This window comes from Streptomyces niveus, assembly GCF_001723055.1.
Taxonomy (GTDB): Bacteria; Actinomycetota; Actinomycetes; order Streptomycetales; family Streptomycetaceae; genus Streptomyces; species Streptomyces niveus.
On record NZ_MDCR01000131.1, the window covers coordinates 1 to 42,816 of the forward strand.

30 protein-coding genes and 1 pseudogene are annotated in these 42,816 nt (G+C 69.5%); 11 read left to right on the forward strand and 20 right to left on the reverse strand.

Going from position 1 to position 42,816, the window contains the following annotated elements:
* From BHU15_RS16690 to BHU15_RS16705, 4 genes and pseudogenes are all read left to right on the forward strand, one after another.
* Positions 1-187, forward strand: a pseudogene (locus BHU15_RS16690) (2-oxoacid:ferredoxin oxidoreductase subunit beta); the annotation flags it as partial.
* Positions 184-504, forward strand: a complete 321-nt coding sequence (gene fdxA, locus BHU15_RS16695) for a ferredoxin (protein ID WP_069627916.1) — start codon at positions 184-186, stop codon at positions 502-504. The pseudogene BHU15_RS16690 and the gene fdxA, both read left to right, overlap by 4 nt.
* Positions 505-657: 153 nt before the next feature.
* On the forward strand, positions 658-1,671 hold the full coding sequence (locus BHU15_RS16700) for an AfsA-related hotdog domain-containing protein (RefSeq protein WP_069627917.1): 1,014 nt from the start codon (positions 658-660) through the stop codon (positions 1,669-1,671).
* Between the two features lie 8 nt (positions 1,672-1,679).
* Positions 1,680-4,445 (forward strand): AfsR/SARP family transcriptional regulator, encoded by a 2,766-nt coding sequence (locus BHU15_RS16705; RefSeq protein WP_069627918.1) that lies wholly within the window; start codon positions 1,680-1,682, stop codon positions 4,443-4,445.
* A gap of 56 nt (positions 4,446-4,501) precedes the next feature.
* Here BHU15_RS16705 and BHU15_RS16710 read toward each other — a convergent pair whose 3' ends face one another.
* The 10 genes from BHU15_RS16710 to BHU15_RS16755 all read right to left on the reverse strand — a co-directional run bounded on the left by BHU15_RS16710 (position 4,502) and on the right by BHU15_RS16755 (position 18,398).
* Positions 4,502-5,341 carry a 4'-phosphopantetheinyl transferase family protein gene (locus BHU15_RS16710; protein ID WP_079128183.1) on the reverse strand — a complete coding sequence of 280 codons (840 nt, stop codon included), beginning with the start codon at positions 5,339-5,341 and terminating at the stop codon, positions 4,502-4,504.
* On the reverse strand, positions 5,247-6,101 hold the full coding sequence (locus BHU15_RS16715; RefSeq protein ID WP_069627919.1) for a 2-oxo acid dehydrogenase subunit E2: 855 nt from the start codon (positions 6,099-6,101) through the stop codon (positions 5,247-5,249). Before BHU15_RS16715 ends, BHU15_RS16710 begins: the two co-directional genes overlap by 95 nt.
* Positions 6,098-6,370, reverse strand: a complete 273-nt coding sequence (locus BHU15_RS40855) for a hypothetical protein (RefSeq protein ID WP_023542139.1) — start codon at positions 6,368-6,370, stop codon at positions 6,098-6,100. Before BHU15_RS40855 ends, BHU15_RS16715 begins: the two co-directional genes overlap by 4 nt.
* Positions 6,367-7,407: a 3-oxoacyl-ACP synthase III family protein gene (locus tag BHU15_RS16725; RefSeq protein WP_069627920.1), complete on the reverse strand. Its 1,041-nt coding sequence runs from the start codon at positions 7,405-7,407 to the stop codon at positions 6,367-6,369. The genes BHU15_RS40855 and BHU15_RS16725 overlap by 4 nt, the downstream gene beginning before the upstream one ends.
* Positions 7,404-10,454: a type I polyketide synthase gene (locus tag BHU15_RS16730; protein ID WP_079128185.1), complete on the reverse strand. Its 3,051-nt coding sequence runs from the start codon at positions 10,452-10,454 to the stop codon at positions 7,404-7,406. The genes BHU15_RS16725 and BHU15_RS16730 overlap by 4 nt, the downstream gene beginning before the upstream one ends.
* Positions 10,454-10,741: an acyl carrier protein gene (locus BHU15_RS16735; RefSeq protein ID WP_023542136.1), complete on the reverse strand. Its 288-nt coding sequence runs from the start codon at positions 10,739-10,741 to the stop codon at positions 10,454-10,456. The genes BHU15_RS16730 and BHU15_RS16735 overlap by 1 nt, the downstream gene beginning before the upstream one ends.
* A 111-nt stretch (positions 10,742-10,852) precedes the next feature.
* Positions 10,853-12,643: an acyl-CoA dehydrogenase family protein gene (locus BHU15_RS16740; RefSeq protein WP_069627921.1), complete on the reverse strand. Its 1,791-nt coding sequence runs from the start codon at positions 12,641-12,643 to the stop codon at positions 10,853-10,855.
* Positions 12,637-14,475 (reverse strand): acyl-CoA dehydrogenase family protein, encoded by a 1,839-nt coding sequence (locus BHU15_RS16745; protein WP_069627922.1) that lies wholly within the window; start codon positions 14,473-14,475, stop codon positions 12,637-12,639. The genes BHU15_RS16740 and BHU15_RS16745 overlap by 7 nt, the downstream gene beginning before the upstream one ends.
* Before the next feature lies 1 nt (position 14,476).
* On the reverse strand, positions 14,477-16,336 hold the full coding sequence (locus BHU15_RS16750; RefSeq protein ID WP_069627923.1) for a fatty acyl-AMP ligase: 1,860 nt from the start codon (positions 16,334-16,336) through the stop codon (positions 14,477-14,479).
* A 127-nt stretch (positions 16,337-16,463) separates the two neighbouring features.
* Entirely contained in the window at positions 16,464-18,398 is a 1,935-nt protein-coding gene (locus BHU15_RS16755) for an HAD-IIIC family phosphatase (RefSeq protein WP_069627924.1), read from the reverse strand.
* Positions 18,399-18,590: 192 nt separating this feature from the next.
* Here BHU15_RS16755 and BHU15_RS16760 point away from each other — a divergent pair, with 192 nt between their 5' ends.
* Positions 18,591-19,850, forward strand: coding sequence for an FAD-dependent oxidoreductase (locus tag BHU15_RS16760; protein WP_069627925.1), 1,260 nt, complete (start codon positions 18,591-18,593; stop codon positions 19,848-19,850).
* A gap of 306 nt (positions 19,851-20,156) precedes the next feature.
* Here the strand turns inward: BHU15_RS16760 and BHU15_RS16765 are convergent, their stop codons facing one another.
* The 4 genes from BHU15_RS16765 to BHU15_RS16780 form a co-directional block, all read right to left on the reverse strand.
* Positions 20,157-21,392 (reverse strand): cytochrome P450, encoded by a 1,236-nt coding sequence (locus BHU15_RS16765; RefSeq protein WP_069627926.1) that lies wholly within the window; start codon positions 21,390-21,392, stop codon positions 20,157-20,159.
* A 138-nt stretch (positions 21,393-21,530) separates the two neighbouring features.
* A complete protein-coding gene (locus tag BHU15_RS16770; RefSeq protein WP_069627927.1) occupies positions 21,531-21,947 on the reverse strand; it encodes a DUF4260 family protein in 417 nt (138 codons plus the stop codon).
* Positions 21,948-22,011: 64 nt separating this feature from the next.
* Positions 22,012-22,782, reverse strand: coding sequence for a thioesterase II family protein (locus BHU15_RS16775; RefSeq protein ID WP_069627928.1), 771 nt, complete (start codon positions 22,780-22,782; stop codon positions 22,012-22,014).
* A gap of 110 nt (positions 22,783-22,892) precedes the next feature.
* On the reverse strand, positions 22,893-23,693 hold the full coding sequence (locus BHU15_RS16780; RefSeq protein ID WP_069627929.1) for an AfsR/SARP family transcriptional regulator: 801 nt from the start codon (positions 23,691-23,693) through the stop codon (positions 22,893-22,895).
* A gap of 208 nt (positions 23,694-23,901) precedes the next feature.
* Here BHU15_RS16780 and BHU15_RS16785 point away from each other — a divergent pair, with 208 nt between their 5' ends.
* Together BHU15_RS16785 and BHU15_RS16790 are read left to right on the forward strand one after the other, a co-directional pair.
* Positions 23,902-24,186: a DUF6059 family protein gene (locus BHU15_RS16785; protein WP_069627930.1), complete on the forward strand. Its 285-nt coding sequence runs from the start codon at positions 23,902-23,904 to the stop codon at positions 24,184-24,186.
* A gap of 532 nt (positions 24,187-24,718) precedes the next feature.
* On the forward strand, positions 24,719-25,663 hold the full coding sequence (locus BHU15_RS16790) for a DUF3800 domain-containing protein (RefSeq protein WP_255293129.1): 945 nt from the start codon (positions 24,719-24,721) through the stop codon (positions 25,661-25,663).
* Positions 25,664-25,686: 23 nt separating this feature from the next.
* On the opposite strand, the gene BHU15_RS16795 is transcribed toward BHU15_RS16790, so the two are convergent.
* The 4 genes from BHU15_RS16795 to BHU15_RS16810 are packed head-to-tail and all read right to left on the reverse strand — an operon-like array spanning position 25,687 to position 35,931.
* The gene (locus tag BHU15_RS16795; RefSeq protein ID WP_069627931.1) at positions 25,687-27,813 is read right to left on the reverse strand and encodes a DEAD/DEAH box helicase; all 2,127 of its coding nucleotides are present in this window, start codon (positions 27,811-27,813) and stop codon (positions 25,687-25,689) included.
* Between the two features lie 31 nt (positions 27,814-27,844).
* A complete protein-coding gene (gene brxD / locus BHU15_RS16800; protein ID WP_069627932.1) occupies positions 27,845-29,185 on the reverse strand; it encodes a BREX system ATP-binding protein BrxD in 1,341 nt (446 codons plus the stop codon).
* Positions 29,186-29,227: 42 nt separating this feature from the next.
* Complete coding sequence (gene pglZ / locus BHU15_RS16805; protein ID WP_069627933.1) at positions 29,228-32,011, reverse strand: BREX-2 system phosphatase PglZ; 2,784 nt, start codon at positions 32,009-32,011, stop codon at positions 29,228-29,230.
* On the reverse strand, positions 32,011-35,931 hold the full coding sequence (locus BHU15_RS16810) for a DUF6079 family protein (protein ID WP_069627934.1): 3,921 nt from the start codon (positions 35,929-35,931) through the stop codon (positions 32,011-32,013). The genes pglZ and BHU15_RS16810 overlap by 1 nt, the downstream gene beginning before the upstream one ends.
* A 263-nt stretch (positions 35,932-36,194) precedes the next feature.
* Here BHU15_RS16810 and BHU15_RS16815 point away from each other — a divergent pair, with 263 nt between their 5' ends.
* Both BHU15_RS16815 and BHU15_RS16820 read left to right on the forward strand, forming a co-directional pair.
* The gene (locus tag BHU15_RS16815) at positions 36,195-37,037 is read left to right on the forward strand and encodes a hypothetical protein (protein WP_141726831.1); all 843 of its coding nucleotides are present in this window, start codon (positions 36,195-36,197) and stop codon (positions 37,035-37,037) included.
* A complete protein-coding gene (locus tag BHU15_RS16820) occupies positions 37,034-38,344 on the forward strand; it encodes a 7-cyano-7-deazaguanine synthase (RefSeq protein WP_069627936.1) in 1,311 nt (436 codons plus the stop codon). Before BHU15_RS16815 ends, BHU15_RS16820 begins: the two co-directional genes overlap by 4 nt.
* Here BHU15_RS16820 and BHU15_RS16825 read toward each other — a convergent pair.
* Positions 38,321-38,830: an ATP-binding protein gene (locus BHU15_RS16825; protein ID WP_069627937.1), complete on the reverse strand. Its 510-nt coding sequence runs from the start codon at positions 38,828-38,830 to the stop codon at positions 38,321-38,323. The genes BHU15_RS16820 and BHU15_RS16825 overlap by 24 nt on opposite strands.
* A 161-nt stretch (positions 38,831-38,991) precedes the next feature.
* On the opposite strand from BHU15_RS16825, the gene BHU15_RS16830 reads away from it, so the two are divergent.
* Positions 38,992-39,852 carry a helix-turn-helix domain-containing protein gene (locus BHU15_RS16830; protein WP_069627942.1) on the forward strand — a complete coding sequence of 287 codons (861 nt, stop codon included), beginning with the start codon at positions 38,992-38,994 and terminating at the stop codon, positions 39,850-39,852.
* On the forward strand, positions 39,849-40,058 hold the full coding sequence (locus BHU15_RS16835; protein WP_069627938.1) for a DUF397 domain-containing protein: 210 nt from the start codon (positions 39,849-39,851) through the stop codon (positions 40,056-40,058). The genes BHU15_RS16830 and BHU15_RS16835 overlap by 4 nt, the downstream gene beginning before the upstream one ends.
* Before the next feature lie 50 nt (positions 40,059-40,108).
* Here BHU15_RS16835 and pglX read toward each other — a convergent pair whose 3' ends face one another.
* Entirely contained in the window at positions 40,109-42,781 is a 2,673-nt protein-coding gene (gene pglX / locus BHU15_RS16840) for a BREX-2 system adenine-specific DNA-methyltransferase PglX (RefSeq protein WP_255293130.1), read from the reverse strand.
* Between the last annotated feature and the right edge of the window lie 35 nt (positions 42,782-42,816).

Here is a 42,816-nt window from a genome sequence, read left to right on the forward strand (position 1 = left end):
ACTCTCACGCCTCGCCGACCCCGACACCCTCCACCACACACCCATCGGCGTCCTGCGCAGCGTCCGGCGACCCGTCTACGACACCCTCATGAACGAACAACTCGACACCGCCGTCGAACAGCACGGCAAGGGCGACCTCTCACAACTCCTCGCCGGCAACGACACCTGGACAGTGGAGACTTCATGACGTACGTCATCGCCCAGCCCTGCGTGGATCTCAAGGACAAGGCCTGCGTCGAGGAGTGCCCTGTCGACTGCATCTACGAGGGTCCCCGCAAGATGTACATCAACCCCGACGAATGCGTGGACTGCGGCGCCTGCGAGCCCGTCTGCCCGGTCGAGGCGATCTTCTACGAGGACGCCCTGCCCGACGAGTGGTCCGGCTATCCCGCCGCCGAACGGGAGGTCTTCGCCGCGACCGGAGCGCCCGGTGGTGCGAGCGGGGCGGAACCACTGGCCCGGGACCATCCGATCGTCGAGGGAGAACCGGTCAAAGCGGGCTAAGAGCACAGGGTTCGGGGACGCCGGCAACGTGCTTCAGTGCGGCTTCCCCCGTCCTTCAGTGGAGTCGGGCAACGTGCACACCGTCAGACGCACATCCCCCCGCGAGCGTTTCCGCGGAGCCGCCGGACACCGCAGCAAAGGAATCCCAAACCCATGGACACCTTTACCGCACCCTCCCCCTCCCCCTCCTTCCTCGGCACGCACCATCTGGTCCACAGACCGGCCAGCCCCGAGGCCTTTCTGCTGAAGGCGACCGCCCCGACCCGGCAGAACTTCGCTTTCTCCGCCGAACTCCCCGAAGAACACGGGCTGTTCCGCGACTCCGCATCGAGCTACCACGATCTGCTGTTCCCTGTGGAGTCACTGCGCCAGACCATGCTGTTCGCGGCACGCAGATACTTCAGAGTGCCGTCGAGCTGGCACCCCGTCGTGGCCTCCGGCAGCGCCGAGATCACCGATCTGGACGCTTGGCGCCGCGAGGGGAGACAGGCCGGGATCGCTCTGGAACTCGGGGTGACACCCCTCGACATCGTGGGCGGCGTCCCGCACGGCCTGGAGTGCGAGGCCGCCGTCTCCATCGACGGCCGGCGCTGCGGCGTCGCCTCGGCCCGGCTGGCCTTCCTCGCCCAGGGCGTCTACCGCGGCCACCGCGAACTCGGGCGGCGGCAGAGCGAGGAGTCCCTGGCGGCCGGGCACTGGGATCCGCTGTCCCCGGGCAGGCCGCTGCCCGAACAGGTGGGTCACCGGGACAGCCGTAACGTCCTGGCCGGGCTGCCCGAGCACACCGGAACGGCGGACCATGACGAACTGACGTTCCCCATCGACGCCGGTGCCGCCGCCGAGTTGCGCTTCGAGGCCGACGCACCGGACGACGTGCCGCCGATGCTGTTCCTGGAGGTGTCGCGCCAGGTGGGGCTGCTCGCCGCCGCCGAACTGCGCGGCTTCGTTCCCTCGCACGCCGTGCTGTCCCACTGGCAGGCCTCGTTCCGCGGCTTCGCCGAGCCCGGACTGCCGCTGCACTGCACGGTGCGGGAGCGGGTGATCGGCGCGGACGGGCGGGTGCGCCGGGACGCGGCGGGCCGGCCGGTGGTGGAACTGCGGCTGTCGTTCCTCCAGGGCAGCCGGGTCGTGGCGCGGGTCTCCGCGTCCGTGCTGCAGGACTGCTGAGCCCCGTGATGAGATACCGAGTACTCGGCCCCGTACGTATGACGCCTCAGACGCCGTCCGCGGCCAAGCCGCGCGCGGTCCTCGCCACCCTGTTGGTACAGAGCAACACCGTGGTGTCGACCCATACCCTGATCGACGAACTCTGGGGTGCGGAGCCACCGCGTACGGCCACCACCACCCTCCAGGTGTACGTGTCCCAACTGCGCAAGGCCCTGTTGGCGGACACCGGCGAGGCCGCGGACGTGACGGGCACGGCGCAGCCCCTGCTGACCCGGCCCCCCGGCTATCTGATGCAGCTCGCCCCGGAGGAACTGGACCTGACCGTCTTCGAGTCGCTGCGGGCCGAGGGCCGGGCCGCGTACGGCCGGCGCGAGTACGAGGCGGCCTCGCGGGCGCTGAGCCGCGCGCTCGGGCTGTGGACAGGGCCCGCGCTCTCGGGCCTACCGCACGGACCCTCGCTGGAGACCTCCGCGATCCGGCTGAACGAACTGCGCGCGGAGGTGCTGGAACAGCGGATCTCCGCCGATCTGCGGCTCGGACTGCACCAGGAACTGGTCGGCGAGCTGATGGGCCTGGCACACGAACATCCGCTGCGCGAGACGCTGCACTGCCATCTGATGGTGGCGCTCTACCGGTCCGGCAGGCAGTCCGACGCCCTCCAGGCCTACCAGCGCGCCCGGCGCTCGCTGGCCGACGAACTGGCGGTGGAGCCCGGTCCGGTGCTGACCAGACTCCACGAACGTGTCCTCGCCTCCGACCCCTCGCTGGCGCGGCACGGTGAGCCCCCGCTCCGTCTCGTTCCCGTCGGCGGATCCGGCGACCGCCCGGCCGGCGCGTCGGGCAACGGGTCCGGCAACGGGTCCGCGGGGTACGGCCGGAACACCAGGCCCACGGTGTGGCTGCCGCCCGCCGCGGCGGACTTCACCGGACGCGAGGACCAACTGGCCGTCGGCGAGCGGCTGCTGGCGGGCGAGCTGCCCGGCCGGAACAGGGTCCTCGTGCTGTCGGGCCGGGCGGGAGCCGGAAAGACGGCGCTGGCCGTGCGGCTCGCCCACGACGCCGCCGGCCGGTTCCCCGACGGACGAGTCATGGTGACGCTGCGGGACGCCGACGGGCGTGCCGTCGAACCGCGGACCGCCATGGCGACCCTGCTGCGGCGACTGCGCGGACCGCGGGCGACGGGGTCGGACTCGGGCCCGGAACCGCTGCCGTCGTCCAAGACGGAACTCGCGGAGCTGCTGCACGAACGCACCGAGGGCCGCGAGGTGCTCATCATCCTGGACGATGCCGTCTCGGAGGCGCAGGTGCGGCCGGTGCTGTCGGCCGTGCCCGGAAGCACGGTGATCCTGACGAGCCGTCAGGTCCTCGGCGCACTGGAGAGCGCCCGGCACCTGACCCTCGACGTGCTCTCCACACGTGAGGCCGAGGCGCTGCTCATGGCGTGCGGCGGCCCGCGGATGCGGGACGATCCGGAGGCGGCGGGAGAGATCGCCCAGCTCTGCGGCCGGCTGCCGCTGGCCCTTCGGGTGGCGGCGGCCGGACTCGCGGCCCGTCCGCACTGGACCGTCGCCGGACTCGCCCGCCGGCTGCGCGACGAGCGGACCCGGCTGGCCGCGCTCGCGCTGGGCGATCTCGACGTACGCGGCACGCTGCTGACCGCGTACCGCGACGTGGACGAGAAGGCGAGGCGCGCCTTCCGTATCCTCGCGCTGGCCGCTCTGCCCGACTTCGCCCCCGCCACCGGGACCGCTCTGCTCGCCGTGGACCCGGTGGAGGCCGAGCGGATCACCGAACAGCTGGTGCAGGCTCATCTGCTGGAGGCACGGCGGCAGCCGGGGCGGCTGGCGCCCGTGCGCTACAGCTTCCACTCGCTGCTGCGCCCCCTGGCCCTTGAGGCGCTCGCCGAGGAGTCCCCGCAGGAAGGCCCCGCGGCCGTGGAACGGCTGTGCCGTGCCTTCCTCACCCTGGCCAGGCACGCGGACGCGCTACTGGCGCCCGGCAGAGAACGGCTCACGTACGAGGCAGAGCCGCCGTCGGCGATCTCCCCCGGCGAGGTGGTCGGCAACGCGCCGCTGCGGTGGTTCCAGGAGGAGGCCGCGAGCCTGTCGGAAGCCGTGCGGCAGGCGCACGCGGCCGGGTTGTGGAGTCTGTGCTGCTCCCTGGCGTCGGCCACGGCCGGCTACTACGAGGCGAGCGCGCTGTGGGACGAGTGGCAGACGACGCACGATCTCGCGCTGGACGCGGCCCGCCGGTCGGGTGACGCCAAGGCGGAGGCGGTGATCCAGCGCTCCCTCGGCGACCTGGCCTGGCAGCGCCACCAGACCTCACTGGCGAGCGACCGGTACCGCCTCGCCCGGCAGCTGTTCACTCGCCAGGGTGACCGGGTGGCGGCGGGTCGCTGTCTGTCCGCCGAGGCGGACGCGCTCCTGGCCATGGGGCAGATCGCGCGGGCGGGACACGGCTACGCGCGCGCCCTGTCGGTGAGCAGGCTGGTCGACGACGCGCGTGGCTCGGCCGAGTCGCTGCGCGGGCTGGCCCTGGTGGCGCAGCGCGAGGGCCGCCACGAGGAGGCGCTGGCCCGTATGAAGGAGTGCGAGAGCGCCGCGCGCGCCGCCGGCGACCGCCGCTGGACCGAGTACGCGTCGCGCACGGGGTCCGCCCTGCGTATCGCGCTCGCGTCGGGCCGGCCGGCCGGTGCGTCCTCGATCCCGCTCGAAGTCCGCCCCGGTGTCTGGCTCTTCCTCCCGTCACGGCCGGCCCGGCGGGCGGCGTGAGATCTCCCCGGTGCCGGGAGGGGTCCGACCCCGGCACCGGGCGAGCGATTCCGCTCCTACTCGCCCTGTGCCGCCAGCACGGCGTCGACGATGCCGGGGTCCAGTGCCGTGGCCGCCGCCAGGTCGGTCGTGCGTCCGAAGCCGTCGTCGCCGACGGCGACGCCGAGGGTGTAGCGGCCGGCGTACGACAAGGTGTGGAAGCCCCACGCGCCGACCGTTCCGGGGGTGCCGTCGGGGCCCAGCACGTCCGTGGGCGGCCGGTCCGGGGTGAAGCCGAAGTCGGTGAAGCCGAGCAGCATGCCGAGACCGACGGCCTTGCTGTAGGCCTCTTTCAGGGTCCACAGGCGGAGCATGGCCGGGTTGCGCTCCGCGACCGGCATGGCCTCGATGCGCTCCGCCTCGTACGGGGTGCACATGTGCCGGACGAGACCGGTTCCGTACAGGACGCGGTCGCCGCGCTCGGCGTCGACGCCGATGGCGCCGTCGGTGGCCAGGCCGACCACCAGCAGGTCGTCGGTGTGGCTGAGGCTGATGTGCAGACCGTCGTAGCCGCGCAGACAGGGCCGGCCGCCCAGGCCGTAGCCGAGTTCGACCGCTTCGGGCCGTACGCCGAGCGCGGCCGCGGCGGCGGACTTCAGCAGGACGCGGGAGGCGGCGAACCGGGTACGGATCCGGCGGTGCGTCAGCTCCTGGTAGCGCTCCCAGTCGTGGCCCAGGAGCGCGCGCAGCCGCGCGCCCCCCTCTTCCTGTCGCACGTCGTCCTGGCGGGCGCAGAGCACCGCGGCCCCGTGCCGGTCCAGTTCAGTGCGTACTTGGCTCCAGTCCGCCGAGGGGCCGGGGATCACGATCGGCGCCCCGAGGGTCGGGCCCCGGGTCGGGCGCCCAGGTGCCGTCATCGAAGGTCTCCATCGTGTGGTGGAGATCGGACAGCACGTCGGCCGCGGTCGCGCCGTCGATCACCCGGTGGTCGAAGGTGAGGCCGAGCCGCATCATCGGCGCGGGCACCACGACGCCGTCGCGGACCACCGCGCGGTCCACGACGCGGCCCGCGCAGAGCGTCACGGCGGTGCCGCCCGCCGAGTGGAACCCGTCGACCTCGCGGTGGCCGAGCGAGCTGACCGAGACGGTACCGAACACTCCGGCGCGTCTGCGCGGATCGCGCAGCGCCGCGGCGAAGGCGGCTCTGCCGAGCGGGACCGGAAGCCGGCCGAGCATCCGTACGCCCTTGAACTCGGGGAGTTCGGCGGCCTGTTCGCCGTGGTAGCGGTCGACGCGTTCCTGGATCTCACGCAGGTTCGCGCTCTCCAGGCCGGGAACGAGGGCCGAGAGCACGGTGCGCTCGCCCTCGACGGGCCGGTCCAGGGCGAGTTTGGCGGTGACACCGTCGAAGCGGACGATCCTCGGGCGTCGCAGCGGTCCGGGCCAGCCGGGGGCCATGACGGCGTTGGCCTCCGGGTGACGGTCGAGGGCGCGCCCGGCGGCGTACAGCAGATAGCTGACGACCGAGTAGCGCCGGCCGTTGTCGCGGGCGGCGGCGCGGTGCGCCTGGATCCGAGTCATGTCGACGTCGGTGTCCAGGTGCACGGGCCGCTGAGCCGCCGCCCACTCCAGGAAGTACAGGGTGTGGCGGCGGCGGCGCACGACGGTCGTGCTCACCCGGACACCGCCAGCTCGTAGATCTCCTTGAGGCTGCGGGCCACCAGGACCTTGCCGACCGGGACCTTGTGGCCGATGGCGGGTTCCAGGGCTGTCACAAGCTTGAGGAGGTACAGCGAGTCCCATTCGGGGAGTTCGTCGAAGTCGGCGGCCACCTGCTCGGGCGCGAGCGGCATCCCGATCTCGTCGTTGACGAGCCGGACGTAGTCGTCGAGCGTGAAGCCGTCCGGGGCGGGAACGGGCGCGGGGGCGGTGCTGTCGATGCTCACATCTTCTCCAGTGCGAAGCCGGCCTTGATCCATTTGCTGGACTCGACGGCGACCGCGAGGGCCCGCTCGCCGCCCGACATCCGCTCCAGCAACTTCTCGATCTGCAGGAAGGGCAGGGCGTTTCCGTTGTTGCCGGTGTCCGCGACGCACGAGATGTCCGTCGCGGTCGGTACGTCGAGTTCCTCGGTGATGCGGCGGGTCATCCGGCCGGACAGCTGGGGCGGCAGCAGATAGTCGAGCTGGTCGGCCTCCCAGTCGAGTTCCCCGAGCATCTCCCAGAGGATCTCGACCGCCATCACGGGCACGGACTCCTCGATGGCCTTGTAGTCCTCGATGAGGGCCTGCCGGTCGTCGTACCGGTCGGCGAGCCCGAACCACTCGATGACCTGGCCGGGCGCGCGGCCCAGCCCGGTGAAGCGGTTGAGTACGTGGCGCAGCGCGACGCCCTGTCCGCGCGGCTCGTCGGTGAGGACCGCCGCGCCGGCTCCGTCGCCGAACAGGACGTAGTTGACGAGGTCGCCGGGGGCGGCGCCGGACACGTCGCGCTGGAGGTCGAGGTGTTTGCTGCACACGTCGCCGCCGATGACGAGACCGGTGCGGTACTGGCCGGAGGCGATCATCGACTGGGCGACGCCGAAGGCCTGTACGGCGCCGGCGCAACCGGACTGGAGCTGGAAGGTGGGGATCTGGTCCAGTCCGAGCTGGTCGGCGACATGGTTGACGGTGGCGGGCATCAGGGTGTCCGGGGTGGCCGTGCCGAGGACGATGAACTCGATCTCGGACGGGTCGACGCCGGGGGCGGCGAGTGCCCGCTCGGCGGCCTGCGCGCACAGGTCGGCGAGCGACCAGCGCACCACGCCGGTGCCGAGGTCGCGGGCGAAGTACCGCGTCCTGGTGCCGATGAAGACCTCGATCCACTCCTCGTTGATGCCGAGCACCTTGGAGAGGGTGGCGTTGTCCACCGGGTCGCCGGGCAGTGCCGTGCCGACGGAGGCGAGATAGCTCGTCGGCGTCGTCCGTGTCGTCGCAGTGGTCATGCTGTCCTCTCTTCTTCCATGAGCGCCCGGTTCTCCTCGGTGCCGAAGTTCACGGGACCGGTTACCGTCGCGCCGAGTTCACGCAGGAAGGCGACGAGGTCGCCGACGGAGGAGAGCCGGGGCAGCAGGTCTTGGACGGTCAGGGTGCCGATGCCCGCGAGCCGGGCCTCCAGCCGGTTCTTGAGTTCCATGATCATGACGGAGTCGAAGCCGAGATCCTCGTAGAGCCGGTCGTGCGGGCCGATGTCGGTGTAGCCGCCGACCAGCCGGACGGCGCCGAGAACGGCGTCGGCGACCGGGTCCGCCGGGCCGCCGGGCCGGTCCAGGGTGAGGACGGACGCGGGGCCGGTCCCCGGCTCCGGGTGCGCCGCGGGCGCCGGGGCCGTCGCCACGGCGGCCGTGCCCGGTGCTCGTACCGGATTCCTCGCCCAGTAACGGTGTTCCGTCGAGAAGCTGTACGGCGGCAGCGGGTGCGCGACCCTGTCCTCGGGCGCGTACACGGCGTCCCAGTCGGGCTCGACGCCGCCCCGGTACAGCTCGGCGAGGGCTTCGGCGAGGGCCGGGCCGGCGGACTCGGGGCCGTGCACCGGCAGGACATGTGCCGGGCCCGCGCCCGCGGCGGGCTGGTCGAGGCGGCGGACCATCCCGGAGAGCACCGGCCGGGGACCGATCTCCACCAGGTGGGTCGGGCCCTCGGCGAGCAGTGCGGCGGCGGCGTCACCGAACAGCACGGTGGCGCTGATGTGTTCGACCCAGTAGGAGGCGTCCAGCGCCTCGCCGTCGAGGACCCGGCCGCGTACGGTCGAGTACACCGGGATCTCCGGCACTCCCCCGCCGACCTCGGCGGCGATCTTCGCGAAGCGGTCCAGTACGGGCCGCATCAGCGGTGAGTGGAAGGCGTGCGAGACCTGGAGTTCGCGGGTGGTGAGCCCCTCGGCGGCGAGCTTGGCGCCGATCCTTTCCAGGGCCTCCAGGTCACCGGAGAGCACGGTGGAGGCGGGGCCGTTGACCGCTCCCAGGCCGACCAGGGGTTCCTGCTCGGTCCACTGCCGGACATCTTCCCGGGACGCCTTGACGGACAGCATGCCGCCGCCCGGGGGGAGTTCCTGCATCAGGGCGCCGCGGGCGGCGACCAGCCGGGCGGCGCCGTCCAGCGGGAGGGCACGGGCCAGGACGGCGGCGGCGAACTCGCCGACGCTGTGGCCGAGGAGCATGCCGGGGTGCGCGCCGAGTGCCATCAGGGTCCGGCCGAGGGCGTAGCCGACCGCGAACAGTGCGGGCTGCGTCCAGCGGGTGCTGTGGACCGCCGCGTCGTCGGCGAGGACCAGGTCGCGCACGGACCGCCCCGTGTGCGGCAGCAGTGCGGCGTCGGCCTCGTCGAGGAAGTGGCGGTACAGCGGGGACTGTTCGTACAGTCCGGCGGTCATACGCGGGTACTGCGAGCCCTGCCCGGTGAACAGGAACGCGACGCGGGGCCGCCCGGCCGGCCGGCCGGAGAGCCGGTCGAGCAGCTCGGGTGCGGCGGCCGACTCGCGCAGTCTGGCGACGAGTTCACCGGTGTCGGTGGCGGCGGTCGCGAAGCGGTGGCGGTGGCCGGCCTTGACCCGGTTGCTCGAACGGGCCAGCGGGCCCAGCGGTACGCGGCGGGCCGCCGCCGCGTCCGCCTGGGCCAGCAGGTTGCGGCGCAGCGCCTCGGCGTTCGGAGCGGTGAGAGTGAAGACGGCGGCACCGACACCGCCGGGCGCGGCGCCGTTCACGGGTTCGGGGCGGGCGGCGTGGCCCGGCGCGGACTCCAGTACGGCGTGGGCGTTGGTGCCGCCCATGCCGAAGCTGCTGAGCCCGGCGACGGTGGGGCCGGCGGGCAGTCTCAGCGGTGCCTTGAGCAACCGGAGCCCGTGGTCGCGCAGTTTGAGCTGCTTGTTCTCCTTGGCCGCGAAGCGGCTCGCGGGGACCACCCGGTGGTGCAGGGACAGGGCGACCTTGATCAGCCCCGCGATACCGGCGGCGCCCTCGGTGTGACCGAGGTTGCCCTTGACCGAGCCGAGTGCCATGGGCTTGCCGCCGCGGTCGGCGTGGTGGTGGCCGAGCGCCTTGACCTCCATCATGTCGCCGAGACCGGTGCCGGTGCCGTGGGCCTCGGTGAAGACCACGTCGGAGGGCTCGACCCCGGCCCTGCGGTACGCGGCGCCGAGCACGTCCTGCTGGGCCCAGCGGTTGGGAGCGGTCAGCCCGTTGCTGCGGCCGTCCTGGTTGACGGCGATGCCCCGGATGACGGCGTACACGCGCTGGCCGTCGGCGATCGCGTCCCGCAGCCTGCGCAGCACGATCACGCCGACGCCCTCGCCGCGGCCGATGCCGTCGGCCTCCGCGCTGAAGGGCTTGCAGCGCCCGTCTGGGGCGGAGAGCCCGGCCTGGGTGTAGAAGATCGAAAGGGCCGGGGTGAGGGCCACGTTGACGCCGCCGACGATTGCGTGGTCGCACTCCTCGGACAGCAGGGCGTTCACCGCGAGATGCGCGGCGACCAGCGAGGAGGAGCAGGCGGTGTCGACGGCGAGGCTGGGGCCCTTGAGGTCGAGGTGGTACGAGATCCGGTTGGCGGTCATGCAGTAGCCGTTGCCGGAGCCGAGCTGAGCGGTGACGTTCGCGTAGTCGGTGAGGTGCAGTTGGGCCCACTCGTTGCCCATGATGCCGACGAAGACCCCGGTCGAGGTGCCGGCGAGGTTCCGCGGTGCGATCCCCGCGTCCTCGACCGCCCGCCACGCGGACTGCAGCAGCAGCCGCTGCTGGGGGTCCATGGCGGCGGCTTCGCGCGGCGAGATGGTGAAGAACTCGTCGTCGAAGGCGTCGGGGTCGGCGATGAAGCCGCCCTGGGTGGTGTTGGAGTGTCCTTCTTCCCCGGCTTCGGAGTGGAACTCCTTGGCGTCCCAGCGCTGCCGGGGCACCTCCCCCACCCCGTCTGCGCCGCGCATCATCAGGTCCCAGTAGGCGCCGGTGTCGGGGGCGCCCGGGAATCTGCAGTCGATGCCGACGATGGCTACGGGCTCCATCAAGCGCCGCCGCCCTTCGCGGCGGCCGCGGCGAGCTCGTCCATGAGGTGGCCGGCGAGCGCCTGGACCGTCGGGTAGTCCCAGGCGACCGTCGGCTCCACCACGAGGTCGAAGTCGTCCTCGATGTCCCCGCACAGGCTGAGGGCGGCGACGGAGTCGAGGCCGTACTCGGCGAGGGGCACGTCCGGGGCGATCCCGTCGGGCTGCCGCTTGAGGTAGAGGGCGATGCGCTCGGCCAACCACGTGGTCAGAGACTCGGTGGTGTGTCCGGTGGTCGGAACGGGCATGGTGGACTCCTCGGCGGGGATGGGCGGTTCGCTTGCTGTGGTGATGTCGCGCAGTCGGCCGGCCGGCGTGGAGGACGGGCCGGAGTCCGGTGGCGGCCGGGCGGGTTCCCGTCAGCCGGTGAGCGGGGTGTCGTACAGGTCGTAACTGCCGCGCGCGTGGAACCTGCGCAGTACTTCCTCGTGCACCCGGGCGTCGACGGACGCCGGGAGTTCGGCGGGCCGCCGGCCGAGCCGCCGGGCGAGCCGGTGCAGGGCGGCGGCGAGCCAGGCGGGGTCGGCGAGAAACGCGTCGCCGCCGTCGCGGGCCGCCTGCTGCCGGACACCGATCGCCGAGGCCGCCGCGAGCAGGACGGCGTACCGGTCGGCGAGCGCGAAGGTGCCGGGAGCGGCCAGCGCCGTACGGTCCTCGGGTGCGAGCGCGCGGCTCGCCTCCTGGATCCGCCGCAGCTCGTCCACCAGTTGGAGCGCGAGCCCTTGGACGGCCCGCTCCTCGGGTGTCGCGCCGGGCAGCCCGTCCACGGCCGCGACCAGGGTGGCGCTGAGCCCGTCCCGTCCGCTCGCCAGGGTGAGCCGGTCGTAGGGGATGTCCGGCAGGTCCGCGCGGGGCCGGAAGAGTTCCGCGGGGGCCGGTTCGTCGCTGAACCAGGAGCGGCGGGCCAGACGGGACAGCTGGGGAATGATCGTGGCCTGGCAGGCGGCGGAGCCTGCGTGGCCGAGGCTGAGCACCGGCAGGTCGCGGATGTGCTTCTGGAAGATTCCGTACTCGCCGTCACGGACGTAGAAGCGGGCCCCGAGCACGACGGAGAGCTCGCGCATGGCGTCGGTGAGCAGCTTGGGGACGAGGTACTTGGTGGCGGCGGCGAGGACGCTGGTCTGCTCGGGGAGCAGATGCACCGAGCGGGTCGCGGCCAGGGAGAGGCTGTCGCAGGTCAGGAGATCGGTGAAGGCTCCGGAGAGGGTGGCTCTGGCATGCGGGATGTCCATGACGGACTTGCGGTAGAGCCGCCGGCCCAGCGCGAAGCGTACGACGGTCCGCAGCGCGGTGTCGACGGTGCCGACGGCCATGCCGGGGAGCGCGGCCCGGGTGATCTGGAAGGCGCGCAGGGCGGTTTCGACTCCCTTTCCGGCCTCTCCGACGAGGGCCGAGGCGGGCACGGGTGTGTTGTCGAACCGGAGTCCGGACAGATGGCACCCCCGTACGCCGACGGCGTCGTAGCGGGGCAGTACCCGCCAGGTGTCCGTGTCGAGCCCCTCGCGCTCGACGAAGTGCACGGAGTGGCTGCGGCTGCCAGGCGCGGGGCTGGTACGGCTGAACAGCACCCAGGCGTCGGCGCGATCGGCGTTGTTGATGACCTGCTTGGCGCCGTTCAGCAGGTATCCGCCGCCCTCGGCGGGGCGGGCCTCGAACTCGTTGCGGACGAAGTCGTTGCCGTGCGCGAGTTCGTGGTACGCGACCGAGACCTTGCCGCCGCCGGTGAGGATCCGGGCGAGGCGTTCGCGCTGCGCGGCGTCCCCGGCGGCCCAGACGTTCACGGCGGCCATGAAGGAGGTCACGCCGTAGCCGAGGCCGAGGGCGACGTCGCGGCGGAACACCTGCCGCATGACACGTACCAGGGTGTCGAGCCGCTCCAGGCCGCCGCCCTCGGCGCGTGGCACGAAGTCGGCGCCGAGCCCCAGTTCGTCGAGAGCGCGCTCGCCGGCCTCGGGGAGTTCACCGGCCTCGTCCGCCTCGACCAGCCGGCCGTAGGAGAGTTCGTTGCTCTCGTCGGTGGGGTCGCCCAGCCGCCGGTCCAGTTCGGCCACGCGGGCAACGGCCCGCCCCTCCTGGCCCGGTGACCCGTCACCGTCCTGTACGGCCCCGGTCGCCGGGTGCGCGTCCTGGGGCTCTGTGCCGATCAGCATGACGTCCTCTCAGTCTCGCCGGAGGGCGCGGCGGGCGTCGCGGGCCGCCGCTCGGGGACCCGCTGCGGCAGCAACGAGAACAGCCGGCCCGATGAGCGGGCGGCCCGCAGGGCGCCCAGCAGCTCCTCGCCCGTCTCCCGGCCGTTCGCCGCCGGTTCGCCGAGGCGGACCAGCAACCGGTCGAGGGCGGCGCGCAGCCACAGGCCGTCGCGCCACAGCGCCCCCGTGCCGGGGTCGTCGCCGAGGCGGTCGGTGCTCCGTGTCCACAGGCCGACGCAGGCCGCTCCCGCCCAGCACAGGGTGTAGCGGCGCGCGACCTCGAAGGCGGCGGCGGGAACCTCGGCGAGTACGCCTTGGTACGTCTCCATCTCGGCGTGCACCTCGGTGGTGACGGCGAGCAGCCGCCGCGCGGCCTCCGCCACCGGGCCGAGCGCGGGGTTCCGTGCCGCCCTGCGGGTGATCTCCTCGACGGAGGCGGCGAGCCCCGCCACGACTCCGCTGCCGTGCCGGGCGACCAGCGACAGCTTCGAGGGGTCCAGGGGCGGCAGCGGCGTGGCGAGGTCGCAGGCGGCGCCGGCGCCGGCCGTGTCGCCGGTGCCGCGCTTGAAGCCGCGGACCAGTGGGCGGAACTGGTTCACCAGTGAGTTGAGGTTGACCAGGGTGTTGCCGTCGAAGAGCCCGACGATGCGATGGTCGCGCTCGACCTTCTGGAAGCGGCCGTTGGCGTGGACGTCCTTGAGGAAGGCGCGGGCGCCGAGCAGCCCGGTCAGGTCGGCGAGGAGCTGGTCGGTGCCGGTGGGCAGCAGGTACTTGACGACGGCCGAGGTGACGCTGAGTTCCGCGGTCTGGGTCTGTACGGCGCGGGCGGCGACCAGGGCGACCGCCTCGTGCAGCAGTACGTCGGCGGCGGCGCCGGCCAGCACGTGCCTGGCCTGCGGGATGTCGATCAGCCGCCGTCCGTACAGCTCGCGTTCCTCTGCGAAGTCCAGGCCGAGGCGCAGTCCGTGGTCGCCGGCGCCGAGCGACAGTGCCGCGCACATGGTGCGGGTGAGCTGGAGCGCCTTCAGCACGATCTCCAGGCCGGCGCCCTCGGCGCCGACGAGGGCGCTCCGCGGCACCCGGGCGCCGTCGAAGGCGATGCCCGAGATGTCGGCGCCGCGGATGCCGAGGGTGGGAATCTTCGGGAGGTGGCGGTAGGTGCCCTCGTCGAGTTCACGCTTGTCCACGAGGAGGACGCTGAACCCGCGCGGGCCCCCGTCCGGATGCGTGCGGGTCAGCAGCGACAGCACCGACCCCCGGGTGGCGTTGTTGATCAGCCACTTCTCACCGCTGACCAGCCAGTGGTCCGCCACGCCGTCGGGGTTCGCCGCCTTGTTCGCCTCGTTCGCCTTGCTCGCCTTGTCGTCGGTGCGCACGTCATTGGCCAGCAGGTCGCTGCCGTGGGCGCGTTCGGTGAGCCCGAGGGAGACGGGGACGCCGGCCATGATGTCGGCGCCGAGCCGGGCGCCCTGCTCCGCGGAGCCCGCGACCCATACGCAGACCCCGCCGAGGTAGGTCTTGCCGTGTCCGATGGCGCAGGTCAGATCGCGGCGGGCGACGGTGCGGACGAGCTGGAGCACCTGCTCGTAGTCGTGCAGTCTGCCGCCGTGCTCGACCGGTACGTACTCGTCGGGCAGGCCCCACTCCTGGAAGCGGTCGCAGATGTCGGCGGGGAACTCCTCCTTCTCGTCGAGTTCCGCGCAACGCGCGTAGGAGAAGACCTCGCCGGGGTCGTCGGGGTCACCGAGGAAACGGTCGAACTCCTCCGCGAGCCGGTAGGGCGGGTGTTCCACGTCAGACCACCGATTCCAGGGTCTGGGCGGCGTCGGTGGCGGCGGCCTCGGTTTCGGGCTCGGCCTCGGGCTCGGCCTCGGTGGCGGCGATCAGCTCCTGGACCGCGGGCTCCAGGACCTCGTACAGCGCGGTGATCCCGCCCTCCAGGAACAGCTTGCGCATCAGGGTCCGCTGGATCTTGCCGCTGGTGGTCTTGCGGACGGTTCCGGGGCGTACCAGCAGGACGTTGCCCGCGGGGATGCTGAACTCCTTGCCGATGAAGCTCTGGATGTTGGAGGCAACGGTGTGCAGGTCGGTGGCGACGGCGGCGGGGCGGACCTCCTGGATGGCCACCAGGTGCTCGCGGTCGGTCTCGACGGCGAAGACGGCGCCCGCGCCGGCGCCGAGGGCCTTGTCCGTCGACTGGACGGCGCGTTCGACGTCCTGCGGGTAGAGGTTGCGGCCCGAGATGATGACCAGCTCCTTGAGCCGGCCGGTGACGTACAGCTCTCCGTCGTGGAGTGCGCCCAGGTCGCCGGTGCGCAGCCAGCCGGTGTCCTGCTCGCCGGTGTTCTGCTCGTCGGTGTCCTGCCCGCCCGTGCCGCCGGAGATCTCCGCGTCGAATATCTCCTTGTTGGTCGCGGGCCGCTTCCAGTAGCCGGCGGCGACGCTGTCGCCCTTGAGCCAGATCTCGCCGATGTGTCCGCCGGGCTTCTCGACACGGGTCTCCGGGTCGACGACGCGGATCTCGAAGTCCCGCGCGATTCCGCTGCTGACGAGGGAGCGGGTGGCGAAGTCCCCGCGCGGGTCGGCCAGTTCGCCGCGCTCCAGCGCCTCGGCGTCGACGTCGAGCACGCGGGCGGCGGCGCCGCGCGGGATGCCGGTGACCAGGAGGGTCGTCTCGGCCATGCCGTAGCAGGGGAACATGGCTTCGGGGCGGAATCCCGCGGGCGCGAAGCGCTCGGTGAAGGCACGGACCGTCTCGGCCCTGACCGGCTCCGCGCCGTTGCAGGCGGTGGTCCAGGAGGACAGGTCGAGCGTCTCCAGCTGCGCGTCGGTGACCCTGCGCACGCACAGGTCGTACGCGAAGTTGGGGCCGCCGCCGGTGGTCATGCCGTAGTCGCCGATCATCTTCAGCCAGCGGTAGGGCCGCTTGAGGAAGGTGAAGGGTGCCATCAGGACGCCCTGGGCCCCGAGGTACATGGGGTGGAGGATGTGCCCGATCAGACCCATGTCGTGGTAGAAGGGCAGCCATCCGCCGCACACGCTCTCCGCGCTCGTGCCGATCGAGCGCTGGATCGCCGCCTCGTTGGCGAGCAGGTTGCCGTGCGAGACCACGACGCCCTTGGGGTCGCTGGTCGAGCCGGAGGTGTACTGGAGGAAGGCCAGGCTCTCCGGAGTGAGGGAGGGCGCGTGCCAGGCGCCCGCGTCGCCCTGGGCGGGATCGTCGGTGGCCAGGCACGCCACGTCGGTGAAGCCCTCCGCGGCCAGCCAGGCGGAGATCGCGGGAGCGTTGGCCGAGTCGGTGAGCACGGCGCACGCCTCGGCGTCGCGCAGGATGCCGGAGATACGGGCGAAGTGCTGGCCCTGTTCGGCGGGCAGCGGTCCGGGCACGGCCACGGCACCGGCGTACAGACAGGCGGTGAACGCCTTGATGAAGTCCAGGCCGGCCGGGTAGAGCAGGAGTACCTGGCGCTTCGCGGCGCCGCGGTCCTGGAGCCAGGACGCGATCCGGCGTGCCTCCTGGTCGAGCGCGGCGGAGGTGAGGTGCTGCGGCACCGAGCCGCGGGCATCGTCGGGCAGGAAGACGAAGGCATCCGCGTCCTTGCGGGCCTCGCTGCGCTCAAGAACCAGTTCCGTGAAGGTCCGGAAGTTCGTCAACGTCTTTCTCCGACCTCTCCGAGTTCCGCTGGCATGCGCCGGCGCGGGTTGCTCTGACATCACGATCGTCGTCCGGGGCGCTAAGGAGACGCTTGTGCGTTCCCGGCACCCGGTGGCGCGGAGCACGTCATCCGGTGCCACTGCGGATGGTCGCGTCGAGGGTCACATGTCCGGGCACCTCGGGCAGCCGGGTGAGCGGGTGTCTGAACTCGACCGTGCCGTCCACCGTTTCGGTGTCCTGCTCGAAGCCGAGCGACGGATAGAAGGCGCGCATCTTGTGGTTCTTGGCGGTGGGCCGGTAGCTCGCGCGTACCTCGGCGGCGCCCGAGTCCACGGCGTGCTCCAGCAGCGCGGCCATGGCGGCCTGCTCGATACCGCGGGCGAAGACCCGGCAGCTGAGCAGCATGTTGTCGATGCGCAGGGCGTCGTCCTCCCGGTGCGCGAAGAGGGCGCCGACGACCCCGTTGTCGCCGAAGCGGTCGCGGGAGCGTACGGCCAGCACCAAGTGGTCCGCCGAGCCGAGCCGTTCGCGTACGTCGGGCGCCTGGAGCCGGCGGGTGGTGAGGTTGAACTGGTTGGTGCGCAGGGTGATCTGGGAGACCCGGGCCACCTCGTGGTCGCGTACGGGGGCGACCTCGACGGACACGCCGAGGTCGCGCAGGTACTCCTCCATCGAGCCGGTGGACCGCCGCAGGTCCTGCCGTTCCGCCTCCTGGCGGTACTGCGCGACGCGGCCCCGGTCCTCGGTGGTCAGTTCCCGTACGTCGAACCAGCCGTCGGCGAGCAGCCGGTCGATGTGCAGCGCCGGTTCCTCGTCGAGGCCGATCACGGCGATCTCGGGGAGCGAGGAGGCGACGAGACCGCGTTCGAAGGGCGAGTCGTCGGCGAAGACGAAGCTGTCGGTGCCGAGGTTGAGCTGCTCGGCGATGTCCCGGATGTTTCCGTCCTTGGGTTCCCAGTTGGCGGCGATCCGGACGAAATCGGCCTCGCGCAGGGTCATGTCGGGGTGGTCGCGGAGCACGGCCAGCACCGGCTCCCGGTCGTTCTTGCTGCACACGGCGAGCAGTACGCCCTGACCGCCGATCTGCTTGGCCACCCGCTGGAGCCGGCCGAAGACCTCACCGCGGTAGGTGGTGGCGGCGGCGATGCCGTCGGGTCCGTCGTCGCCGAGGATGCCGTCCCAGAGGGTGTTGTCGAGGTCCAGGACGAGGACCTTCTTGGCCCTGCCGCGCAGCGTCCGCAGCAGATGGCCCGTCTGGCGCGCGTACCGGGCGAGCACCTCCTCCCCCAGGTACACCTTGGCGTAGGCGGCGAGCCGCGGGTCGCGGACCGGTCCGCTCTCGGCGATCAGCGGCTCCAGGTCGACGACGTGCAGCCGCGGGTGCGCGGCGGCGAGCCGCAGCAGACCGATGTTGAACTCCCGCCAGATGATGGAGAGTTCGGTGCGGGAGCGGTGATCGACCAGCTGCTGCGTGTGCTGGGGCAGCAGCGGCAGGGTGTTGAGTACGAGCGTCCCGGTGCCGTGTTCGTCGTAGCGGGAGGCGAGCTGGTCGAGGAGTTCGAGTCTGCCGGCGACGCTCCTGGCGACGTCCTCCGTCCCCCAGGGCAGCGGCAGTTCGTCGAAGACGATCTGCGCGTCGAGGAGGCACAGGGCGAGTTCGGTGCCGGGGGCGTACAGGTCACTGGTGGTGTCCTGGAGGTCGCGCAGCCACAGGTCGTGGTCACCGACGCGTACGCGCAGCGGGATGCCGTGGCGGGCGAGTTCCGCGGTGAGCGGCGCGGTCAGCCCGTCGACGGTGCCGTGTCCCGTGACCGCGACGGTCGCGGGTACGACGCCGGGGTGGCGCTCCGCGATGTCCTCGGGAACGAGTTTGGCGAGCAGCCTGCCCGCGCGGGACAACTGGGCGAACCCGTCGTCCTGCTGCGCGAGTTCGGCGAGCAGTCCGGGCACCGCCGGGTACTCGGCGGCGAGCCGTTGCTCGCCGTGCAACGCGCGGAGCCGGACGAGGGGGCTGACGGGGCCTGTGCGGTCCAGGTCGGACGTCGTCACTGCTGTCCTCACGGTCGGTTCGCCTCTCTGCGGGGGCGGGCGCCTGGGAGCTTGGGCCCGGACCCTAAAGACGGGCTTGCGCGTAGGTGCCCGGGCGATCGGGCGGGCGCCCCGGCCGCCGTGCGGGCCCGCCCCGCAAGAGCTGCTTTAGGCGGGCTGCGGACCATCCGTGGATATGACTCCTTCGGAAAGGCAGCAGCGACGATGACAACTGAGCTGACCGCGGACGTGTGTGTGGTCGGAGGAGGCCCGGCGGGACTCACGCTGGCCGTCGAACTCGCCAAGCGTTCGGTCTCGGTCGTGGTACTGGAGCAGAGCGGTCACTTCGACCGGTCGTTCCGGGGCGAGTCGGTCTCTCCCGACTCCGTGTGGCTGCTCGACAAGCTGGGCGTCCTCGGCCGGCTGGACGGCGCCTACCAGCAGATGCACGGAATGGAGATCATCGACTCCGGCAGCACGGTGCTGCGCGCCGACTTCCGCCGCTTCCCCTACCCGCACCCCTACCCCGTGGAGATGCCCCAGCCGGCGCTGCTCTCGGCCCTGGCGGACCTCGGGCAGGAGGAGCACCCGGAGCACTTCACCCTGGTGCGCCGCGCGACCGCCACCCGACTGCTGCGCGCGGAGGGCGAGAACGGTCCGGTCACGGGGGTGGTGGCCCGTACCCCGGAGGGCGAGCTGACGGTGCGCGCGGCGCTCTCGGTGGCGGCGGACGGCCGGTTCAGCAAGGTCCGTGAGATGTCGGGCCTGCCGTACACGAAGCTGCCGCTGGACCGTGACGTGGTGTGGCTGAAGCTGCCGTTCCCGTCCGAGTGGGACGACCGTACGTATCGCATCCGGATCCGCGGCGACCAGCACGGGCTGTTCATCCCGACCCACCCGGACAGCGTGCGCGTCGGTTTCAACATCCCCAAGGGCGGGCTGAAGGAACTGCGGGCCCAGGGCCTGCCCGCGCTGTACGAGCGGCTGGGCGGGCTCGCTCCCGAGCTGGCCGAGTCGGTACGAAGTGAGATCCGCTCCTGGTCCGACACCTCGATGCTGGACATCTTCACCACGATGGTGCCGCGCTGGTCCATGCCGGGCCTGGTCCTGATCGGCGACGCGGCACACACGCTGACGCCGATCCTGGGCCAGGGCGTCAATCACGCCATCATCGACGCGGTGACGCTGGCCCCGCTGGTGCGGGACGCCGTCGACGCGGGTGGGGACGAGGCGGCGCTGGCACGGGCGGGCGCGGAGTTCCAGCGGGCGCGGGAGGGGTCGGTCGCCAAGTCGCGCGCTCTGCAGCTGCGGCAGGAGCGGCTGTTCGCCCTGCACGGCGTCGGCGGTGTCGGCCGCCGCTCGCTGTACCGGGTGGTCGACCGGAGCCAGAAGCTCAAGGAACGGGTGCTGGCGGGCGCGTACTTCCAGCTTCAGAAGCCGGGGCCGCATGTCGTGGAGGCGCAGTCCCCGTCCACCCGGGTGTGACCGTTACCGTCCGCCGGCCGGTAACGGCGGAGGCAGGACAAGGGGCCCGGCCCGCACGTTCTCGTGCGGACCGGGCCCTTGCCCTGCGGGCCGGCCGGTGACGGGGGGATCAGGGCCGGCCCCAGGGCGTGTCCGCAAAGTAGCGTCGTCCGCCCTGAGGGCGGGGCTCACGGCGTCTGGTGCGTGCGATCGCAAGGCGGAGGATCGCCCTCGTACTGGACGTACTTGGGCGACTCCGACAACGCGGCGAGCGTGCGTGCCAGGCGTCGTGAGCCAGACGGGACTTTGCGGACGCGCCCTGGTCCTTCACCAGGTGACAGGCAGCTCCTTCAGGCCGTGCACCATCATCCCGGTCGTCAGCTCCAGGGAACCGACCTCCTCCGCGAGCCGCAGACCCGGGAAGCGGTTCAGCAGCGAGGAGATGACGATCTGGAGCTCCGCCCTGGCCAGCGCGGCGCCCACGCAGAAGTGCGGGCCGTGGCCGAACGCGACGTGGTGGACGGCCTCGGGCCGTTCGGGGTCGAACTCGTTCGCCTGCGCGCCGGGGAAGCGGTCGGGGTCCTGGTTGGCGGAGCAGACCGCCGCCAGGACCGCGCTGCCCTTGGGGATGAGCGTGCCGCCGACCTCGACGTCCTCCAGGGTGATCCGCAGCGGGCCCCCGTCGCCGATCGGGTTGACGCGCATCAGTTCCTCGATGGCGTGGTCGAGCTTCTCGGGGTGCTCGCGCAGCATGGCCATCTGCTCGGGGTGGCGCAGCAGGGTCAGGACGATCTTGCCGATCATGCTGACGGTGGTCTCGTGACCGGCGACGAGGATGGTCGCCGCCATGACGATCAGCTCGTACTCGTTGAGGCTGCCCTCCTCGTCGCTGGCGACGACGAGCGCCCCCATCAGATCGTCCGTCGGCTCCTCCCGCTTGCGCTTGACGAGCTCCCCGAGGTACCCGATCATCTGCTGGCGCTGGGCGGCCATCTCCTCCGGCGTGTGCGCGGTGATGGAGACGAACGCGTCCGACCACTCGCGGAAGCGGTCACGGTCCTCGAAGGGCACACCGAGCAGTTCGCAGATCACCATCACCGGCAGCGGGAAGGCCAGCGCCGTGTTGAGGTCGACCGGCCCGTCGAGCTTCTCCATCTCGTCCAGAAGACCGTCGGTCAGCTCCTGGATCCGGGGACGCATGTTCTGCACACGGCGGGCGGTGAACTCCCGTGAGACGAGCCTGCGCAGCCGGGTGTGCTCGGGCGCGTCCGTGGTGAACAGGCTGCCCGGCACCGGAGGCGTGGGGGTGAGCTGCGGCGCGTCGGGGGAGATGGTGGCGGCACGGCTGAACCTGGCGTCGGCGAGCACGGTGCGCACGTCGTCGTAGCGGGTCACCACGTAGCCCTCGTCGCCGGTGGGCAGCCGGACATGGGCGACGGGGCACTTGCTCCGCAACTCCTCGTAGACGGGAGGCACTTCGACGGCCGAAGGGCGGTGGAACGGGTAGTCCAGTACAGGTCGGTCGGTCTCCGACCCGCCATGCGTCGTGTCCGTCGTGTCCATACGTTTCCTCCGGCAACAGGTGCTCAGCGGTTACTTGTGCGGTGGTTCGGGTGACCGACGCGCGGCAGGAGACGCGGTCGGGGACCTGGACGAGCCTCGCAGCGACGCCTTGTGCGAGGCCAAAGCGCCGCGGTTGTGTCAGCGCTGCCAGCCGTCGGGGGTGCGCAGGCCGTATCCGAGGGCCCGGTCGGCGGCGATGTGCACCAGCCAGGCCAGCCCGAAGTTGAACACGGGGACGGCGACGGACGGGGATTCGGGGATCAGACAGCCGAGCATGACGACCACGGGCACGACGGGCCGGTGCAGAAGGTTGTAGAGGGGTACGGCTCTGCGGGGCAGTTGGCCGTGCCGGTGCGGGCCGCCGGAGATGCCGGCGAGGAACGACAGGTCGGGTGCGACGGCGCCGGCGAGTGCCGCGACGAGCACCCATCCGCCGTACTTCGTCGCCTCGAACACGGCGAAGACCAGGAGGAGGACGAACGCGACCACCCAAGCCGTGCGGACCGGCCGTGAGGCCGAGCTCCTGGTGGCGCCTTCCGTGGCGTCGTGAGTCACGGGACTTACTTCCTTTCGGGATGGATCTGTACGAGCGACCGGCCGCGGTCGCGGTACCGGCCTGCTACACCGTGACCCGCTCCGAGGCGTACCGGCGTGTCAGGGAGGCGAGTTCACGCAGAAAGGCGCCCTCGTCCGATCTGACGAAGAAGTGTCCGCCGGGCATCGTCCGCACGTCGCAGCCGCTCCCCGCGTGCCTGCGCCAGGGAAGCATCTCGTCCACGGTGACGAGGCGGTCCGCGTGTCCGGCGAACAGGTGCAGCGGTACCGGCAGCGGCTCGGTGTGCGGGGCGACGCTGCCCATGCACAGCCGGAGGTCGTCACGGACCACCGGAAGGAGCGCGGAGAGGAATTCGGGATGGTCGAGCAGCGTCTGCGGGATGCCGCCGAGCGCGGCCAGGCCGGCGGCGAGTTGCTCGTCCCCGGCGTCCGGGTCCGCGAGCGCCGGGGACGGCAGGTGCGGGGCACGGTAGGCGCTCAGCACGAGCGCCCGGGGCAGGACCGCCCCGCGCGACTGCCGCCGCCGCGCGAGGGAGTACGCGATGAGCGCCCCCATGCTGTGTCCGTAGAAGACGTGGGGCTCGGCCAGCTCCTCGTCGAGCTGTGCGTCCAAGTCGTCGATGAGGGCGTCCAGTTCGGTGAACCTGGGTTCGTCGTACCGTTCCTCGCGGCCGGGCAGTTGTACGGGCATCACCCGTACTCCGGCGTCAAGGGCGTCGAGGCCGCGCTGCCATCGCCGGTACGCCGAGGCGCCGCCGCCCGCGTACGGAAAGCAGAACAGCCGTGTCGCGGATTCCGGTTCGACGCCCGGACGCTTCCGGGACAGGTATCGCATGGTGTCGCTCCGTCTCGGTTCAGTCCAGGGGGTGAGCGAGCCGTCCGGGTGCGGGTCAACTGGGGGGCGTGGGGCGGGCCCGGCCGACGGGGCCACACTGCCCCGTGATGCTAAAAGGCTGCCAAACTCGGCGCGGCGAGATCGAGTTGAGGGTCCGCGGCCAGGATCGCCCGGTGCAGTTTCTGTACCCGCGGTGAAGGCTCAATGCCCAGCTCCTGGGTGGTCGACGCGCGTAGCTTTCGAAAAATTTCAAGCGCTTGCCAGGATCGTCCACATCGATAGAGCGCCAGCATCAGGAGCCAGTGCAGCTGCTCCTGAAGCGGGAAGCGCTCGGTGAGCGCGAGGAGTTCGCCGATCACCTCGGTGTGTCTGCCGAGCCGCAGATCCGCGGTGATCCGCCCCTCCAGCGCGGAGCGCCGTGCCTCCTCCAGCCGCAGCAGCTCGACGCGGAGCGCGGGTCCGATGCGTACGTCGGCGAGGAGCGGCCCACGCCACATCTCAAGTGCCTGGCCCAACAGCACCGAAGCTGTCTCGTCGTCACCGCCGGCCAGGGCGCGCAATCCGCGACCGGTGAGCTGCTGGAAGAGGTCCGCCTCCATGACGGGCGCGGGCATGTTCAGCCCGTACCCGGCGTAGCTGCGGCTCAGCACCTCTTTCGCCGCGCATTCGTGCTCCGGTCCCAGGGCATCGGCGATGGCCCGGCGCAGCTGCTTGACATACGTCTGCACAACACCCGCGGGCCCGCTGGGGGGACTTGAGTCCCACAGCTCCTCCGTCAGCGTCGTCACATTCACGTCGCGGCCCGCGTTGACCGCCAGCAGCGCGAGCAGCTGCCGCGGCTTGGCCGCGCTCGGCACCACGGAAGTGCCGTCGATGCTCACCACGAGCGGCCCGAGAACTCCGATCTTCATGCCACTGCTCCTTCCGCCTGCTGGAACACTGACACGTTGTCGTCCGTGGCGACACTTACCCGATCATGACTTCGGCGGGAAATTTTCATGGTCACGACCTCCCGCGACGCGCTTTAAGCGACGCTTCAGGCCGAGCGGCCACCATGGGCGCCACCAGAGGCCGTCGCGGGACCGCCTCGGCACCAGCCTGAGAGAACGAGGTGCGCGCATGGGGCTGAGGTCCTGGCTCCGCAGGGCCTGCGACAGCGTGTGGAACATGCTCGTCGAGTACGGCGCCATCGCCGTCGGCCCCCTGCCCGGCGTCAACTACCCCGACCCGGACGCCGACCCCGCCCCCAACCCGCGGCCACCCGCGCACGGCCACGGAAACGGCGACCGCCTCCAGGACCCCCCGGCCGGCCACCCGGAACGACGCTGCTCGACGCCCCCGAGCCGGGTCGAACAGGAGCTGTGGGCAGGACTCGGCGTCGATGTGAAGGAACCGGGAAAATGACGCACGGCCGAGCGGTCCGGTCCGAACCTGTGTGAAGCGGCAGACGAGTCGGGCTGTACGCCGGGGAGAATCGCCGCAGCGCAATGACCTGTACAAACATGCAAGTGACCACTCCCACGGCTACTTTGACGGCTACGTAAACGCGGATGCGCTTCCCCCACCTCATTTAGAGCCGCGCGCCCTGTCGCGAGGATGGGTCAGAACGGAGCAAGGTTCAGGGGTTTCGGAATCAGCCCTCGCAGGCTACGCGGACCACGACGGCTGCTGTCGGCCCCTCTCTGTCAGCCTTGACCTCTCACAGCCCTTGCTGCCAATTCGCCAGCCTTCACCATGCGGTGATGGTGCATGGTGGCGCGAAACCGTTCTTCATCCCGGTCCCGGCCACGCCGTGATTGCCCCTCAGAAGCGGACTCCACTACGCTACGCCTCAGAACGAACACCACTCTGCGACCGGGTCCGCTCGGCGTGGAACCTCCTATGGCCGTCCCCCAAGGATTTGGGGTCGGCCATAGCTGTTTGTGCACCCAGGGGGATGGTCTTGCACCTGTGTTATCTCGATGAGTCCGGGACCGGGCAGGTCCTCAACCCCGGCGTGGCCGACTCCGTTCCGGTCATGGTGATCGGCGGATTCACTGTGCCGGAGAGCCAGATCAAAGGCCTCGCCTGGGACTTCATCGCCCTCAAGAAGCAGTTCCGGCCGGAGCTGCGCAAGGTGCCCGCCTTGAGCCAGGTCGTCCACCATGAGATCAAGGGCGAGACGGTGCGCAAGTCCTTCCGTCGACAGGGGCGCAACCAACGGCGTATGGCGCACGGCTTCCTCGACCATCTCCTGACGATCCTGGAACGTCGCGACTGCAGGGTCATGGCTCGTATCTGGGTGAAGCAGGACGGTGTCATCAACGACGACACGGCCATGTACGCGGCTTCGGTGACCGCTCTGTGCGCAAACTTCGAGCACTATCTCGCTGAGCGCTCCAGCAGCGGCATCGCGGTGCTGGACAGCCGCAATCCCAGCGACAACGTCGGCAACGTGCACTGTGTGACGACCCGAAAGTTCGCCAAGGGTGGCGACCTGATGCCCCACCTTCCCGAGTCTCCGGTCTTCGGCCACAGTGACACCCACCTGGGTCTACAGATCGCTGATCTCCTGGTGAGTGCCGTACTGGCTCCGTCGGCCGCCGTGACCTTCGCCGGTGACCTGACCGGCAATGTCCACTGTCACCCGGGGTTCGTCGAGGTACGAGACCGGCACTGCCCTCGCCTTGGCAAGCTCCAGCACCGCTATCAGGCGTCAACGGGCAAGTGGACAGGCGGGATCGTCGTCTCCGATGCGCGCGGACATCAGTCAGCGGGCAAGCTGTTCGCGCCAACGGCCACGGCTATGACCGCACCCGTCGTGGGCATCCCCGAGCAGGGCTCTCCTCTCGATCTGGCCACCGCTGCCACGGCCCCCGCACCGGCCTCTCCCGCAATGTAGCGTTCGTACGGCGTCGCCGCTGCTCAGCCGACCATGGTGCTGAACTGGACCGGTTCCTTGAGTACTGCAGCGGCCCCTTCCAGATCGGCCAGCCTCGCCGCCAGCGTCGCTTCGGCGAGGCGGCGTGGCAAGGCCGTGCTGAACTTGAGCCCCTTCAGCGCCTGTTCATGGACAGCCGGAAGGCAGAGCTGGGATGCGGCGTCAGCCACCGTCTGCTTCCAGACCGACGGGGTCAGGTCCGTGCTGAGCCGGATCCAGCAGTCATTGATGCGTTGTGCCGGATCCGCGAGGTTTCCGAACGTGGCAGCTAGGGTCGCGTTCGCACGGTGGCCTGCCCATGTCCACCATCGAACGTCGTCGTTCGGCTCGCGCACGATTAGCGTGCCAGCGGGACGCACGTACTCCAGGTGACGGTCACGCGCCTCGGCGAGGCAGCCTCGTGACCGACCGGTCAGCTGTACCTGCGGATCCGTGCCCAGCAGTACGTCTCGTGCGGCGCGGGTCAATTCGTACGACGTCGACCGGATGAAGCCCATGCCGCTCCACTTCGCCTTGCCGCCGCTGTCGACCGGCTCGACGAAGCAGCGGCGTCTGTTCCAGTCGATGTATGTGACCTGCCAGCTACGGCCGGCCAGCAAGAGTCGGCGTGGTCCTTGGATGCTTTCGGTCAGCAGACTCGGATCGGTCCTGCCGATCTCGGTCAGTCCGCTCAGGACGGTGAACTCGGGGGCCGCGGTGAACACTGCGGTGAGGTTCATGAAGTGGCGGTGTCCGAAGCGTCGTTCGGCCTCGGGGCCGATGAAGAGCATCCCGCCGTCCTGGTCGAGGTAGCCCTCGTCCACCAGGTGCCGCACGATCGGCTCGGCGGACTGTCCGAACGGGGCGAGGCCCGCCCACCACTCCTGCCACAACCTGTCCCCGACCTGGTGCTCCTGCAGGCACAGCGCAAGGATTTGCTGGGCGACGATGTGCCGGGGTTCGGGCGGTGCCGCAACCGGCTCGACCCAGCCGCGTGACCACTGGAGCAGCAATGCGGCAGCGGCCAGCAGTCCGCTTTCGTCGAGAGTGAGGAATAGGCAGTTGCGCGGCGAGCCCGCGCGCCGCCCTGTGCGGCCGAGGCGCTGGAGGAAGGACGCCACCGTCGCCGGAGCGTCGATCTGGATGACCCGATCGAGGTCACCGACGTCGATACCCAGCTCGAGGGTGCTGGTGGACACGATGACGCAGTCCCTGGCTTCGGCGAAGGCTTCCTCTGCGCGGCGCCGTTCGTCTACCGAGAGCGAGGCGTGCGAGAGGAAGGTCGTGACGCCCTTGGCCCGTAGTTTCTCCCCCAGTTCTTCCACGAGCCGCCGTGACTCGCAGAAGACCAAACGCTTCTCTCCGCGGTGCAGGGCCGCGATCACCGTGGCCGCGTTGCCCAGCGAGCCGACGTAGTCGAGCTGGATGTCGCCGGGGGGCACGGAGGCTGCTCCCCTCACCGGTAGGGCATCGAGGTGTGGAGCGACCACCCGAGCCGGACGCTTGCCCACCTCTGCCCCCTGCAGCCAGTGCAGCAGTTCGGGCGGGTTTCCCACAGTTGCGGAGAGGCCGATCCGCTGGATGGGGCGGCCGACGATTCGCTGCATGCGTTCGAGTACGGCAAGCAGGTGCCAGCCTCGGTCGTCACCGGCGAAGGCGTGCACCTCATCCACGACGATGGCCTTGAGTCCGGCGAAGAAGGTGCGGTGGTCGACGTTCGCGCTTACCAGCATCGCTTCCAGCGACTCTGGGGTGGTGAGCAGAATGTCCGGGCGTTCGGTGAGGATCCTCTTGCGTGCGGTGGCCTTGATGTCGCCGTGCCACAGCGCCGCCGTACGACCGAGCCAGCCCGTGTACGTCTCGAGGCGGGGCAGCAGGTTGTTGAGCAGCGCTTTGAGGGGACACACGTACAGCACCGAGGTGCCGCCCCAGCGTTCTGCGGTCATCCTAGACAGCAACGGGAAGGACGCTGCCTCGGTTTTGCCGCCCGCTGTGGGAGCCAGAAGAACCGCGTCCTCTCCGGCGAGCAGGGGATCGATCGCCTGCTCCTGGAGCGGTCGAAGGCCCGGCCAGCCAAGGGTGTTGACGATGTGGTGGATCAGAACCGGATCCAGGTCGTCGATGCCGCTCACGTCTGTTCCCGTTGGGAGTCGGTTACGCCTTTCACGGCAGCTCGAGTTCGATGTCGTCGGCATCCCCCGGGGCCGCCGCGGCGTTGCGCTCGACCTCGTTGAGTTCAGCGCTGGAGACGGTCAGCGCGTAGTGCAGACGGGGGTCGAAGTCATCGAACTCGTCGACCCGGTCCAGGACATCGGCGACCAGTTTGCGCAGGAACAGGCGTGGCGCCACCCCCACCTTCCCACCGAGTCCGCCGGTGACCGCGGTGGCCAGTTCGCCGAGGTACGCGTCATCCACGCGTTTCGCGATCCGTTCGGGATGCCGCGCCCCGGCCGCAAACAGGTCGCGCACATTGCGTCCGAGTTCGCCCAGTCGCTCCAAGTCGAAGCCTGCCAGCCGCAGTTGCACGGCGCGGGGCGAGTCGAAGCGCGGGTCTGTGGTGAAGTCCGTGGCCAGACGCTGGGCCAGAGGTGGCAGCCGCTGGATGCCCTGCTGACCGTCGTAGAAGGCCGGTGTGCCGGTGATGACGAGAAACAGTCCGGGGAAGCGTCCGGTGTCGATCTCGTCGAGGAGTTGTCGCAGCGCATTGAGTCCCTTTTCCCGTACGTCGCCACGGACCCGCTGGAGTGTTTCGGTCTCGTCGAGTACGAGCAGCAGCCCGGGGTGCCCGCAGTCGCGCAGCACTGTGAGCAGTCCTTGGAGGAACCCGAGTGCGGCGAAATGGTCGAGGTCTCCGCGTACTCCGGCCGCCCGGCGAGCCGACGCGGCCACCGACTTCTGTCCGCCGATCCAGGCGATGAGGGCTTCCGCCGTGGCACTGTCGCCCGCCACAACGGCCTGCCGGTAGCCGCGCAGGGCTGCCGAGAATGCGGGGGTGGTTCGTGCCACGTCGGCGAGGCGTCGCTCCATCAGATCGTCCACGGCCTTCGCCAGTGCCTCGGCGTCGTCCTCTTCCACGTCTCCCGTGTCGAGGGTCTCGTCCTCCAGGGAGTAGAACCAGGAGTCGATGATCGCTCGCAGCGCGCTGGCCTGGTGGGTGGCGGTGGTCAGGCGCTCGGTGAGCCGCCGGTAGACCGTTTCGAGCCGGTGAAGGGGTGTCTCGGTCTCTGAAATCTGTACTTCGGCGGTGGCGAGCCCCGCGCGCTTGGCGCGTTCGGCCAGCCAGCGGGCGAAGAACGTTTTGCCGGAGCCGTATTCGCCGCGAATGGCGTGGAAGGCCGCGCCACCGCCCGTGACCGTCACCAGGTCGTCGTCGAGTGCAGCAGTGAACCGGTCCAGTCCTACGGCGAAGAGGTCGAGCCCCGCCTGTGGCACGGTACCCCGCCTCAACGCATCGACGACTTCTCGGCGACGGGCTGCACTCACGGGGGGCTGTGCGCTGGTCACGTCCGGCTTCCTTCCACGGTCACGTTCCGCATCCTTCCACGGTCACGCCCGTCTCTTCTCCAGCTGAAACTGCGTACGCAGCAGGTGGACGTCGAGCCGGACGGTGTGCCCCGAGTCGATGAGGCCGAGCACCGGATATCCCTCGACGTTCAGCAGCCGCTGCAGGGTGGCGATGAAACCATCCATGTTGCGCCTGATGCGGTCGCTCGCGGAGATGGCTACGGCGAGGGCTGCAGGGGACATGGTCTCACCTGCTTCGGCGAGGGCGTCGATGACGGCGGCGACGACAGGCCTGTCGGGCTTCCTGCGGACGTACTCGGCCTGTGCGGCGTAAACGTCGCTGGCCACGACCACAGCCCCCAGCGTCGCGGGAGCGGGCGAGGGCTGGGACTTGGACAGCTCGCGTTCGACCTCGGCCGGGGCGAAAAGGCCTTCCCCCGCCTGTTCTGCCCGTTTCCGAGTGGCCTTGGGCTTTGCCACAGAAGCAGGTGCGGGCGGTGTGACGGAATCCGGCCAGGGCTCCTCCAGCACCCGGCTCTGAGTCCACCACGAAGGTGTCGCCCCTTCCCGCGGGAGAACTTCCCAGCCCTTCGGCAGGACATCCAGGGCGGGCAGCAGCACCAGCAGAGGCACCGTCACCTCGGCCAGCGACGCACCGCCGTGGTAGCCGGCCTTCCGCGGGGTGTACCGAATGTCCTCCCGCCAGGGAGCGACGATGGTGCCCCCGCCTTCGAGAACGCGCGGTCCCGAGAGGATGATCTCCCCGTCCTCGGCGCTGCTCCCGGTGCGCCAGCGGGACGACTCCGCCCCGCTCACCCTGGCAGGTCCAGGATTCACACCGCGTTCCAGCACATGGCCGTGATCCGCGACCAGCAGGACAGGACGCCCATAGCCCTTGGCCGCGGCCAGCAGCTCGCGCATGAAGGTGATGTCGCTGATCCGCCACTGGGTGCGCTCACCCTGCTGTCCGTGGTCGAGGGCGTCGTCGATGGTGTTGAGGACGACACCGACCACCGCAGTCGAGGCGAGGGCGGAGACCAGCTCCTCGGTCAGCCGGTGTCCGGACGGGCCGCCTATCGCGGCCTTGTGGAAGAGCACGCCGACAGCCCTTCGCTGCTTCCAGAACTCGGCGAATCCGGCTGTCTCCTTCGACTGCCCACCTGTGTCGGCCTTACCTGTGAGCAGTGAGGTTCGGCTGATCCTGGTCACCGAGGGCAGCATGGAAACCGCTGCGCTGCGCTGCGCCGACCGCCCGGCGGGCGGTGCCGGCACGGCTTCGATCCACCCCTCGCGCTCCGACTCTTCCCCGAGTTGCACGGCTGCCGCGCTGCCCATGCCGTCGATCAGCAGAATCAGCGGACTCGTCGACTCCGAGTACAAGCGGGCGGCGCATTCCGTCAGCACGTTCTCGACGAGTAGGCAGCCGCCTGGGTTCTGCTGGTCGGCGGTGCGGGTCCAGCCCGCGAGGCGTTGTGCGAACTGTTCGTCGAGTGCGTCCCTGCGGGCACGCGCGGTGTCGTGAAGCGTCCGGTATGCCTGACCGGCTACCACATCCCCGACCGGGTCACCCGACCACAGGACGTTCAACGCCCGGTCCACCCAGCCCCACTCGGCGAGATGCCCGCGGATCCCTGAGGCGACGGACTCAACGCGGGGCTGCTCAGTGGACAGCCAGCGCGCGACGCGCACAGCCATCTCGGCGACGGCGATACGGTCCGTGTTCAGGGCTGCCAACGCGTGGCCGCGCAGGTCGGCAAGGGCCACTTCGGCCTGCTCGGGCGAGGCGGCCAAGGCCTCTGCGACGGCCCGTAGTTGAGCGGTGAAGCTGGTCAACAGGAAGCGGCTGCCTCGCAACGCCTGGGTCAGCCCGGCTTCATCGGCGAGGCGGTCCGCACGGTCGATGACGGAGAACACCCGCTGCTTGGCGGCCTCGTTGTGCCGTGCCTCACCGATCCAACGGGTGAGGGTGCCCGCCACTGCATCGCTGAAGGCCAGGATGTCTGGTCGGCGCACCCGGCCGAAGAGACCGCCGACTGCGAGCACGGTGTCAGGCTCGGTCGCCGGGTCGGCCATCGCCGCTCCGAGCAGCCCGCGAGCCATGGCGTCCTGTCCTCGCCCGTCCTCGACGAGTGACATCAGGACGGGCACGGCGGTGCCGGCCGTTTCGCCGAGCCACTCCTTGATCTTTTCCCTCTCCTCGCCGTCCAGTTCGAGGAACAGGGTGGGCCCGGCAGACGTGCGGGACCAAGCGAGCATGGCATCGGCATCGATGGCGAGGCCGGCGGTGGTCTCCCGTTCGACGACGCGGTCCAGGCCGAGGCGCGCGACAACCAGCGCTTTGACTGCCGCATCCCTGGTGAGCAGGGACCCGGAACGCGGCCAGCCGTCGTGCGGTTCCGCGTCCAGCAGCGCCTCGAGCAGCCACGGTTCGCCGTACAGCCGGGAGTCGAGTTCGCGCACGCCGAAGCGCTGCTTCACGATCTCTGCCTTCTCGACCGTAAGGGTGCGCCGTCTCACGGCATGTCCGCGCACGTCCCAACCGAGCTGCTCGTCACCGATGCCGGTGGTCACCACGAGTACGTCGGCGTCGCGAGCCCGGTCGGACCGGTGCTGCTGCCAAGCGTCCACGATGCCCAGTACCGATGTCTGGTCGCTGACATGGACCCGACGGGGTTCACCGCCGATCTTGGCGGTGAAGATGTCGGGCGCCGTGTCCGGGTAGCGCCCGTGCACCAGCATCAGCCTCCGATCGCGCAAACCGGCAGCGTAGGTGTCGAGGAGCGCTTCGATGGTGAGCCGGTTGACCTGCGGCGGGGGCGTGGACATCAGCGGGCGGCTTCCTCGCCCGCTGCGCCGTGGCCCTCGGCAGGCACGGGCCGCCAGGCGATCTCGATGCGCACGCCAGGATTTGCGGCGGCGTACGAACGGATCTCGTCCTGCACATCGGCGATCGCGTCGGTCAGCGCGGACTCGAGGCTGGTGAACTGCTTCGTGTCCACGACGTGCGGCGCACTCGGACCGCGTACCGAAGAGGCCACCGAGGGAGCTGTCGGCTTCGGCTCGTCGAAGCCGAGCTGGGGCGGCGGGCCGGACGGCACCACAGGTCGTCCGTGCTGAGTCAGGCTGATGTCCCCCGGGCCCGACACCGGCGGCTGCGCAGCGGGCGGTTGGGCGACGGTCGCGAGCCGGGCCGCCTCCGTGACAAGCGCCACGGACTCGTCCTGCAGCCGGCTCAGCACCGGTACGAGCGATCTGGTCAGCTCGTGGTCGTTCACGGCGTCGTGGAGCGCGGTGATCAGCCGATCGGCCTTGTCGCCGACACTGTCGTTCCGCTCGGCGAAGCCCCGCACACTCCTCAGCAGAGGCCAGTTGGTGTCGTCGAGCGCCGCCAGCACTTCGGGAGCCTGCTTGATCGCGGCGCTCAACTCCCGGTCGGTCACGTCGTACGAGACCGCCGCGAGCTCCTTGACCAGAGAAGTCCCGTCGCTGGTACGGGAAAGCCGGGCGATCAGGTCGGCAGCGGCCCGCATCGAACGCGTCCTGTCCGCGTCCGGGCCGGTGATGCCGAGGTCTGTCGCATGCTTGTCGAGAGAGCGCCGCACTCCCCCGACAGCTGCCTCGTGAGCCGCGGCGACGGCCCGCACGTCGGACTCCAACGAGGCGACGTTGCGGGCGAAGAGCACCGGCTGAGCGGAGACTCCGAAGATCGCCCCGGCTCGGGTGCGAGCGGCGGCGAACTGCTCCTCGCTGGGCAGTTCGACGGCCCGCAATCCATATCCCGGTCCGATCCGCTCCAGGTCGGGGGCGGGCACCGGCGTCGTCTGGTGCACCCAGGTCCGGTCGTCGAGCAGCGCGTACGTGGCGATGATCAGGCTGGAGATGTTCTTCTCAAGGCCCTCGAAACCCAGCTCGGCGATCCAGCGCCGGATGTCCTCGACAGCGAGCTCCGGCCCGGCCTTGGCGTCGGCAGCCTTCTGGTTGATCTTCAGGCGCCAGTCGTTCAGAAGGTTCAGCGGACCATCGTGGACTTCGCCGAGCCCGAGCGGATGCACGATCTTCCTGACGACTGCCAGGTGATGCCGATCGACCACGGCCCGTCGCGACCCGTCCTTCATCGCGTTCCCGATCCACTCCAGGGCCGTCTTCAGCTCCCTGGTGGTGACCGGCTTGCGGGTCAGCGCGGGGTCGAAGTCGGGGTGCTTCGGATAGAGGGCGGCGAACATGCCGTCGGCGAGCGCGTACAGGTTCTGCTCGAAGCTGAGCCCGGCCTGCGGCCTGGGCCGGGAATACCTGGGTTCGAGCGACCATACGTGCTGGTTGTCCGGCACCTCGGCGCCGATACTGCCGGGGTCGGGCTTGCTGATCCCGTACAACTGCTGCAGCACCGCGATCAGTTGGGAGGTCAGGTTCTCGCTCTGCGCCTTGAGCTGGTGGCGGATCTGGATCCGCTCGTCCTCGGACTTGGTCGCGGTGTGGTCGTCGAGGCGATCCCGCTCCAGCAGATAGTTGATCTTCAGAAGGCGGCCGAGTTGATTGGACTTCTGCTCGGAGAAGAAGTCGGGCAGCCAGATGACGGTGCGGGCGTACTTGCCTTCCTGCTTCATCTTCTCGATGCGGCGGACGTCGTCGCTCGGGAAGTGCTTGTCGTCGAAGGGGTAGTCGAGGACGAACCGGATGTTCCCCTCCGTCATCGGCCGGAACTGCTCGTCGGGCAGATGCGGATCGCAGACGTTGCCGAAGACGAACTCGGCGGTGCGCTTCGTGCCGCGCCAGACGATCTCACGCTCGCTGACGAAGCCCTGGGCGTCGCCGATCCCCAACTCCGTCCACAGTTTGTCCTTGATCCACTGTCGCCGCTTGCCGGGGTTGTCCTCGCTGCCGACCTCGTCGAGCAGCGGCTCAATGTCGAGGTCGGACAGATGGAGGTGGAAGACCGGGTCGGCGCTGCCCTCACTGCGCAACTCGCCGAATTCCCCCTGGAGTTCCTTGAGCCGTTTGGCGGCCGCGGTTCCGGCCGAGCCGAGCCGCACCTTGATCGACCCGTGGTTGAGCGCGGCGAGCCGTTCTCCGGTGAGCCGGGCCAGAGCAGGGACGTTGGGCGCGAGGGCAGCGAGCAGCAGCGTCTTGATGAGCCGCTCGTCTCCCTTGAACAGGGGGCTGTCGGCCGAGCCGTACTTCTCCAACAGATAGGCCACCACGCGCGCATGGAATCGCTTGGCGGTCTCGGCCTCCTTGCGCAGGCGCGCGGTGAACGCCTCGCCAGTGCCGTCCAGGATTACGTCCCACAGGTCTCCCAGCGGGATGAGTTCACCGAGCTTCAGGTCGTTGCGGCGCCGGGAGAGAGCCTCCTGGACGAGCTTCAGACCGGTGCGCTCGCGCTGGAGCGCACCCGCCAGTTCCACCAGGACATTGAGGAAGGCGGGCGAGAGCGGGTAGACCTCCCGGAAGTCGTCCCACGATGCCTCGGTACGCCCATGAGCGTCGAGCAGAACCTGCCGCACCTCGTCCTTGGAGGACTCGACCGCCGCGAACGCCTCGTCTCGCGCGCGTTCCATGCCGGGCTTCGGGGCGAGCACCCGGTGCTTGATGATCTCGATGAGGTTGCTGTCTTCGAGGTCGACGACGTCGATGCGGCCCGCGAGGTACTCGACCTGCTGTTCCAGGTTCTGCACCTCGACCCCGGCCACGTCGGAGCCGATCAGCTGGGAGAGGTCACGCTGGCGGGAGATGAAGGAGATGATCGGTACGGGCCGGTCGCTGTCCCCGGACTCGATCAGCTTGACCAGCTTCTGCACCTGGTCGCGCACGAAATCCTGCTTCCCCATGTGAGCCTGCAGCCACAGGATCAGCTCGTCCAGGAACAGCACGATGCCGTCGTAACCGAGCATCTGGGCGTGCCGGGACACGACCGCGAGGCCGTTCTCCAGAGGCACGAAGGCCTCCTTGTCGCCACGCGCACCGGTGCCGTACGAGGCCATGGGTCCGGAGAGCAGCGCGGAGACCAGGGCATTGCGATGCGGGTCACCGGCGGGTGCGTCGAAGGCACGGTCGAGGTCGGCGGTGGTCCAGGTGGCGGGCGATGCCACGCTCGCAGCCGCTTCGAGGCCACTGGTGTCGAGGTCGGTCGTGTCGAGGTCGTCCTCGTCATCCGCCCCGGCCACGGCTCCGCTCGGCGCGACGACCACATCGCCCGAGCCGAGCCATTGCGTGAACTTGTTGTCGTCCGCGAGGAACGCGCGCTGCTTGCGGGCATCCGCCAGCGCGGCGTCCGCGCGATAGACGGCGGGCGTCGGCTTGTCGAAGTGCAGCTTGCGTACGGTCGCCACGTACCCGCCGAGCAACGCCGAGTCCAGGTCGGCTGAACCGACCAGGTGGTAGGGCACCATCAGGAACTTCTTCTGCCGCAGCCAGTCGTCGTGCGGGGCGATGACTTCCTGAAGCCGCTCCTTGCGGCGGGCAGCAGGGTGGTTGTTGAGCACCGCATGCAGCACGGTCAGGAAGTGGCTCTTACCGGCGCCGAACGATCCGTGCAGATACGCGGCATGCGAGTTGCCGGTGCGGGCGGCCGCCCCGACGAGACTGAGCGCCTGCTTGAACGCCTCCTGGAGCTGATCCGTGACGACGTACTCCGCCACCCGGGCGTCTGTCTCGGTGAAGCCTCCGGAGAGCTCCACCTTGAAGTCGCCGGCATGGACGTCTTCCTTGATGTCGATGACATCCCGCAGGAAGAGATCGCTCGTGGGCATCAGGGCTCTCGTTCCCTCATTCGGCTGCAGTCGGACCCCGCGTCTGCACACGGGGCAAGGTCCCATCCTGCCAGCCGAGCAGGGGTGCAGACCTGGGCAGGAGCCAATCTCCGCGACGACCTGACTACGGAGCGCACCCACCCGCTTCACCTTCGTCACCTTCCGTGACAATTTGTTGAATATGGCCGAGTCGCGCCCTATCTGCATGTGCCACCCACTGCTGCACTGGAGCTGAGGGTGGCCGGATCGGGGGAGGCGGCGGCATGGGTACGTCCACACGCTGGGAAGGGCCGCGCTGGTCCGGCTTGAACAGCCGCCTCGCACGTTGGGACCCGGACCGGTCCGACCCTGAGGCGGCAGCCACCGCTGCGATAGACGCTCTCCAGGGCTCCTGCCGTGACGACCCGTCGGCGTTCGGTCTGCGGGACTCCGCGTGTGCAGCCGGTGCGCGGCTGGCCGACGCAATGGAGACCTTGGGGGCGGCCGGCCCGAGCGGCCTGCTGAACAAGGATCCAGTTCACGAGGACCTTGCGTCCGAGGAAGAGGGCGACCGACTCGACTGGCAGGACCCGGCTGACGCGTTCGTCGCCGAACTCACCCGTCAGGTCGGCGGCGAGGGCAGCACGATGGTGGACGCGGCCTTACGTCGTGCCATCGCCGCGTCGGCCCAGCGGCTGCTCACCGCGCACCCCGAGACTCGTGAGTCCCTCACCGCTCCGGATGGGTCGAGCCAGGGCAGGGGCCTGGCAGGCGACCTGCTCTGCCTCCTCTACCAGTGGTTCTTCGCCGACCTTGTCACCGAATTCCTGCGTGCGGTCATCGCCGAGAAGATCAAACTCACGGTTCCCGTGCTCGAGGTCATCGACTCGGAGGGCAGGATCGCCGACGGCGTCGCGGAGCGGATCACTGCGCTGATCCCCAATCCCTGCGAGGAGGCCGAGGCACAGGCGGCGGAAGCCGCGAAGGCCGCCTTGTCCGTGAACGACGACTCGGCGGAAGCCGATGTCCCGCTCTCCGATGTAGCCAGGCGACTGGTCCCCGGCGTGGTCGGCAAGATCCTCGGCTTCGCCGTCGACGCCCTCGGCGAGGAGGAGGTCCCCGCATGACACTGGCTCCCGGTCCGCTGCACCTCTGGTGGCGCTCGTACGACACCGAGTCGCCCGAAGGACGCGAGTGGCGCTCGATCGGCGCGAGCGGCATCCAGGAGCGCGAGGAACGCCTCACAGGCCACCACCTTCTGTACGGCCCGGTTCCCGCCTGGGCTGACGATCTGCTACGCATTTCCCGCGCCGTCTTCTTGGCGGACAAGCTCGCCGACAGGAGCCACAGCGAGGACCGCTGGACCCGCCATTTCCACCTCTCGGTGCCCGTGTCGGATCCGGGCCTGTGGGCGCCCGCGGCTTCCGGCCCACTGCCCGCTCTGCTCCAGACGTTGACCGCTGACGTATGGGACGTGTCCCTCCGCCGGATGCGGGCGACCCCGCAGCAGGTGTCCTTCCCGGTCGGTGAGGACTGGCAGGCCCAGGAGGTGGCCCTCTTCTCCGGCGGCCTGGACTCCTTGAGCTGGGCGGCGACTCGTGCCGCTGTGCCTGGTGAGGGGACGTTGCTTCTGGTGACGTACGCCGAGAAGAACGTCGAGGACGTACAGCGTGAGGCATGCGCTGCCGTGAAGGCGCTTGCCGAGCAGTCGGGCCGCCAACTGCGGCAGATCACCGTCGGTCAGACGTCTGGTGGTCGGGACGGCGCGGTGGTGGAACGCACCTCCCGTCCGCGTGGCCTGCTCTACGCGTCCACCGCGGTGCGTGTCGCGGCAGCCGACGGGGTCGCCAAGGTCCAGGTCCCGGAGAACGGCCAGCTCGCTCTCAACCCGCCCTTGAGTGCGGCGCGTTCTGCGGCTCTGTCCACCCGCTCCGTACACCCACGGACTCTCCATCTCCTGAATACGGTGATCGAATCCGTGGGTGGCCGGATCAGGGTCGAGAATCCCCTGGCGCGACTCACAAAGGGCGACGTGTGCCGCGCGGCACTTGCGGCCGGCCTCTCTCGGGAGTCCCTGGAACACACCCTGAGCTGTGGCGCCCCGCCCCAGCGCCGCCGTGGCCGCCCCCATGTCAACTGCGGCACTTGCTATCCGTGCCTGCTGCGCCGGGCGGGCCTGCTCAGCGCCGCGGGCTCGGACGCCACCCCGTACGAGACTGCCCCATGGCTACCCGGCCTCAGCGATGACCGGATCCGGCACTGGCTCGCGCTCCAGGGCTGGTTGGCCCGGGAGTACTCCGCTCTCGACCTGATCGGTGACCTGCCGCTGCCTCCGGGGAGCCGAACGGGAGAGTGGCTGAGCGTCGTGGAGCGGGGGCGGGTTGAGCTGCGCGCGCTGGTCGAGTCGGCGTCAGGGGTGAGGGACGTGGCGTGAGGTGTGTGTTGCGGTCTCGCCCTGGGCGGGCAGGTCGGGGGAACCGGTCAAGTGGGCTGCTGTAAGCGACACTTCGGCCCAGATGGTCTTGCCGATACTCCGCTCGGTGATCCCCCACGCCTGGGACAGTTCCTGCACGAGTAGTAGGCCGCGCCCGGACTCGGACTCGGCTGACGGGGGCTCGGCCTGTCCGGGCGTGGGTGGCTGTCGTTCGGTGCGGGTGTCGGTGACTTCGATGCGGAGGGCGTCGGGGCTGAGCTGGAGACGTAGTTGGAAATCCCGCCCTGGTACGTGACCGTGGGTGACGGCGTTGGCGGCCAGCTCGGCGACGACGTGAGCGACGGTGTCGGATACGTCGCTGCCGTACAGGATTCCCCATGCGTCGAGTTGATGGAGCGCCAGCTGCCGGGCAAGGCGGGCGCCGCGCCGGGTAGCCGAGAGGCGTTTCGTGAAGTCACATACGAGGGTGGAGATTTCGGCGTTCATGTGACAGAGCGTGTCTGATCGACTCTACGCTGAACAGTAGCGATGTCGGTACGCAGCGTGATCTGTCCGGGCGAGGTGACCGCATGTCCGGGTTGCCGGGCGTGACATGAGCGATGCGGACCTCGTTGGGTACGGGCAGGCGGGCGTCGGAGGTGGCGGACATGACGGTCGGGGCGGGTCAGTCGAGCAGCGGAACCGAGGACCAGGACTGGGAGGGAGACGAGAGTGCGGCGGACCTTCTGAAGACGGTTGGCAAGCAGGTCAAGCTGTGGCGCGAGCGGGCGGGCTTGACGCAGGCCGAGCTGGGTACGGCCATCGGGTACAGCGAGGAACAGGTGTCGTCGGTTGAGCGGGGGCGCCGGGTTCCGAAGCCGGAGTTCCTGGACGCGGCGGATGAAGTTCTGGGCGCGGGTGGGATGTTGGCGACGTTCAAGGAGGATGTGGAGCGGGCTCGGTATCCGAAGAAGGTTCGGGATCTCGCCAAGTTGGAGGCTGCGGCCGTCGAGATCGGGGCGTACAGCAACCACAACATCCAGGGGCTGCTTCAGACTGAGGACTACACGCGAGCGCTGTTCCGCATGCGTCGGCCGTTGCTCGACGAGGAGACGATCGAACGCGAGGTCGCTGCGCGCATGGCGCGACAGGAGATCTTCTCTCGCTGGCCTTCCCCGATCCTGAGCTTCGTCCAGGAAGAGGTCACGCTACGGCGCCCGCTCGGCGGCAAAATGGTGTGGCGACGGCAGCTGGAACGCATCCTGGAGGTCGGCCAGTTGCGCAATGTGGAGATCCAGGTGATGCCTACGGATCGTGAGGATCATGCGGGGATGGGTGGGCAGCTGATGCTGCTGACCCCTAAGAACGGCCCCAAAGTTGTACACACCGAGGCAGCGCTCTCCAGCCGCGTAATCACTGATCAGAGGGACGTGCGTACGCTGGAAGCTCGCTATGGAATCATCCGGGCACAGGCTCTCACCCCACGGGAGTCGCTGGCGTTCATCGAGAAAGCCCTGGGAGAGACATGACCATCAAACCCTCTGCCGACAGCGCCGCCGAACTGGAGTGGCTCAAGAGCAGCTACAGCAGCAACGACGGGCCGGAATGCGTCGAGGTCGCAGCCTCTGCGAGCGCTGTCCACGTCCGGGACTCGAAGGACCTGCAGGGCCCGCAACTCGCCTTCGGCCAGGCCGAGTGGTCGGCTTTCATCCCGTACGCAGCCAACGGCGGCTGATGTAGCGGAGGTGGCCCCGGACGAACCACGGCCACCTCTGCATTGAACTCCTACTCGCCGAGTGCGGGCTGCTCGGCAGAGACCGTCTCCTTGGAGGCGGTCTTCTTCTTGGCCCGGGTCGGTCGCCAGCCCCGCAGGTCCGCCTCGCTCACCTGGTGCTTGGCGCACAGCTCCTCGAAGTACGCCTGGTACTCATCGGCGGGTACCCCCTCCCACTCCTCGTCGTACTCACCGTGCCACTGCCGCATCCACGGCAGAACTTCGAGTAGCCCGGCGAGCAGCGGCTTGATGCGGTCGGTGTCCCAACCCGCCTGCTTCGTACGGTCGTCTACGAGGTTGAACAGTGCCTGAGCCTGGTCCTTGTGGTCCCAGCCGGCCCAACCCAGCAGGACGGTCGGATCGGCGTCCGGGCTCGCTCCCAGGTAGGAGATGAAACGCTCCTTGGGCACGTCGAGCTTGCCGCGGTTGGACCAGTACGACTGCTTGAGAAAGTCGGAGCCCTTGTACTTCGGCGGTACGGGGATATCGAGCCGCTGGCCCGTCCGGTCCTCGTCACGCTGCAGTTCCCAGACCTGCTCCCACTGTTCGCGATTGCGGAGCCCGGAGTCCTTGTAGCGGAGCGCGGCAAGGTACGGGACGTGCTCGGCGTCAACGACCTCCGCGAGCACGCCCGCGAGGGGCAGGTCCGGCTTACCCATGTGGTCGGCAGCGTAGAGCTGAGCGACGGAGTTGAAGTCGGCGTCGTCGCGGAGGGCGTCGGCGAGCTGGCTGACGGTCAGAGTGCGTGGCTGCTTGATCCCGTCACGGAGGGCATACCAGAGGCTCGGCTCCTCAATTCGGTCCAGGAGCCAGGTCCGCAAGGCCGCCTTTTCCTTCTTCTCCCACGAGTCACCGGCCCAACGCCGTTTGCACTCGGGCCGCTCAATGAGAGCGATATCCTTACGGGAGTTGATGATGTCGATGCGGGCTTGAACGACGTCGCGGTACCAGTCGGGCCAGCGGTTCGGGATGTCGGTGACGGGGGTCGATCCGTGCCGCTCGAACCAAACAGTTTCGGTCTCGCCCGTTGCAACCTTCCGCGCCAGCACAATCTCGAACGCCCTCTCACCCAGGTGGACTTCGGGGATAGTGGCTAGAACAGGCGAGGGGGCGGTGGCCCGGGACACGTCGGCATCGGACAGCAGCCCGTACAACCCGTACACCTGCCAGTCCAGCTCTTCCTGGAGGGTGATCATCTGTTGGCTTATACGGGTATTTCCGCTGTGGGCAACGTCGAGGAGGGCGCGGGTCGGTACGGCTTCCGCCGAGATAGCGGATGGCTCAGACTTTCCCAGTTCCTGCGCAAGGGATTCGAGCAGGCGGCCCACGACAAGTGGAAGTCGCTCGGGGAGAGGGAACTCCTGGAGCTTAGTCCCGGTGAACTCGTAGAAACGTTCCCACTCATCATGCATAAAGCCACCAGTACCAGACTGGCTTCCCTTGTCATGACTTACCTGCTTCAGCCAGAAACAGGCCGTCGAGGAGTTGAGCAACCCCAACAACTCTAGATATTCTTCTTCTTCGGCCTCTTTGTGCAACTTGACAACAGGCGCGGAGCGCGTAAAGACATCGCCACCGCGCCCCAGTACAAACTGATTGTGAGTTGCCACAAAAGCAAAAGACAGCAAGAAGGGGGACCAGTACCGCCCAGGGGAGAAACTCGAGTACTCAAACCAGGTCAACCCTTGCTCTTCCTGCGTACCCGAGAGCGCCTTTCGCAACTTCAGAAGCAAACGATTTTGCCAGAGAATCCTCTCCGCCGCTTCATCAATCTTGGCAGTGCGATCAGGCTCCGAGTAGGGAAAGATCGAGCTGATCCTCTCCGCAATTCCCCATTCCCGTACCGAAGTCCCAACCAACAGGTCGCGCACATCATGACTCGGCACGCCTCTCCTGCGAATCACACCTCGATTCAGCATGTAAGCGTCATCTTCGCGAGTTACGGCACAGAATCCAATACTGTCAGCACGGTCCTTCAAGCGCTCCCGAGCAGCAGCTTCAAGAAATCCCAGAACACTACCCGCCCCGCCGCCGCTGAGCGACCATGGATAACTGGAAAACCGCCCCGCATCAGAGTCCTCAACGGAGATCCACTCAGATTCACTTCCGGGCCTCAGCGCCTGACTCTTAATCGCCCTCCACACGAGCCCATCTGCCGGGACATCAGGCTGCTCAGGCTCTCCCCGAACTCCAAGCACTGCTCGAATTTTCTGATCATATCTGGGGATCCGGTTCCGCCCCACCAAGATCACAGTGGGCGTGCCGTGTCCTGGGATAAAGGCACCAGACGTGTCGATCACATGGGAAAGTTCAACCTCCCCCCAGAAGAAGACCTCAATCAGCCTCTTTCCAAACTCTCGCTTCATGAACGAGTTGGCTGTAATTTGCCCAACAAAACCACCTCCCCCCGAATTCCCTCCAGCCCCCCTCACAGCAAGGTAAAATAGCCGTTGGGCAAATGGAACCGACAACGCGTACTGCCCCGAGCAGGCATCGTACGCGCTACGATAATTCTTCTTTTCTTCAGTGTCCTTCACCGTAATGTAAGGCGGGTTTCCCACCACTACGTGATATGACGCCCGCCCCAGCAGATCCACCCGCCCCGCGAACTCCCCCACATCCTCCGTCGCGTACTCGAACGCCGCTCCGTCACCGTCCCCTTCCTCGGCGAACAGCGTGTCCAAATCAGTCTGAATACCCGCCGCCCCCCGCCCATGCA

Coding starts and splice junctions, on each gene's coding strand:
- BHU15_RS16790 (WP_255293129.1), top strand. CDS start 24,719: ATGGTCTTGCACCTGTGTTATCTCGATGAGTCCGGGACCGGGCAGGTC.
- BHU15_RS16730 (WP_079128185.1), bottom strand. CDS start 10,454: ATGGAGCCCGTAGCCATCGTCGGCATCGACTGCAGATTCCCGGGCGCC.
- BHU15_RS16760 (WP_069627925.1), top strand. CDS start 18,591: ATGACAACTGAGCTGACCGCGGACGTGTGTGTGGTCGGAGGAGGCCCG.
- BHU15_RS16725 (WP_069627920.1), bottom strand. CDS start 7,407: ATGACCACTGCGACGACACGGACGACGCCGACGAGCTATCTCGCCTCC.
- BHU15_RS16710 (WP_079128183.1), bottom strand. CDS start 5,341: ATGACGGCACCTGGGCGCCCGACCCGGGGCCCGACCCTCGGGGCGCCG.
- BHU15_RS16835 (WP_069627938.1), top strand. CDS start 39,849: ATGACCATCAAACCCTCTGCCGACAGCGCCGCCGAACTGGAGTGGCTC.
- BHU15_RS16765 (WP_069627926.1), bottom strand. CDS start 21,392: ATGGACACGACGGACACGACGCATGGCGGGTCGGAGACCGACCGACCT.
- BHU15_RS16810 (WP_069627934.1), bottom strand. CDS start 35,931: ATGCCCACGAGCGATCTCTTCCTGCGGGATGTCATCGACATCAAGGAA.
- pglZ (WP_069627933.1), bottom strand. CDS start 32,011: ATGTCCACGCCCCCGCCGCAGGTCAACCGGCTCACCATCGAAGCGCTC.
- fdxA (WP_069627916.1), top strand. CDS start 184: ATGACGTACGTCATCGCCCAGCCCTGCGTGGATCTCAAGGACAAGGCC.
- BHU15_RS16775 (WP_069627928.1), bottom strand. CDS start 22,782: ATGCGATACCTGTCCCGGAAGCGTCCGGGCGTCGAACCGGAATCCGCG.
- BHU15_RS16700 (WP_069627917.1), top strand. CDS start 658: ATGGACACCTTTACCGCACCCTCCCCCTCCCCCTCCTTCCTCGGCACG.
- BHU15_RS16735 (WP_023542136.1), bottom strand. CDS start 10,741: ATGCCCGTTCCGACCACCGGACACACCACCGAGTCTCTGACCACGTGG.
- BHU15_RS16785 (WP_069627930.1), top strand. CDS start 23,902: ATGGGGCTGAGGTCCTGGCTCCGCAGGGCCTGCGACAGCGTGTGGAAC.
- BHU15_RS16705 (WP_069627918.1), top strand. CDS start 1,680: ATGAGATACCGAGTACTCGGCCCCGTACGTATGACGCCTCAGACGCCG.
- BHU15_RS16830 (WP_069627942.1), top strand. CDS start 38,992: ATGACGGTCGGGGCGGGTCAGTCGAGCAGCGGAACCGAGGACCAGGAC.
- BHU15_RS16815 (WP_141726831.1), top strand. CDS start 36,195: ATGGGTACGTCCACACGCTGGGAAGGGCCGCGCTGGTCCGGCTTGAAC.
- BHU15_RS16780 (WP_069627929.1), bottom strand. CDS start 23,693: ATGAAGATCGGAGTTCTCGGGCCGCTCGTGGTGAGCATCGACGGCACT.
- BHU15_RS16820 (WP_069627936.1), top strand. CDS start 37,034: ATGACACTGGCTCCCGGTCCGCTGCACCTCTGGTGGCGCTCGTACGAC.
- BHU15_RS16740 (WP_069627921.1), bottom strand. CDS start 12,643: ATGCTGATCGGCACAGAGCCCCAGGACGCGCACCCGGCGACCGGGGCC.
- BHU15_RS16825 (WP_069627937.1), bottom strand. CDS start 38,830: ATGAACGCCGAAATCTCCACCCTCGTATGTGACTTCACGAAACGCCTC.